This is a genomic window from Lysinibacillus sp. FJAT-14222 (assembly GCF_001278875.1).
Taxonomy (GTDB): domain Bacteria; phylum Bacillota; class Bacilli; order Bacillales_A; family Planococcaceae; genus Lysinibacillus; species Lysinibacillus agricola.
This window is the reverse complement of the sequence record NZ_LIYL01000054.1, coordinates 1-53611: the sequence shown is the minus strand read 5'-3', so window position 1 is coordinate 53611 and position 53611 is coordinate 1. Positions and strand designations below refer to the sequence as shown.

The 53611-nt window shown below is 36.0% G+C and carries 46 protein-coding genes, 3 pseudogenes, 4 riboswitches and 1 other annotated feature; of the genes and pseudogenes, 6 read left to right on the top strand and 43 right to left on the bottom strand.

Annotation, left to right across the window (positions count from 1 at the left end; all coding sequences use genetic code 11):
• Positions 1 to 385 precede the first annotated feature (385 nt).
• Positions 386 to 1378, bottom strand: a complete 993-nt coding sequence (gene add, locus AN161_RS23200) for an adenosine deaminase (RefSeq protein ID WP_053596679.1) — start codon at positions 1376 to 1378, stop codon at positions 386 to 388.
• 67 nt (positions 1379 to 1445) lie between these two features.
• Positions 1446 to 1544: riboswitch (purine riboswitch) on the bottom strand.
• Between the two features lie 90 nt (positions 1545 to 1634).
• On the opposite strand from add, the gene AN161_RS23195 reads away from it, so the two are divergent.
• Entirely contained in the window at positions 1635 to 1997 is a 363-nt protein-coding gene (locus tag AN161_RS23195; RefSeq protein ID WP_053596678.1) for a hypothetical protein, read from the top strand.
• 142 nt (positions 1998 to 2139) lie between these two features.
• On the opposite strand, the gene AN161_RS23190 is transcribed toward AN161_RS23195, so the two are convergent.
• The 6 genes from AN161_RS23190 to AN161_RS23160 form a co-directional block, all read right to left on the bottom strand.
• Positions 2140 to 2496: a hypothetical protein gene (locus AN161_RS23190; protein WP_053596677.1), complete on the bottom strand. Its 357-nt coding sequence runs from the start codon at positions 2494 to 2496 to the stop codon at positions 2140 to 2142.
• Between the two features lie 145 nt (positions 2497 to 2641).
• A complete protein-coding gene (locus AN161_RS23185; RefSeq protein ID WP_053596676.1) occupies positions 2642 to 3103 on the bottom strand; it encodes a VOC family protein in 462 nt (153 codons plus the stop codon).
• 436 nt (positions 3104 to 3539) lie between these two features.
• Complete coding sequence (locus AN161_RS23180; RefSeq protein WP_053596675.1) at positions 3540 to 4445, bottom strand: cation diffusion facilitator family transporter; 906 nt, start codon at positions 4443 to 4445, stop codon at positions 3540 to 3542.
• Positions 4446 to 5468: 1023 nt separating this feature from the next.
• Entirely contained in the window at positions 5469 to 6029 is a 561-nt protein-coding gene (locus tag AN161_RS23170; RefSeq protein ID WP_053596673.1) for a histidine phosphatase family protein, read from the bottom strand.
• A gap of 265 nt (positions 6030 to 6294) precedes the next feature.
• Entirely contained in the window at positions 6295 to 6753 is a 459-nt protein-coding gene (locus AN161_RS23165) for a hypothetical protein (RefSeq protein WP_053596672.1), read from the bottom strand.
• Positions 6754 to 7058: 305 nt separating this feature from the next.
• The gene (locus tag AN161_RS23160) at positions 7059 to 8591 is read right to left on the bottom strand and encodes a thiol-activated cytolysin family protein (RefSeq protein ID WP_143115043.1); all 1533 of its coding nucleotides are present in this window, start codon (positions 8589 to 8591) and stop codon (positions 7059 to 7061) included.
• 523 nt (positions 8592 to 9114) lie between these two features.
• Between AN161_RS23160 and AN161_RS23155 the strand changes: the two genes are divergently transcribed.
• On the top strand, positions 9115 to 10020 hold the full coding sequence (locus tag AN161_RS23155) for a C40 family peptidase (RefSeq protein ID WP_053596670.1): 906 nt from the start codon (positions 9115 to 9117) through the stop codon (positions 10018 to 10020).
• 527 nt (positions 10021 to 10547) lie between these two features.
• Here the strand turns inward: AN161_RS23155 and AN161_RS23150 are convergent.
• The 6 genes from AN161_RS23150 to mmgD all read right to left on the bottom strand — a co-directional run bounded on the left by AN161_RS23150 (position 10548) and on the right by mmgD (position 17780).
• Positions 10548 to 11612, bottom strand: coding sequence for an enoyl-CoA hydratase/isomerase family protein (locus AN161_RS23150; RefSeq protein WP_053596669.1), 1065 nt, complete (start codon positions 11610 to 11612; stop codon positions 10548 to 10550).
• Positions 11613 to 11626: 14 nt separating this feature from the next.
• Positions 11627 to 12412 (bottom strand): enoyl-CoA hydratase-related protein, encoded by a 786-nt coding sequence (locus tag AN161_RS23145; RefSeq protein WP_053596668.1) that lies wholly within the window; start codon positions 12410 to 12412, stop codon positions 11627 to 11629.
• A 27-nt stretch (positions 12413 to 12439) separates the two neighbouring features.
• Positions 12440 to 14119 carry an acyl-CoA dehydrogenase family protein gene (locus AN161_RS23140; protein WP_053596667.1) on the bottom strand — a complete coding sequence of 560 codons (1680 nt, stop codon included), beginning with the start codon at positions 14117 to 14119 and terminating at the stop codon, positions 12440 to 12442.
• Between the two features lie 67 nt (positions 14120 to 14186).
• Positions 14187 to 15104 carry a methylisocitrate lyase gene (prpB, locus tag AN161_RS23135; RefSeq protein WP_053596666.1) on the bottom strand — a complete coding sequence of 306 codons (918 nt, stop codon included), beginning with the start codon at positions 15102 to 15104 and terminating at the stop codon, positions 14187 to 14189.
• Positions 15105 to 15123: 19 nt separating this feature from the next.
• A complete protein-coding gene (prpD, locus tag AN161_RS23130) occupies positions 15124 to 16560 on the bottom strand; it encodes a 2-methylcitrate dehydratase (RefSeq protein WP_053596665.1) in 1437 nt (478 codons plus the stop codon).
• Positions 16561 to 16658: 98 nt separating this feature from the next.
• Positions 16659 to 17780, bottom strand: a complete 1122-nt coding sequence (gene mmgD, locus AN161_RS23125; protein ID WP_053596664.1) for a citrate synthase — start codon at positions 17778 to 17780, stop codon at positions 16659 to 16661.
• Between the two features lie 191 nt (positions 17781 to 17971).
• Positions 17972 to 18167, bottom strand: a riboswitch (cobalamin riboswitch).
• A 245-nt stretch (positions 18168 to 18412) separates the two neighbouring features.
• Here mmgD and AN161_RS23120 point away from each other — a divergent pair.
• Entirely contained in the window at positions 18413 to 18892 is a 480-nt protein-coding gene (locus AN161_RS23120) for an NUDIX hydrolase (RefSeq protein ID WP_053596663.1), read from the top strand.
• Between the two features lie 212 nt (positions 18893 to 19104).
• Here AN161_RS23120 and AN161_RS23115 read toward each other — a convergent pair whose 3' ends face one another.
• The 15 genes and pseudogenes from AN161_RS23115 to AN161_RS23045 all read right to left on the bottom strand — a co-directional run.
• Positions 19105 to 19914: an ATP-binding cassette domain-containing protein gene (locus AN161_RS23115; RefSeq protein WP_053596662.1), complete on the bottom strand. Its 810-nt coding sequence runs from the start codon at positions 19912 to 19914 to the stop codon at positions 19105 to 19107.
• Positions 19915 to 19926: 12 nt separating this feature from the next.
• Complete coding sequence (locus tag AN161_RS23110; RefSeq protein ID WP_053596661.1) at positions 19927 to 20700, bottom strand: ABC transporter ATP-binding protein; 774 nt, start codon at positions 20698 to 20700, stop codon at positions 19927 to 19929.
• 9 nt (positions 20701 to 20709) lie between these two features.
• Positions 20710 to 21522 (bottom strand): ABC transporter permease subunit, encoded by an 813-nt coding sequence (locus AN161_RS23105; protein WP_053596660.1) that lies wholly within the window; start codon positions 21520 to 21522, stop codon positions 20710 to 20712.
• A gap of 1 nt (position 21523) precedes the next feature.
• The gene (gene nikB / locus AN161_RS23100) at positions 21524 to 22477 is read right to left on the bottom strand and encodes a nickel ABC transporter permease (protein WP_075807331.1); all 954 of its coding nucleotides are present in this window, start codon (positions 22475 to 22477) and stop codon (positions 21524 to 21526) included.
• A 71-nt stretch (positions 22478 to 22548) separates the two neighbouring features.
• Complete coding sequence (nikA, locus tag AN161_RS23095) at positions 22549 to 24165, bottom strand: nickel ABC transporter substrate-binding protein (protein ID WP_075807330.1); 1617 nt, start codon at positions 24163 to 24165, stop codon at positions 22549 to 22551.
• Positions 24166 to 24315: 150 nt separating this feature from the next.
• Positions 24316 to 24509, bottom strand: a riboswitch (cobalamin riboswitch).
• 166 nt (positions 24510 to 24675) lie between these two features.
• Positions 24676 to 26973 (bottom strand): 5-methyltetrahydropteroyltriglutamate--homocysteine S-methyltransferase, encoded by a 2298-nt coding sequence (gene metE, locus AN161_RS23090; RefSeq protein WP_053596659.1) that lies wholly within the window; start codon positions 26971 to 26973, stop codon positions 24676 to 24678.
• Positions 26974 to 27146: 173 nt separating this feature from the next.
• Positions 27147 to 27326, bottom strand: a riboswitch (cobalamin riboswitch).
• 292 nt (positions 27327 to 27618) lie between these two features.
• On the bottom strand, positions 27619 to 28632 hold the full coding sequence (locus AN161_RS23085; RefSeq protein WP_053596658.1) for a DUF4179 domain-containing protein: 1014 nt from the start codon (positions 28630 to 28632) through the stop codon (positions 27619 to 27621).
• On the bottom strand, positions 28629 to 29147 hold the full coding sequence (locus AN161_RS23080; RefSeq protein WP_053596657.1) for a sigma-70 family RNA polymerase sigma factor: 519 nt from the start codon (positions 29145 to 29147) through the stop codon (positions 28629 to 28631). The genes AN161_RS23085 and AN161_RS23080 overlap by 4 nt, the downstream gene beginning before the upstream one ends.
• A gap of 708 nt (positions 29148 to 29855) precedes the next feature.
• A complete protein-coding gene (locus AN161_RS23075) occupies positions 29856 to 30305 on the bottom strand; it encodes a CPBP family intramembrane glutamic endopeptidase (RefSeq protein WP_053596656.1) in 450 nt (149 codons plus the stop codon).
• A gap of 251 nt (positions 30306 to 30556) precedes the next feature.
• Positions 30557 to 30838: a hypothetical protein gene (locus AN161_RS23070; protein ID WP_053596682.1), complete on the bottom strand. Its 282-nt coding sequence runs from the start codon at positions 30836 to 30838 to the stop codon at positions 30557 to 30559.
• A 10-nt stretch (positions 30839 to 30848) separates the two neighbouring features.
• Complete coding sequence (locus AN161_RS23065) at positions 30849 to 31238, bottom strand: hypothetical protein (protein ID WP_053596655.1); 390 nt, start codon at positions 31236 to 31238, stop codon at positions 30849 to 30851.
• A gap of 13 nt (positions 31239 to 31251) precedes the next feature.
• Positions 31252 to 31617, bottom strand: a complete 366-nt coding sequence (locus tag AN161_RS23060) for a DUF2089 domain-containing protein (RefSeq protein WP_053596654.1) — start codon at positions 31615 to 31617, stop codon at positions 31252 to 31254.
• A 410-nt stretch (positions 31618 to 32027) separates the two neighbouring features.
• Positions 32028 to 32456 (bottom strand): NUDIX hydrolase, encoded by a 429-nt coding sequence (locus tag AN161_RS23055; protein ID WP_053596653.1) that lies wholly within the window; start codon positions 32454 to 32456, stop codon positions 32028 to 32030.
• A 106-nt stretch (positions 32457 to 32562) separates the two neighbouring features.
• A complete protein-coding gene (locus AN161_RS23050; RefSeq protein ID WP_053596652.1) occupies positions 32563 to 33105 on the bottom strand; it encodes a GNAT family protein in 543 nt (180 codons plus the stop codon).
• 443 nt (positions 33106 to 33548) lie between these two features.
• Positions 33549 to 33942 (bottom strand): annotated as a pseudogene (locus tag AN161_RS23045) (phage infection protein); the annotation flags it as partial.
• Here AN161_RS23045 and AN161_RS23040 point away from each other — a divergent pair.
• Positions 33943 to 34248 (top strand): annotated as a pseudogene (locus tag AN161_RS23040) (TetR-like C-terminal domain-containing protein); the annotation flags it as partial.
• A 102-nt stretch (positions 34249 to 34350) separates the two neighbouring features.
• On the opposite strand, the gene AN161_RS23035 reads toward AN161_RS23040, so the two are convergent.
• From AN161_RS23035 to AN161_RS27875, 5 genes are all read right to left on the bottom strand, one after another.
• A complete protein-coding gene (locus AN161_RS23035; RefSeq protein ID WP_053596649.1) occupies positions 34351 to 35061 on the bottom strand; it encodes a diphthine--ammonia ligase in 711 nt (236 codons plus the stop codon).
• A 130-nt stretch (positions 35062 to 35191) separates the two neighbouring features.
• Positions 35192 to 38362, bottom strand: coding sequence for an ATP-binding cassette domain-containing protein (locus AN161_RS23030; protein WP_053596648.1), 3171 nt, complete (start codon positions 38360 to 38362; stop codon positions 35192 to 35194).
• Positions 38363 to 38512: 150 nt separating this feature from the next.
• On the bottom strand, positions 38513 to 38929 hold the full coding sequence (locus AN161_RS23025) for an SRPBCC domain-containing protein (RefSeq protein ID WP_053596647.1): 417 nt from the start codon (positions 38927 to 38929) through the stop codon (positions 38513 to 38515).
• Positions 38926 to 39252 carry a metalloregulator ArsR/SmtB family transcription factor gene (locus AN161_RS23020; protein ID WP_053596646.1) on the bottom strand — a complete coding sequence of 109 codons (327 nt, stop codon included), beginning with the start codon at positions 39250 to 39252 and terminating at the stop codon, positions 38926 to 38928. The genes AN161_RS23025 and AN161_RS23020 overlap by 4 nt, the downstream gene beginning before the upstream one ends.
• Before the next feature lie 253 nt (positions 39253 to 39505).
• Positions 39506 to 39928, bottom strand: a complete 423-nt coding sequence (locus tag AN161_RS27875; RefSeq protein WP_053596645.1) for an ATP-binding protein — start codon at positions 39926 to 39928, stop codon at positions 39506 to 39508.
• A gap of 638 nt (positions 39929 to 40566) precedes the next feature.
• On the opposite strand from AN161_RS27875, the gene AN161_RS23010 reads away from it, so the two are divergent.
• The gene (locus tag AN161_RS23010) at positions 40567 to 41223 is read left to right on the top strand and encodes a Type 1 glutamine amidotransferase-like domain-containing protein (protein WP_198926932.1); all 657 of its coding nucleotides are present in this window, start codon (positions 40567 to 40569) and stop codon (positions 41221 to 41223) included.
• A gap of 195 nt (positions 41224 to 41418) precedes the next feature.
• Here the strand turns inward: AN161_RS23010 and AN161_RS23005 are convergent, their stop codons facing one another.
• The 3 genes and pseudogenes from AN161_RS23005 to AN161_RS29950 form a co-directional block, all read right to left on the bottom strand.
• A complete protein-coding gene (locus AN161_RS23005; RefSeq protein ID WP_053596644.1) occupies positions 41419 to 41910 on the bottom strand; it encodes an HIT family protein in 492 nt (163 codons plus the stop codon).
• A gap of 450 nt (positions 41911 to 42360) precedes the next feature.
• Positions 42361 to 43227: pseudogene (locus AN161_RS23000) on the bottom strand (hypothetical protein).
• A gap of 265 nt (positions 43228 to 43492) precedes the next feature.
• Complete coding sequence (locus AN161_RS29950) at positions 43493 to 43654, bottom strand: hypothetical protein (protein WP_155242506.1); 162 nt, start codon at positions 43652 to 43654, stop codon at positions 43493 to 43495.
• A gap of 294 nt (positions 43655 to 43948) precedes the next feature.
• Between AN161_RS29950 and AN161_RS22995 the strand changes: the two genes are divergently transcribed.
• The gene (locus AN161_RS22995; RefSeq protein ID WP_053596643.1) at positions 43949 to 44422 is read left to right on the top strand and encodes a DUF2975 domain-containing protein; all 474 of its coding nucleotides are present in this window, start codon (positions 43949 to 43951) and stop codon (positions 44420 to 44422) included.
• Between the two features lie 165 nt (positions 44423 to 44587).
• Here AN161_RS22995 and AN161_RS22990 read toward each other — a convergent pair whose 3' ends face one another.
• The 7 genes from AN161_RS22990 to rsgA form a co-directional block, all read right to left on the bottom strand.
• Positions 44588 to 44872 (bottom strand): hypothetical protein, encoded by a 285-nt coding sequence (locus AN161_RS22990; RefSeq protein WP_053596642.1) that lies wholly within the window; start codon positions 44870 to 44872, stop codon positions 44588 to 44590.
• 200 nt (positions 44873 to 45072) lie between these two features.
• Entirely contained in the window at positions 45073 to 45303 is a 231-nt protein-coding gene (locus tag AN161_RS22985; RefSeq protein ID WP_053596641.1) for a hypothetical protein, read from the bottom strand.
• A gap of 741 nt (positions 45304 to 46044) precedes the next feature.
• Positions 46045 to 47727 carry a DUF6138 family protein gene (locus tag AN161_RS22980; protein ID WP_053596640.1) on the bottom strand — a complete coding sequence of 561 codons (1683 nt, stop codon included), beginning with the start codon at positions 47725 to 47727 and terminating at the stop codon, positions 46045 to 46047.
• A gap of 602 nt (positions 47728 to 48329) precedes the next feature.
• A complete protein-coding gene (locus AN161_RS22975) occupies positions 48330 to 48851 on the bottom strand; it encodes a CbrC family protein (RefSeq protein ID WP_053596639.1) in 522 nt (173 codons plus the stop codon).
• Between the two features lie 293 nt (positions 48852 to 49144).
• Complete coding sequence (gene proS, locus AN161_RS22970; protein WP_053596638.1) at positions 49145 to 50581, bottom strand: proline--tRNA ligase; 1437 nt, start codon at positions 50579 to 50581, stop codon at positions 49145 to 49147.
• 60 nt (positions 50582 to 50641) lie between these two features.
• Positions 50642 to 50861, bottom strand: a binding site (T-box leader).
• A 227-nt stretch (positions 50862 to 51088) separates the two neighbouring features.
• Positions 51089 to 52105 carry an aminoglycoside phosphotransferase family protein gene (locus tag AN161_RS22965; protein ID WP_053596637.1) on the bottom strand — a complete coding sequence of 339 codons (1017 nt, stop codon included), beginning with the start codon at positions 52103 to 52105 and terminating at the stop codon, positions 51089 to 51091.
• Positions 52102 to 53169, bottom strand: a complete 1068-nt coding sequence (rsgA, locus tag AN161_RS22960) for a ribosome small subunit-dependent GTPase A (RefSeq protein ID WP_082340370.1) — start codon at positions 53167 to 53169, stop codon at positions 52102 to 52104. Before rsgA ends, AN161_RS22965 begins: the two co-directional genes overlap by 4 nt.
• Between the last annotated feature and the right edge of the window lie 442 nt (positions 53170 to 53611).

The following is a 53611-nucleotide window of genomic DNA, read 5'->3' as shown; positions in this document are numbered from 1 at the left end:
AAGTTGTGATAAAAAAATTTTTTATCACTCTTAAAAACGGGTCAAACCGTTGATATATCAACATTTATAGAGGGAGGTCTATACAATATTTTTAATGCGATCGACTAATTCACTTAATCCAGATTTCTCCACATGTTTACTCTGCATAGGAACTAAACATAATCCAAGTACATGTTGCTCGTCGATTTTACAAAATTGGAACTCCATCCCCTCAATGTAAGAGATATTATGTCGTATAGTAAAACTATCCAATTTTCTAGACAAACTGAATAATAAGTTGTTTTATTTCTTATTCAACAAACGCCACCCGTTACTTTACGTATATTTCTTCACATTCTGCTAATTTTACAAAAGATTAGTTTTACGTTGCTAAGTTTAATTTTCTTTAATATTGTGCCAAGCACCATTCTTTAGTTTCTTGATCCGCAAAGGATGCTTCTACACTATTTAAATAAATTTGTCGATAATCTTCTTCACTTAGATTAAATTCGTTGTTAACTAAATGGATTTCTTTTGCCATTGTAGTATCTGATACTGTTCGGTTATCTGTATTAAATGTCACTTTTATTCCATCTTTATGAAACTTATAAATCGGATGTTCCGAATAATTATGAACAGCTTTCGTTTGGACATTACTTGTTGGACACATTTCAAGCACTACCTGTCTTTCTTTCACAATTTTATAAGCCTCGGCACAATCTTTAATAAATACTCCATGTCCTATTCTTTCAGCACCTAACATTTCAACAGCCTCTAGAACGTTTTTACCAATTCCCGTTTCACCGGCATGGATAGTGACTCTGTAGCCATATTTTTTGGCTAATGCGATCGGATCTACGAATTTTTTACAAAAGCTTTCTTCTTCGGATGCACATAGGTCAATTGCCACTACACCATTTCCAAGGAACTTTTTCCCCTTTTCAACTACCTCAAATGCACTTTCTGCAGACATTGTCCTCATGCAAGACAGGATTATATTTCCCTTTATTTCGTAACGACTTTCAGCGTCCCTCATCCCCTCTATAACAGATTGAATAACTTCTTCAACACCAAGACCTTGTAATGTGTGAAGTAACGGGGCAAATCTGACTTCTAAATATTTCACATTTTCTCTTGTTGCATCCTCAAATAGCTCGAAAGTAATTCTTCTTAAGTTCTCCTTGGACTGCATGACCAAATTAGGAAGAGCAAATCTTTTTAAATACTCATCAAGAGATTCACATTCTAACGGAGCAATCAGCTCCTTTTGCAGCTCATCCTTATCAAAAGAGGGTAGCTGAATTTCTTCCTTTTGTGCAATATCGATAATAGTTTCAGCTCTTAAGCTTCCATCCAAATGACAGTGAAGTTCAATTTTGGGTAATGCTAAAAAGTTCATTTTTTTGACCTCCTGAATTAAATTTTTAGATTAAAATACAAAAAAATTCCTGACTACAAAGAAAATACAAGATTTGTACTTTCTTCGTAATCAGGAATTTCGGTTCCTGGTAGAGACCCCCAAACCATATTATTGGGGTTATACGATATTATATTGATTCCTTAACGTTTTTAAAATAATAATAAAAAAATATTAGATTGTCAACATGGTCCCCTAACACTTACAAAAAACTAAGTTCCATGTTACGGAAATTTACTTGTTAAAACTAAAATTGATTGCAAACTCCATATTTGCAGGACAAGATGCAAGTATTTTTGATCCATTAGGGAGAATGATGGTATCTGCAGAGGGCTATAGAAAAATGACGAAATTTATGATGCAACTAGCTGAATCTAACTGTGGAGGAAAATTGGTTGCTGTGCATGAAGGTGGCTATAGTACAGCAAATGTACCGTTTTGTTCTCACGTAATAGTTGAGGAATTGAGTGGCATTACTACAGATGTAGAAGATCCGTTTATCCATGCATTTAGTGGCGTTCCTTTTGACCAATTATCTGATCACCAAAAAGAACGAATTGATGCAATAAAAAGCATACACATTAAACAAGAAAATTATTGAATTTGAATACTCATTAATAAGATCATAGCAGATTGTAAACAACGCAAACCTTGTTTACAGTCTTTCTTTTCTCGTAATCGCAAGGCTACCTTACTAAAGCACCCGTTTGTTTAAGAACAATTCTTCACAAACTTTTCTAACTCTACATTTCATCAATATTTTTATTCAACAAATTAAGTTCCTCATCAAGAGATGTGCCACTGTCCTTCTTTGTAATTTCAAAAGGTTTTTTATAAAGACAAGCATATTTCAAAGCAAGAAATCCATCGACTGGAAATGTGGAACTTTGCCATTCTTGACGGTATCCTAAAATTCCCCTTTGTTTAATAATTCGGTCCAATTCTTTTACTACACATAGTACAAATTCATCAAAGTTGCATTTCGTCTTTAATACCGTTTTAGGCAAATTAGGATTCATTTTTCTATCTGCAATAGGATTTTGAACTTCTGTAATAATAATTTCTAAGTCTTCAAAATCACGCTTAAATTCCCAACGCAATAAATAAGGGCCAGTATGCCACTCAATACCTCTAGTTTAAACCTTTTTGCGTTAACCTGCCTCGTTAGTTGAATAAGAAAAAGATGGGGTCTCTGTGGAATCTCATCTTGAAGTAAAGCACTCCGTTAGCTCAATAAATATTTTTCTAGCTATCCATAATTAGTTGCTCCCACTCACTTAAGTACATACGTTTTGTAATTTTCTTAGGATTTTCAAGTTTACAAATAAACTCTAAACTATTTCCATCTGGATCATTAAAATGTATTTTGGCGTGAGCATAACCATTATGAGCCATAACAAAGGGTTCAAGAGGCTCAAAACCAAATGCTTCTCTTGGTTCATATCCCTTATGTTTAAGCCAACTAACTGAATTTTTCAATCCTTCCAACGAGACTTGAAAAGCTATATGTCTAATTGAAGGATGATATTCAATTTCTACTTTATCGGTTTCCCATAATCCCAACCAACTTTTATCTTTTTCAATCCACAAAAAAGCTATTTTATCCTCAACACTGTGGTCAAACTCTAAACCAAGATCTGTATAAAATTCAATAGATTTTTTCAGGTTACTTACTGGTAAATGCGCTTCATATAAACCTATTATCAAAAGTGACACCCCTTTTACTATATTATTTTTAATAATATCAATTTTCTGGAATTTGGGAATCGTCCAAAGGTCTAATCTAATTCTACTTCTTCAACTATCTTGCCCCGTTAAGTTGAAGAAGATATAACTTAACATCTAACTTATATTATACTTTCATATCATTCCCTTAAACACAAATAAAAAAGCTGAACTAATTTTTGTGTTTAGTTCAGCTTTAAAATAACTTATTATAATGTTACACATTGTATAAAGGATACTGATACATTAAGTGCATCACTTAAAATCTTGACTTTTAATAAAATTATTCGAAGGCTTCTTGTTTTTATCAAAATACATGATTCAATTTAAGCAATAAAAGAACACAAATGTCTTTCAAAACAAGTAATAATGGCATCGATATTAGCGCCACCAGTACAAGCTGCGTAAAATGGTACTACTACTCTTGATTAGGTTCTATAAAGTAAGGATTTATATGGATTAGGACTTCCCCTACGTCTGGGTATTTATTTAATAGTTCATTTTTTATCTCACGAGCTATATCATGTCCTTGTTTAATTGTTAAATTATGATTTAGTGATAGACGAATGTCTAGAAGCTTATAATGACCATGTTCTCTTGCACGAATTTTGTCTATTCGTTGCACTTGATTAAACTCATGAATAGTAGATTCATAGTCGTCTAAAAGTTCCTGGTCTACACTTTTTTCCATTAAAACATCCACAGAAGGTTTAACTAATTCCATTGCGATTCTAAAAATAAAATAAGCTACTAAAGCACTCGCAATAGCATCAGCGTATAGCAAAAATGTCCATCCAATTGCATTTCCTATAATCGCTAAGAGGACTCCAATGAATGCGGCAAGGGAAGCAACAATATCACCTTTATGATCTAACGCAATCGCTATAATAGCCTTGCTGTTCCATTTTTTTCCTTGTTTTATGGAGTATCTATATAATATTTCTTTTGCTATGTAAGAAATTATAGCTGCAATCAATGCACTGTACTGTGGTACACTGGGTTTTTCAAAAAATGCTAAAATTGCTTCTACTAAAATATATAGTGAAACTATTATTAAAATAATTCCAACGATTGCTTCACTAATAACCTCCGCCTTACCATGCCCAAATGGATGATCCTTATCAGGTGGTTTATTTGAGATACCAACTACTGCTAGCACAGCAATCGAAGCTACTACATCTGCTCCAGAGTGAATCCCATCTGCAAAAACAGCCTCACTATCCCCAAAAAGACCAAAGAAGATTTTACCTACCATAAGAATTAGGTTGGATATAAGTGCAATCCATGCAACTTTTTTGCTAATTTGTTCTCTCTCACTAACCATTTATATCTCCTCCGAGTAAGAGTTTTATCCATAAAAAATGCGGGAAGAATTATCCTCAAATACTCATTACTCTTCTTCCTTCAATTAATACTCAACTATGATAGCAGACGAATATCGAGTGGGTCTACAGCAACCTTTTTTACCATTACTAAATAAAATTCGGGAGTAAAAATAAGTTGCCTTAGACCAAATTAATCAAATTTAAGGGTTGCCCTAAAATAGACGTTTCACCCCAACTAGATGAACCTTTAAAGTCGTTCACAATCGAAGCAAAATTATTGTTGTTCATAAACGGGTTCATATTTCCTTGCTTTGATAATTATTGCTACAGTCCTTGACATAGGTGCCAGTTTATATTGCCAGGGTCCCTCTGCATTCGAAAAAATCATCCTTTCCAATTTTGTGTTCAATATGTTAATTTATTACATATCAACATTTAACATATTATTTTAAAAACAATCTATCCAAGGAAATATTGTAAAATTAAGAAAAGGTGGATTGATTTTGAATTCAATTTACAAACCATTAATTTTTGCGTTGGTGGTAGGGCTATACGTTTATATAGCGAATAAAAGTGATAATAGTGTAATTCTAAATTTTGTCATACTTTATTTTGTACTTACAATGGTTTCTTTGGTATTTAGAAAAATCGAACAGAAAAGAAAAGCGGTTCGAAAGCTATAGGTACTCTGAAAATGATTCACTGTAAATTGCTTCTTAGACTGTAGGCAAAGTCGGAATTTCGAGCTTGGCTACAGTCGTCCTTATAAAAGCTTTTTACTATAAAAATAAAAGATTGTTTTCCCAAAGATTGTTGCTATTAAAACAAAAGGCAGATTTAATCTACAAAACGTGTAGAATAAATCTGCTTTTTTGTTTTGATATTTCGTGAATTGAAATTTAACTAAAGTACTCTATAGTTTAAGTAGAAATTTTCACAGTCATTTCTTTACCCTAACAAGATCTAATCGTTTAAATGTGTTGGGGTATTCCAGAAGACGTCCTCTTATTTAAGAAAATTGATTATTTTTCTATTAGTTCTTCTTGCCATAAACGTTTCTTATATACTTCATTGTTTGTGTTACATAATACAAACACATCAGGATTACTAAGATTCTTCCAACAATCAAAATCAAAACTGTTATCATAATTTTTTAGTAGCAGAGACATTAAATTTCCATGAGTAACGATTATTGTGTTTTCAGATTCACTTTTAAAAACTTCATCTACAACTGTTACTATTCGGTTCATAGCTTCTTTACTTGACTCTCCACCTTGAAATTTCAGCTCCAAATCATTGAATGTTGCTTTAAGTTTTTCAAGCCAGTCAGGTAAATCCGTAGTACTTAGTGTACGTTCTGATAATCGTTCATCAATCTCTATGTTTATGTTTGTTTCCTCACTAATCGGTTCTACTGATTGAATTGCACGTAAAAAAGGACTTGATATTATTCGGTCAATTTTACTATTTGAGAAAAATTCAGATAAATATTTTGCTTGTATCAATCCTTTTTCGGTAAGTTGTGACTCCGGAGGTTGCCCCTGTGCTTCACAGTGTCTTACAATATATATCCTTTTTTTCATACAAAGCCCCCCATTTATGTATAACTACTTTACTACTATGATAAATTTAAAGCACTGATGACAAATGAATTTGAATCAACGCCTCCGCATGTTTAATACTTTCCTTTAAATATTTTGGCGAATGGAGGTGGCTTAATAGTACTTCAGTAATTAACCATAACACCGCTTCGAGCTCATCGCTTCCCCCATTCTATTCACAAAGAAAAACAATATCCACAACTTTTTCACTTGTAGTTGATCCATATCGCGCTTTATAATGTAATAGCTATTCTACTTTTAAAACAAAGGCATAGAAAGCGTCGCCATTAGATACATTCGCTTCCTTTTCATCCATCCACCAAACGCCATAAGAATAATAATATACGCCACGTTGTGTAGGTGCAGTAAAACGATTGTCTTTGACCACGACCTCAGTATCCTTGTTACCACTTATTTGAGCAACATGAAATTCATTCGGTTTTTTTTCATAGTCCAATACAAGCGTTATGTTTTCACCTGATTTAACTTTTATAGGCTTTTGGCCTTCTAAAAGTTCAACTGGTCCAGCAGTATCAACGCATCGATCTTGCCAACAATAAGTACCGAGTGTAGTTTCAAATTTTTTATTTTCTATCTCTATAAAGGCTTTAGGTGGCTCTTTTCCGGACAATCCATCATTATTTGAACACCCCGTTATCATAGTAAGTCCTAAAAGAGCTACTACATATAAAAAATATTTCTTCATGCACATCCCCCTTTACCATTCGACGAACTCGTTTAAACTAAGTTACAAAATAATTTCCATATTATGTCGTAAAGGTGGAATTTCTTCCTACAACACTTGGTGCAGTCTTTGGTGGTGTTCTTTCTATTCGGAGAGATGTTTGTGAAAATAGAAACGGCTGAGTTCTTGTATAACAAGAGTCTCAGCCGTTTGTTTATCCAGAATGGATGATCGTACTTTGATCTTTATTTTAATACTTAGTTTGACCATTCACCCGCTTCAAGCCCTAGCTTAGATTGGATTTACATTCTAATCATGAAAGGTACCTAATTAATAGTACCTGTTGGGTATAATGTAGTTCCTCCAATTGAAACTTTTATTTCATTAGATAATGGAACATTGTATTCATCAATAATTGTTCTCCACCAATCCCATGCAAGACCTGTACATTCTCTTGCATAAATTCTTATATTTTTTGAATTAGGCGGAAGAGGTATTACTGTAGAGAAATGAGCTGTTTTGTCTTTCCAGTTTCCGTTCCAAGTTTTATGAGATAGCACTTCTTCTCCATTTTCATCATATGAGAATTCATCCCAGGCTACTTCAAATTGAGCAACATATGCCCCGTAATGATCCAGGATGATGCTGCCTTTAGTGTATTCTGTAGATGTTGTCTCGATATAATCTGTATTGTTATGAACAGCAGCAATTGAATTATCCTTTAAGAAAACACTTGTATATGAAATTGGGTATGCTGGATTTTTAAGACTAAATTCTGCATTATCTTTAATTATTTTTCTAATATCATTAAAATCTTTTGAGACAACCTGGTTATGCTGTTGTGAATCTCCGCCTAATACTACAGCAGTAAAGGAACTTTCTTCAAAAATATCTTTATACTGTCCACTCGTTTCTACATTCGTATTAACATTGTTCAGTAAGGCTTTAAATGCAGCTTGTACATCCTTGCTCTTAGAGCTTGTTTCTAATTTCACATAAATTGTTCTGCCATAAGCTACATTTGACACCATAACGGGAGGAGCCTCATTACTTACTCCTTTACGAGTTAACTCTTCAAACGAAACGCTATCATCAAAAAGGTCTGATGGATTGTTAGGTAGTTCTGCACTTACGGTATAAAATATTTGTTTATACGCCGCAACCATCACTTTTTTCTCTCCATTTGCAATCGCATTAAAGTCAATTCCCAGTGAATTGTCCAGAACTTTGGCATTCACATTTAGGGTGCTTGCTATTTGAGATTTGCTGTAAACCATAGATTCTGAATATTGTAGTCTTGCAGGTAAAGTATGGGTTGTTGAGTATTTATCACTCCAAGTAGATACTAGCTCATCTATTGCACCAGATACATTACCATATGTAGGATTATCCACGGTCGTTGTATTTTCTCTTTTCATGCCAGGTAAATCTATGCTTATATTTAGCGGTTTTCTTTTGGCCACCAATAAACTAGGTTGATTGTCTACAAAAGCTTGATTTGCAAGTTGTAACGCTCCTGGATAGGTACGATTCGCCATAGAATCGATAATTGAAATATCTACTGGTGAAGTTGTAAGTGATTTTTTGTTTCGTTCAACAACTATAAATTTATCTTTTGAGTTTATACCTTCTCTTGGAACAAAACGTTCTATCTTATCTCCTTTCACTGCTAAAACTTCGTTGCTATTGTAGTTCAAGTTTGCAATACCCGTATCAATGTCAGTAGATTTGCTTTTTTCACTAGTTAAATGGGTATCAAGTGTTTCAGCAAAGGAAATAATCGGATAATGTATGATATATAAACTAACAGATAAACATACTAGAAATTTTATGACTTTAAAATAATTTCGATTTCCCAAAAAAACCACTCCTTTTTAGGGATATTATACCATGAAAATATTTTGTCGAAATATAGTAGTATGGTATTGTATTAGAATTGCTGAATCGTAAACGAATAGCAAAAATTACTTATTCGAATAAAGGTTCCGTTCTACATCAGAGATATTAATATATTCTTTCTGCTCAAAAATATCTATATTGTTATTAAGAATATCTACTTTCGTGTATTCCTCTATTACCTATTTGTTCCTTCTTCTGTTTATAAAAGGGAATCACTTAAAAATAAATAACGGTTTTTCAATTGGATGAAACCTCTTAATTACCCCTTTTAACTCCTCTATATCCAATTATTTAAATTTTTTTTAGTAAAATTGCCCATGATTATTGCAGAAGTTTTACACATTTAAAATTAAGATTTCAATTTTGCTGATTAACGGTAATCGGTAATATGTCGGTAATATGATTGAAAAATAACTCATGCTTGTTTCATGCTATTCTTACTTTATTAAAAGGCGAAAGCTTTTTGAAAGGAGTAAGATTTAATTGAAGAAAAAATGGTTACTACCTATTTTCGCATCGTTTATGTTCTTCACAGGCATGGGTGTTCATGAAGCGAAAGCGGCAACAATAGCAGATATAACAAATACAGCAAAAGCATATATAGGTGTTCCTTATCAATATGGAGGAACAGATATTAAGACAGGTGTAGATTGTTCAGCATATACACAAATCGTATTTTCTAAGTTAGGGATTTCACTAGAACGTACATCTACAGCTCAATATCAGCAAGGTACTTCGATTGCTAAAGATCAGTTGAAGACTGGTGATCTTGTATTTTTTAATACTTCGGGAAGCGGTATTTCCCATGTTGGCATATACATAGGGGACAGCAATTTTATTTCAGCTACTACAAGTTCTGGGGTTAAAATCGATAAAATCAATGATCCCTATTACTGGGGATCTCGTTACGTAGGGGCAAAACGCATAGCAAACTTCACTGAAGGAGAAGTAAAAGATGCTGAAATCGACTTTAGCGTTTATGCATCGCGTGGAGAGGTAGCTCTTAAACTAGCTAAGCAGTTAAATTTAGATACTAGTAACACCAATTCAAGTTTTCCTGATATAACACCAGCGTCTAAATATGCGGGTGCAGCGGAAGCACTAAAAAAAATCGGCGTTTTTACGGGGGATGAAAATGGAAAATTCAATCCAGGTTCTCCGATGACACGTGGTCAATTATCGAAAGTTTTAGTGGAAGCATTCCATTTAAAACAACAAGGAGCAGCACTACAATTCGTTGATGTTCCAAGTACGCATTGGGCTTACAATTATGTATCCATTCTCGCTTCCAATAAAATTACGGTTGGTAAAGGTGACAATACTTTCGGGGTGAACGACAATGTCACACTAGTACATTTAGATGCCTTTATCCAACGAGTAGCTCAATAATTTCAAGAAAAGGTGTCTCATCTATGGATGAGATGCCTTTTTTTCGTTCTTTTGCTTCTAGGAAAATCATTTCATACTCCCCCTACTTCCAATCACTATACGTATAAAAAAGCCAGTACTAATTGTACTGACTTAAAAACTATTCAGGTTGTTTGATTATTTTTGGACAAGTAGTGTTAAGATACTAAGTTAATACGGCTACATAACCACTATCATCCTGAAACCTGGTACTTTAAGCTTAAATCCAAGCTTATTTTGGTACCATTCAATTGTTTCATCGATATTATTAGCTGGTAAACAGAGATACCCAATTCTACCGAATAACGACTTTTGTTCTTGCGTAACTTCCAATAGTTTCACTTCTCATTAACAATTTGATAGGTTGTCTATAAAAGCCAAAATATCCCTTTGTTTCATTAAAATAATTGTTCAACATACTTTAAACGATAATTATCACCCTTCCAAAGCTAAAAAAACTTAAAACGAGTACAGGTTACCAAAAAAAGTACCGTACTCGTTTTTTTATATTATTTATTTACTTTAACACCACTATCTTGAAAAAACTTTTTTATATCCTCATCTGTAAAATCAACTACTGTTTTATAGATATACTGTGGATTTCGATCCTTATCAATCACGACGGAACGTACACCTTCAAAAAAGTCATCATGTCTCAAAAATTTTTTCGCCAATAGAAGATCAGTGGCAAAGCATTCTTCTAGTGTTTTTTCTTTTCCGTCTGTTAGCTGCTTTAATGTAATTTTTAATGAAGATGGTGATTTAGACAGAAGCAGTTGCTTTGTTTCCGATGCAAATTCGCTTGGATCCTTCTCTAATGACTCTAAAATCTCTTCCACCGTATCCTTTGAGAAATGTTTATCAATCTCGTTTTGAAGAGCGGAAAGTTTCCCATTCTTTACTGGATGACTAGCATAAGCAGTTAAGAGCTGATTTAAAATCACATTTACATCTAGCCCATGCCACTCCGTCTGTTCAACACGTGCAAGGAATTCAGATAGTTTATCACTATCCATGTAACTATCAGCAGCATTTGCAAAGAGAACATCTGGAGCCTGGATAACTGATGCGGTTAAGGCTAAGTAACGCCCTATAAATCCAGGAGCTTTATTTAAGAAATGGGCCGCTCCCACATCTGGAAAGAATCCAATATTCATTTCCGGCATCGCCCATTTAGTACGTTCTGTAATGATTCGGTGGCTTGCACCATAGGTTAAGCCTACTCCACCTCCCATAACTATGCCGTCCAGGCAGGCAATAATCGGTTTTGGAAAACGATAGATGGCCATATCAACCTTATATTCTTCCTCAAAAAAGATTTCGGCTTTTTCAAACGCTTCCTGACTAGAACGTGCCTTATAAAGCGTTTTGATATCACCTCCAGCACAAAATCCTTTCTCACCTTCACCTTTTAGAACGATGACATGGATTTGGTCATTTGTTTGCCATTCTTTTAATTTCTCACCTATAGGCTTTAGCATTTCATAGGAAAGCGAATTTAAAGCTTTTGGGCGATTAAGCGTAATAAATGCGACCCCACCATCACTGACCGAAAATAATACTTCGTTATCCATGCTCTTTACCTCCTTTAAGAATGTTTGAATCGCGGTTGTCTTTTTTCTATAAATGCCTGAACCCCTTCTTTGGCATCATCCGTTAAAAACAGTTCAGCAAATTTTGTGCGCTCCCTTTCAAGCCCTGTTTGAAAATCTTCTCTCATTCCTTGAATCACACACTCAATTGTACGTGATACACTTGTCATACTTTTTCCTTCGATAAAAGATTGAGCAATAGCCTTTGCTGTTGTTAAAAGCTCTGTCGGTTCTGTTACCATTTGAATAATGCCAAGTTGTAGTGCCTCGTCAGCGCTTAATTGTTGGCTTGTTAAAATTAATTGTAGGGCCTTTGCCTGACTTGTGATTCTGCTAAGCCGCTGTGTGCCTCCAAACGTTGGCAGTAGCCCGAGCTTTAATTCGGGTAAGCCTAGAATCGCATTATCTGAAGCAATCCTGAAATGGCAGCCCAATGCAAGTTCAAGCCCACCACCAAGGGCAGGACCATTAATGGCAGCAATGACAGGCTTTTTCATGGACTCAATTTCGTCGCATAAGGCTTGTCCTGCTTCGGCCATTTTCAATGCGTCCTCTTGCTTTCCGAAGGCAGCAACAAATTCCTTAATATCCGCACCTGCTGCGAAAAATCGACCTGAACCTGTAAGAATAATGGCGTTTGTTTCTTCATCCACCGACAGCTCTTGAAAAATGAAACGTAGATTTTCAATACATGCTGATGACAATGTATTTGCTGGTGGATGATCCAAATTGACGATTGTGATGGAACCTTCTTTACTGATATTTGCAAATGTAGCTATCATTTTTTTCCTCCTTATTACATCTATTTTTTAGATAATAGATTTTGGATTATCTATGATATTTTTCGCAATCTCTCTTTTTAACATAAAGAGATTTTGATAGATCGGTATGGACAAGTGTCGGATTTCGTCCAGCCATAATCTTCGTTTTTGTTCAGTTGTTTCTGTAGCAGAGATGATTTCGACTACAAACTCTTCCATTCTTCGGTAACCTTCTTCACACAATATATCTGTCATCAAGCGCTTTATTTTTTCATTTCCTGCCTTTTCCGTCCTTAACAAGGATGATTCCATCACATAAATAACCTTGACCATATCAGCCAGCAGACGCATATATTCCTGTTCATGTTCTATATTAATATGCGCATTTGAAATGGCTGTTAATGCTATTTGTAATAAATACTTGGAAAGCTGAATGTATTGATGATTTCTTTCTAATGGCTGATCAGCTGTTGAAGCATTATTTGAAGTAGCTGCTTTGGCATATCTGTTTAATAAGATTTTGGAAATCGTTAATCGATTAATTTCATTTGTTCCTTCAAAAATACGACTAATTCTTGCGTCACGGTATAGTCGTTCCACTTCATAATCTTGCATGTATCCATATCCGCCATGTATTTGAACCGCTTCATCCACAATTTTCCCTAGCATTTCTGAGCAATTGACTTTATTTAGCGCGCATTCCATAGCGAAGTCCGATATTTTATTTACGAGCATAACTTTATCAGCTGAATCAATGGCATCATCCATTTCTCCCGCTGTACGATAAGCAGCACTTTCTGCACCATAAATCGCAATAGCCATGTTGGCCAGCTTTTCCTGTATCATTGTGAAATTGACTAAAGATGTATTGAATTGTTTGCGTTCTTTCCCGTAATTAACAGCGAGCTGAAGTGCCTGCTTTGATGTCCCGATGTTTGAAAAAGCCAATTTAAGACGTGCCATATTAAGAATATTCATCGCAACCTTATGGCCTTTCCCAACATCGCCAAGAATATTTTTCTTTGGCACTTCTACGTCCTCAAGAATAAGTGTGGCAGTAGAGGATCCTTTAATTCCCATCTTTTCTTCTTCAGGTCCTACAGATACACCTTGAAAGGTACGCTCTACAATGAATGCCGTCATTCCTTCGTTTGTTTTGGCAAAGACGACAAAAACATCAGCCAGCCGCGCATTCGTAATCCATTGTTTTTCACCATTCAATACCCAGGCCGAACCATCCTCATTCAAGACAGCATTCGTTTTTGGATGAAGAGCATCTGAGCCTGCATCTGATTCTGTCAGTGCATAGGCCCCAATCCATTCACCGGATGTCAGCTTTGGTAAGTATTCTTGTTTTTGCTGCTCATCTCCAAAATACACATAAGGCAATGTGCCAACTCCTACGTGAATATTATAAGAGACACTAAATGAGCCACCAAAACCCATTTTTTCAGCAACAAGTCCTGAAATTTTCTTAGTTAGTTCAAGTCCCCCATAAGCTTCAGGTACCTCAATGGCAAGTAAACCGAGATTCCCTGCCCTTTGAAATAATTTACGGGTTACTTCATGCTGGTGTTGCTCAATAGATGGAATATTAGGTGAAACCTCCTGTTTAATGAACATTTCTGCCGTTTTTCCAATGAGCAATTCCTCATCATGGAAGTCTTCAGGTGAAAAGAGATTAGCCATTCTTTCTTCAGTTGTCATCTGGTCCTCTATTTTATCCATACTAGCCCTCCCTGAATAGCTAATTAGTGTGAGTGATATATTCGAAATGAAAGTAGAAAAATGCGAGTTATCCCTTGATTTCCTCTTTAGGTAAGATAGTTTTAGCTAGCTCAGTATCTAAATCTTCGAATCTATAATAGGAAATAGCTTCATATAATTCTTTTCTAGATTGCATATCCTCAATAGCTTCTTTTTGGGTTCCTGTATTTTTTATCAGTTTAAATACTCGTTCATATGCTTTTGCTGCTACTCTCATTGATGTAACGGGATAAATGACCATAGCATAGCCCATTTTTTCAAACTCCTTCGCGGTATAATAAGGCGTTTGACCAAATTCAGTCATATTTGCTAATAACGGAGCTTCTACTTCACTTGCAAATTGTTTAAACTCTTTTTCATTTTGTAGGGCTTCTGGAAAAATAGCATCAGCCCCAGCGATTACATAAGCCTTTGCTCGTGTAATCGCCTGTTCTAAACTTTCTACAGATCTTGCATCTGTACGAGCTATAATGACTAATGAGGGTGCAATTTGTTTCATCATTTTTATTTTTTGAACCATTTCATCTTGAGAAACAAGTGTTTTTCCATTCAAATGTCCACATTTTTTCGGTAAATTTTGATCTTCTAACTGCACGGCTGCAACCCCTGCCTCTACCATTTCGCGAGCTGTACGTGCAACATTTAATACACCACCAAAACCAGTATCAATGTCCACTAGCATAGGCAAATTTGTAGCTCGAATAATGTCTTTAGCGCGATTTGCTACTTCATTCGAATAAATTATACCTAAATCAGGTAAGCCTCTACTCGCTGTGTAGGCAGCTCCGGATAAATATAGTGCCTCAAAGCCTACTTTTTTGGCCATTAAGCCAGCCATTGCATCATGTGCACCTGGTATTTGTAAAATATCTCTACGTGCAATATACGCTCTAAATTGTTCAGCTAATTTTTCTTGTGAAATAGCTTCATTTACAATCCACGCCATCTACAAAACCTCCCATCTATTAGTAAACGAATAAATCTACAAATTCATGAACATAGCTATTTTCAACAAGCTTTTTATTAGAACAGATTTCATTTATTTTATTTACTTGTTTTTGTGAAAAATGTGTACTCATATTTTGTTGGAATTTATCAATGATTTTAGGGAATGCTTCATCACGACGGAAACGATGTCCTAAAGGATATTCACACTCTACTAATTCTGATGATGTCCCATCTTGATAATAAATTTGAACAGCGTTGGCGATAGAGCGCTTCTCTGGATCTAAGTAATCGATTGTATATTGTGGTTCTTCAACAACAACCATTTTATTTCTTAGTGTATCTATACGTGGATCTGCTGCTACATCATCTTCATAATGGTCTGCAATAATATCACCATAAATCAGCCCAATTGCTGTAATGTATTGAATACAATGGTCACGGTCAGCTGGATTATTTAGTGGGCCCTCTTTATCGATGATGCGAATAGCTGATTCATGTGTCGTAATGACAACTTTTTCAATATCATCTAAACGATTTTTCACTTCATGATGTAAATGCACTGCGCATTCTGCAGCAGTTTGCGCATGAAATTCAGCTGGGAAAGAAACTTTGAAAAGAACATTCTCCATCACATATGAAGCAAGTGGTCTTGCGAGCTTTAATTCTTTTTTATTAAAGAGCACGTCTTGGAAGCCCCAGCCTGGTGCTGATAAGGCGGTTGCATAACCCATTTCACCTTTTACAGCCATCATGGCTAATTGCACGGCCCTACTTGTCGCATCTCCTGCAGCCCATGATTTTCTCGATCCTGTATTCGGGGCGTGGCGGTATGTTCGTAAACTTGAATTATCAATCCAAGCATTTGATAATGCGTTGATAATTTCTTGACGCGTTCCACCTAATGCCTTTGTCACAACCGCTGTTGTCGCAATTTTGACATATAATACGTGATCTAAACCAACACGATTCAGACTATTTTCTAGTGCTAGTACACCTTGAATTTCATGTGCTTTAATCATCATTTCTAAAACTTCTTTTATTGTAAGAGGCTCTTTGCCTTCAGCAATACGTACACGACTCAAGTAATCCGCAACTGCTAATATGCCACCTAAATTATCAGAAGGGTGTCCCCATTCAGCTGCAAGCCATGTGTCGTTGTAATCTAACCAACGAATCATGCAGCCAATATTAAAAGCGCCTTTCACTGGATCGAGGACATAGGAAGTTCCTGGAACACGTGTGCCATTTGGAACAACCGTACCCGGTACAACTGGTCCAAGAAGTTTCGTACATTCTGGATACTGTAAAGCCAAAATGCCACAGCCTAATGTATCTAATAAAACATAACGTGCAGTTTCATATGCTTCTTCACTTGTAATCGTTGTATTTAATACGTAATCGGCAAGATCAGTTAGTAACTGATCTGTCTTAGAAATTTCATTTGTTTTAATCATCTATATCTTCCTTTCAATGCATGAATTTGCTATACTAGTATACTGATAGACATTGGTCAGAATGCCCATCAGCTCTATGGCGAGTTGTTAAAACTTGATTATACCGATAATTCTTCAAGGTTATGACGCTCGCCAATATAATGGACGCGAGGTCTAAATAATCGATTATTGTCATGCTGCTCAATTACATGAGCACATAAGCCGATCGTTCGTGAGCCAAAGAAGATTGGTGTATATATTTCAATCGGCAAACCAAGCATGTAGTACACTGGTGCCGCATAATAATCTAAATTTGGGTACAATCCTTTTTCCTGTACCATTACTTTTTCACCAGCTTCACACATGTGATATAAGCGATCATCACCTTGCTCCAAACATAATTTATATAAAGCCTCTTTCATAATTTGCGCTCTTGGGTCCATCTTTTTCATATAGACACGATGGCCAAAGCCCATAATCTTTTCTTTATTTTGTAGTTTATTTTTCAGCAATGTCTCAAAGCCTTCTACTGTCTTGGCTTCAAGAAGCATATACATTACTGCCTCGTTTGCCCCACCATGTAAATTACCTTTCAATGATGCGACAGCCCCAGTTAAAGCACCATACAAATCAGATTGTGTAGAGGCAATAACACGCGCGGTAAACGTTGAATTTGGCATCTCATGTTCACTATATAAAACGAGTGACTGATCAAAAATTTCTTCTTCTAACGAAGTTGGTTTTCTTCCGGTAATCATGTAATAAAAATTGGCACTATAGGAAAGCTTGCTATCAGGCTCCACGACATCTTGACCATTTAATACACGATAACTATTCGCTACAATATTAGGCATACTACCTAAAAGCCTATATGCTCGCCCCAAATTCTTTTCAGTAGAACGATCATTCATTTGCTGATCATAGCCTGCTAAAACCGAAATCCCCGTTCTGAGTCCATCCATAGCATGTGTCCCATTGGGCAATAACTTGAAAATTTGAAAAATTTCAAGTGGAACCTGATAATTAGATTTCAACTTGTCCTGTAAGTCATTTCGTTGCTCGGTAATTGGTATTTCCCCATGTAACAATAAGTAGACAATATCCAAATACGAATATCTCTGTGATAATTCAATCAAATCAAACCCTCGAATAACAATTTGACTTCCTACAGTGTCTAAAAAAGATAGCTTTGTTTCAGCGGCAATGATTCCATCAAGACCTGGTGAATAATTTAACTCCATTCATTACAACCCCTTTGTGTAATTATTCATGTAAGCGTTACCATTCAAACACGAAAGAACAACAAAAAAACAACTTCTACCCCTTTAGAAGTTGTTAATCTACAAAAGCATGACAGAGCAAAGAAACAGTGAATTTACGTGAATTCACAAAGATCATGCAGTAGCTAACACCTCCCTATCCTCGTAGGTCAATTGATGCTTACATTAGCGGCAGGTCTCCTGACTTATGATCAACGCTACAATAACCCCTTCCCATTTTGACAACCAAAACAGTGGCCTTGTTATCGAACTCCTAAATACAGTTGCGGGACAGTGTTGGACTCTCACCAACTTCCCTTTTAATCAAATGGAACCAAACCCATTTGAACCACCAAAATTTAGCATATTCAATTTGTCTTTTCACCTTAACATAGAGTTTTCAAAACAATCAATATAGGTAAAATTCAGAAAAGACTGATTGTAAAAAGCTATTTTTCATTTTTGATGAACTATTCTACATTTTTTAGCAATATTTTGTATAAAAAAAGATTGTTTATCAATACCAAGGAAGCCATTTTCAATGATTATAAAAAAAGAGGTTTTTTATTTAGGAAAGGCGAATAGTTTTTTATGACAAATATTAGGGGGCAAATATGGGGTATATTTCAGAATTAAGGAAACTCATCGGTAGTAGACCGATTATAAGCATTGGGGCGACAATTCTTGTGGTCAACGATGATAAGAAAATTCTCTTTCAACATCGTTCGGATACGTTAGATTGGGGATTACCTGGAGGCTCAATGGAACTAAATGAAACTTTAGAAGAAGTTGCTGCTCGTGAGCTCCATGAAGAAACAGGACTTGTGGCCAATGAATTTGACTTGATCGGTGTTTTTTCAGGACCAGATTATTATTTCCAATATTCAAATGGGGATGAAATCTATACAGTCATTCATCTTTATGTAGCTAAAAATGTAAGAGGTGTATTGGAAATGAAGGATGGCGAGAGTTTGAACCTTACATATTTCAGTAAAAACGAGCTTCCAGAAAATCTTGAGAAGAGAACAAAAACGTTATTAGACAATCTAGAGGACAAAATGTGGGATTTAGGAAGTTCTTTTGCTAAGTATTAATTTAACAACAATAATCCCCCATTCCAAATTAGGATGGGGGTTAAAATTCCCAAAATAGCTATGTCCACTTTTTAATTTCACAATCTGAGATAGTCAAAATGAATACCTAATATACGTACAATTTTGATGTTCCATTTTTAAGTTATTAGATTTACTTTTATTTTTTTCAACCATTAATAGTGTGAATATCAAGTAAGTCAATCCACTCAGGATTATAAAAATCCTTTATTTTTATTATTTCTTTCTCGCGGATGCAATGGCAAGATTGCATTGTATAGTTCCTGAGAAGCTGGATGTTGGTATGCACCATCTTTCCCAATCTCCTCTACTAACTGGCCATGCTGCATCACGAGTATTCGGTCTGACAAAAAGCGTGTTGCTTGTAAATCATGAGAAATGAAAATGTAAGCAAGCTGCAGGTCTTTTTGAAGTGTTTGAAGTAACTGGATGATATGTTTCTGTAATATCATATCAAGACTACTAATGGCTTCATCTAATACAATCAATTTTGGGTTTAACGCAAGAGCTCTAGCGATGTTGACACGTTGCTGTTGTCCTCCACTTAGCTGCGAAGGATAGTTTTGAGCCATTGTACTCTCTAACTCCACACAGTCTAGTAATTCCCTTACTTTATGTTGTCTCTCTGATTTGCTGAAATGCTCGAAATTAAGGAACGGTTCTTCTAGTATCTCAAAAATCGTCTGCTCCGGATTAAATGAATGATAGCTATTTTGAAAAACGGCCTGTAAATCTCTACGTATCATTTTTTTGTGCTTGTTGGTTGCATTGTAAAGATTGATGCCTTGAAAGAGAACCTCACCGTTTGTTGGTCGCTCAATTCCTAAAATAATGCGTCCTAATGTACTTTTCCCTGAACCACTTTGACCGACGATTCCTAAACATTCGCCCTCCTGAAGTGAAAATGTTACTTTCTGTAATACAGGAGTTTCCTGTCCTCGTTTGAATATGAACGGTCTTTGAGCATAATGCTTCTCAATATTTTTTACTTCTAGCAGCGTCATACTTTTTCACCTCTAAAACATAATTCTTGATTGTAAAAGTTTCTTTGTATAGGGATGCTGAGGCGCATCAAAAAAATCATAGACATTCGCTTGCTCAATAATTTCTCCTTGATACATCACGGCCACATCGTCAGCTAGTTCAGCAATGACACCTAGATCATGAGTCACAAGAATAATAGCAGCATCTGTTTCTGAGCGAATACGATCAAATAGTGTTAATACTTGTTTTTGATTGACTGTATCAAGAGCTGTCGTTGGCTCATCTGCAATGTATAGAGAAGCTTGTATCGCCAATGACAAAGCAATCATCACTCGCTGTAGCATTCCTCCACTTAATTGGAAAGGATAATAGTGCAAAAGCTGCTCTGGATTAGGTAAATGGACTTTATGCATGGCATCAAGGGCAATCTGTCTCATTTCTTTTTTTGTCAGCTTAAAGTGCGCTTTTAATGTTTCTCGAAAATGGCTTTCAATCGTTTGAATACGATCGAAGGCAGTAGATGGGTTTTGCAAAATCATCGAAAGATGCCGACCACGATAAGTTCTCAATTTAGCAACTGAAACATTCAATAAATTTTCTTGCTGGTAGAGGACTTCACCTTGTGTAACCTGTGCTAAAGACGGTAATGTTTGCATGATGGCGTGGCAAAGCATAGTCTTTCCACTACCACTTTCCCCTATAATTCCTAAGACACGCCCTTTATAGGCTGTCATATTGATAGAGCTCAATACATTTTTCTCGCCGATTTTTACCGTTAAGTCTTTCACTTCTAAAACTTTCTCCATAATTACCCCTTACTGGTCAAGCTTCTTGAAACTACTTGCCAAATGATTCAATAATAGCACTACAAGGACGATAGCAAGTCCAGGATAAAGCATTAATTCAGGATGCTGACGGATGTATTGTTTTCCTTCATTCACCATCATGCCCCATTCTGGGATGGGTGCCTGCACGCCAAGTCCAATAAAGGAAAAGCCTGCAATTTCTAAAATCACCTTCCCCACATCTAATGCAACAATTGTGACAATAGGTGGCAATATATTGGGAATATAATGACGTATAATTAATTTGAATCCTGTAGTGCCAGTAATCCTTGCAGCTTGAATAAAGTCTTTTTCATTCATCCCAATAAATAAACTTCGGATCATTCTTGAATAATAAATAAGCTGTGTAAAAATAAGGGCTATTAAGACATTTTTTAAGCTAGGGCCTAATACACCTAAAAGTCCAAATGCAAGTACAAGCGTAGGAAAAGCTAATAAAATATCACATATTCGAATAAATAGGAAATCTATTATGCCTCTTTTTAGCGCAACAAAAGCACCGAGTAGGATAGCTAACACAATGGCAACTATTTGAATGACGAGTGCTGATCCTAATGAATAACGAATACCTAAAAGCATCCGTGACAAGACACATCTTCCTAAATGATCTGTACCTAATGGATAGTCCATTGAAGGGCCTAAAAATTTCTTTGATATATCGACTGCTAAAGGGTCATGGGGCATTAAAATTGGCGCAAACAGTCCTAGCAAGCCAATGACCACAAGGATCGTTAGACTAAATAATCCTTTAACATTTACACTTTCTTTTCGTACTAGGCTCACTTTAATCTCTCCTGTCCTTCATCATAAGATGAGGATCCAATAGACGATGCAATACATCTGTGCCTAAATTTGCAAGCACATAGATGACAGCAATAATCAATACATAGGATTGTACAACTGGGTAATCCCTGTTCATAATGGATTCTATTAAATACCTACCGAGTCCTGGCCAACTAAAAACCTGTTCCACAATCACTGCACCACCTAGTAAATTACCAAGTGTCATACCTAACAAGGAAGTCAATGGTATAGCAGCATTTCTCAGAACATGACGTATGAGGATAACAGAGTTTTTTAATCCTCTTAGCTGAGCATATTGAACATAATGCTGCTGTAACTCTTCAATGATAGTTGAACGGATAAACTGAACGAACAGTCCAATTGAAGGTAAGGCTAATGCAAGCGCAGGTAAAACTAGATGAGCTAGCGTTCCCTTTCCGTTTGTTGGAAAAATACCTAATTTCAAGCTAAATAGATAGAGTAGTAAAAAACCTAACCAAAATGTTGGAATCGATACACTCAATATGCTAAAGAATCTAATGATTTTATCGATGATGGAATGCTTAGACAATGCACTAATAATCCCTAATGGTATACTGAATCCTAAAATGAGGACAAATGCAGCAAGAGCTAATTCAATGGTTGCGGGTAATTTCGCAAATAGCTCTTGTGCCACTGGTAATTTACTAACAAAAGATGTACCAAAATCTAGCTGTAAAACCCCTTTTCCCCATAGCAAGTATTGAATAAGAAAAGGTTTGTCCGTTCCAAGTTCTTCACGTAATGCCTGAATGGCTTCCTCGGTTGGGGCAACTCTTGCCAATCGCAGCATGACCTCAGCAGGCTCTACTGGAACGAAACGAATAAATACAAAGGTTAGGATGGAAACTCCTAGTAAGACAAACGGCAAAGTCAAAATTCTTTTTAAACAAAACATCCATGTCGATTCATACATGCTGTCACTTCCTACTCAATCCTATGATAAAGAGAGAGATGTCTTTGCTAGACATACTCTCTCTTCTACTCTTATTTTTCTTTATCCATTTGTGCATAGGGAATATCATATTCAGATGCACGTGGCGCAAAATCCTTCATATATGGATGATAAATCACATTATTTGTTTCGTAAGATATAGGATAGAATAGTGCTTCGTCATGGAACACTGTTAAAATATCCGTGTAAAGTTGCACTCGTTCCTCTTCATCTGTACCAATTAATAATTGATGTATTTTATTATCGATTTCTTTGGCATTTGGTAAGCCTAATTTCGCTTCATAAACACCACTAGCGTTTGGTGTAGCTGATTCATTCGCAAAGCTATGTGGATCTGTTGGTGGTCCATTTGTTCGCCAGAAATTAATATCCACCTGATCATCCATTAATTTTTGAAGACCCACCATCACATCTGCGCCTTCTAAATTCAGCTGTACCCCTATTTTCGCTAGTTCACCTTGCATTAATTCCGCCATTGGCTTTTGGATCGCATCTGTTGCAATGTAGATCAAATCTAATGATAAGGGTTGCCCGTTTTTCGAACGAATTTTTTCGCCCTTCTGTAACGTCCATCCTGCTTCATCTAGCAACTGTTGCGCTTTTTCTGGATTATACAAGATTGGCGCTAAATCAATATTGGCATAAGGAATTGCGTCCCAAAATAGTGTATTAGCCACTTTTTCTGTACCATGTGTAATACTGTCAACCATTTGTTCCTTATTGATGGCATATTGAACGGCTTGACGTACCTTTAATTCGGCTAACGGACCTGACTGAGTATTGAATAGTAACGCTTTCGTAGATAAAGGTTCAGAGGTAGCAGTTTTGTATTTCCCACTATCTTTTAAATACGTATAGTTATCTAAACTAATGATGCCACGACCATAAATTAAATCTAATTCTTCGTTTTCAAATGCCAACGATATAGATTCTGAATCAGGGATAACTTTAATTTTTATTTGTTCTTCGAGAGGTTTTTCGCCCCAATAGTTTTCGTTGCGACTAAATAAAGCATACTCATCTTTTTTGTATTCGGTTAATACCCATGGACCTGTTCCAATAGATACTTTGATAGAATTTTGCGTTGCATCTCCTGCTGGGAATCCATTATCCGCTAAAAAACGAAATGGTCTTACGAAGGCAAGCTCGTTTAAGACAGGATAATAAGGTTCATCCAATTGCAAACGAATTGTAAAATCATCCACTTTCACAACCTCTTTCATATGGTTGACCATACCCATCCAAGAATGCATTTCCCGATTCGCTAAGACGGCATCGAAGTTACGAATCACATTATCTGCATTAAAAGCTGTTCCATCTGAATACGTAACATCTTTTCTTAAATGAAAAGTATAAGTAGTTTTATCTTCTGAGATGTCCCAACTTTCTGCTAGTTTTGGGGTAACAGTTCCATCATCGTTGTATTCCACCAAGGATTCATAGACCATTGCTTGTGCGGTCATTTGATTAGGCAAATATGTATGGGGGTTCAATGGGCCGACATCTAATGGCCATCCAATCGTTATCATTTTTTCATCTGTTTGCTGTGTTGCTGTTTCTCCCTTTTTTTGATCCTTGCTTGTACAGCCAGCAAGTACACTGAAAGTCAACACAAGCATGAAAGGAAGTAAATACTTTGTCAATCTCATTTTCTGTCTCCTATCTCTATTCGTGGTACAAAATGAATCTACTTGTAGATGAAGAGAAGGCATAAAAAAACCTTATTCTAAAAAAAGAATAAGGACAGAAAAACATACAATGAGTAAGTCTCCATCCATCTCCCTATCTTTCGTAGATCATTAATGAATCTTCTTACAAGCAGGCATTCTGGCTCATGAATCATGATTTTGCTTCACCTTCCCAAGTAATCACTCAGTGGTATTTGAAACAAAACTCCTCATTTACAGCTGCGGGACAGCATGGGATTTACACCCATTTTCCTTTTAATTGAATGAAAGGCTTTTTCACTCAAACTTGTAATGATTGCTATGAAATTAGTAATAAACATAACATGCTCGATTGTTCACGTCAATTTTATTTTCTGAATATAATAAAAATCTCGGAAGAATGAAACACCAAAGACCAGGTACTTACCTGGTCTTTGGTGTATTTCGGAGAGAAGATGTAGTAGTTGTAGTAGATTTTAAAAAATGATTTCGTTATCTCGAGATAGATTGTTGTACTTCCTGGCGCAATGTTTTCGTTGCAGCAACCATATTAGCTAAAGCCGCAACGGTTTCTGTTTCTTTTCTTGTTTTTAACCCACAGTCTGGGTTCACCCAAAATTGATGGCGATCAAGCACCTGCAAACTATCTCTCATAATAGTTAGCATTTCTTCGTCGCTCGGTACACGAGGACTATGAATATCATATACGCCTAAACCAATCCCTTTTGTATATGGATTCACTTGAAGTGAAGAGATAAGCTCTCCATGACTTCGTGATGTTTCAATGGAAATAACATCTGCATCTAGCGCGCTAATTGGTTCAATGAAATCGTTAAATTCGCAGTAACACATATGTGTATGGATTTGTGTTTCATCTTTGACACTAGAAGTAGCAAGCTTGAACGAATTGACAGCCCAATCTAAGTAAGCACCCCATTCTTCTTTTCGGAGCGGTAAACCTTCTCTTAGAGCTGGCTCATCCACTTGAATAATCGAAATACCTGCTTTTTCTAGTGCTTCAACCTCTTTACGAAGTGCTAATGCAATTTGATAAGCGACATCTTTACGTGACAAATCGTCTCGCACAAAGGACCAATTTAATATCGTCACTGGCCCCGTCAGCATGCCTTTTACAAAGCGCATTGTTAAGCTTTGGGCATAGGCTGACTCTATTACAGTAATTGGTGAAGCCCATGCAACATCTCCATAAATGATCGGTGGCTTGACACAGCGTGATCCATAGGAAACGACCCATGCTTTTTCTGTAAATGCAAAACCAGTCAGCTTTTCACCAAAGTATTCGACCATGTCTGTACGCTCAAATTCACCATGAACTAGTACATCGATATCTAGTTCTTCTTGTATCGTAATCCAGCGTTTTGTTTCCTGCTCTATAAATGCTTCGTAGGCTTCATTCGATAATTGTTTTTTACGCCAAGCATTACGATTCCTTTTCACCTCATCAGATTGCGGGAAGCTTCCGATTGTTGTCGTTGGAAATAGCGGTAACGCTAACGCTTGCTGCTGCAGCTTTTGACGTTGAGTAAATTCACTATGTCGTTCAAAATCTTGCGTTGTCACAGTTTGAACTGTTTGATGGACCATCTTGTTTTGACGGATTGGATGATTTTTTAGAGCCTCAATCGCCTTCATACTTTCTGAAAAATTGTGTTGTAAGGTACCTTCTTTATCTCGTCTACATGTAGTCAGCTCTATAATTTCTACGATTTTTTCATCTGCGAAGGCCAATGCGTGCTTTAGAACAGGGTCAATCTCATTTTCAAGAGCAGTTGTAATGGGTACGTGTTGTAGATTACTGGATGGTTGAATCCATAGCTCCGCTGCATTACTTAAATGCTCAATCGCCTGAATCGTAGCATTGACCTCCGCTAGATTGGAACGCCAAATATCACGTCCATTTACAACTCCGATTGCCAATACTTTATCCTGAGGGAAACCATATTGACGAAGTGACGCCATATTTCCTTTATAGCCATGAACAAAGTCTAGACCAAATCCTTGTACAGGTAATGAAATCAATGTTTCATAAGCGCATAATGCTTCAAAATAAGTTTGTAGCATGATCTTAGCCTCTGGAACGGCAACGGCTAACTGGTCGTAAATCTCTTGCACAAGCTTGATCTCTGCTGCATCAAGGGTTGTGACAAGGGACGGCTCTTCTAGTTGAATCCAATTTGCCCCTGCCTCCACTAATTCTTTTAATACCTGCGTATAGAGCGGTAATAAGGCTAATAAGTATTCAACTTGTGTGAATTTGCTGTAGCCTTTCGTTAACTTGCAAAATGTATAGGGACCAATCAATGTCGGCTTCGCAATAATACCGTACGCTTCCTTCGCCTCTAAAAAATCGGCTAACACTTTATTTTCTGTTAGTTGCAAGGCTTGTCCCTCATACTCAGGAACAATATAGTGATAGTTTGTATTAAACCATTTTGTCATCTCACTAGCTACGGCTGTTTTATTTCCTCTTGCTACGCTGTAGTAGGTAGGTAAATCAACTTTCCCTCCTTGCCAGTTAAAGCGTTTTGGGATTAGACCAAACATCAATGCCGTATCTAACATTCTATCGTAATACGTAAAATCGCCAATTGTCACCATATCGATGTCAAGTTGTAGCTGCTTATCAATTCTAGATAAACGGATTTTCTTTAATCTTTCCTCAAAGTCCTCTTCAGAAAGTTCGTTGCGCCAAAATGCTTCTAATGCTTTTTTCCATTCGCGATCTTCCCCTATATACGGGTAACCAATGAGTGTGCTTGTATAGGTCATGTCAATCTCCTTTTTAGAAAAAAATAAAAAGCCATCTCCTGCTCGGAAAATGGCTGCATGTTAAAATTATTATGCTAAAACAATACGAAAAAAGTATATACTTTCGCATAAATCATTTGTTATCGCACAGTGCCTATTTGGTCACTTTTCACCACCTATTCCACGTAGGTATTTGGTGTGTACTAGAAATTGGCAGGTCTCCTGGCTTCTCATCAACACGCCTCACAGCCTTCCCAGTTTCCCAGTGGCATTTGTGATTTGCTCCGAATTACAGTTGCGGGACAGCGTCGGATTTTCACCGACTTCCCTTTTAAGCCAAACTCTCATTTGGCACCAAGTCTTACACAATATTCAATTATGCTCCTACTATAACATACATTTCAGAATAGTAGAAATTATTTTTAAACTAATCATCGCTTTATTTGTTCTAATCTGATTGGATTACTATAAATGGAATCGCTATGAACATAAGTATGACTAAACTAAACCCGTATTCATCCCCAATGGTTCATAGCGATTTATCTGAACACTATCATAATCATGTTTTGGTATTGGTTATAGGAATGAATCTCCACAAGCTAGGACATTATTGACCATACCTCTAAATAACTAGTCTTTGCAGTTGGTTAAAAAAGAAATATCAAATTATTCTTTCTTCACTAATCTTAATTTTTCATAGCCCTTCACAGCTAATGAAAGAGATTGCTGTTCATTCCATATGCTGTATGGGAAAACTAAATTAATAGTAGTATATTCATTCGTACGTTCAACATTTGCACCATTTGCATAGAACGCTTCATTATTGCTAGTTAGTAGTGCTGTATCGAAAATATAATTTTCATCTTCAATATTACGGTTAATTGTAAAGGAAATATACATTGAACCGTTTGATAACATAGCTTGCTGTAATTCAAGACCTGTCACCTCGTTTTGCGCTACAAAGACCTGTGTTTCAACAGTGGCAGGCTGTAAATCAAATGCCCATTCTCCATCTACTGAAATAATCCCTCCTTCTTTGTTTACAAAATGCACCTCTTCAATGACTAATTTTGCACCATCTAAAGGGGGAACAGCTGTTGTAGTAGACTCCGCCAGCATTTCCAGTGTTGTGGCATTATTTTTTATATTTTCTAATTGGAATTGGTAGCCCGTATACATTCCTGGTCCTTCTATTGTCTTCGTATCCGACACAAGGGCATCTATTTCGACGCCTTGTGCATTATAGAGCCGATATTCCACGCTCATATAATACAAATTGTCCATTTCGATATTTTCAGATTGAATATTTAACTGCAGGCCTAGTCGATAAGCATCTGCAAATAAATGCTCGAGTGCAATAGTGATATTTTCTGATTGTTGTGTTTGTCCTACATATTGCACATCCCCATTATCACCTGCAACCTCTAACCCGGGATCATCAAATCCAAAAAAGGCTTTTAATGTTGCTAATGCCGAATCATTTGTTAGCAAGACACTTGAAGTTAATGCAATTGTCGCTACTGCTGCTGATATAGCTTTTAGCCATGATAATCGAGTTTTTTTCTTGGATTGCTGATTAATTAGTTCATAGGATTGATCAAAAGCCATTCGAATCGATTGCGGTAGTTCTTGCTCTTTATTCATTTCCTGCAGTATACGTTCCTCTACATTTTTTTTCATTGCGGTTGCGCCTCCTCAACATAATAGTTGTTTTTCAAATGCTGTTTTGCTCTCGAAATTCTCGATTTAATAGTGCCTTCGGGTTCATGAAGAAATTCGCTGATTTCCTTTGTTGTTAGCCCACTCACATAATAAAGTGTTAACGCAATACGATAATTTTCATCTAAGCTATTCAACGCATCATCAAGCTCTATTGATAAATTATCTTGATGTGCCAATGCATTTAGTGTCTCCGAATCGAGCGGTACAACCTGCTTATGCTGCTTCATAAAGCGATAACAATTGTTCAATAAGATGCGGCAAAGCCACGTATTAAAATATTTTACCTCTTTTAAAGTGCCTATTTTTTCAAATGCAGTTAATACCGTCTCTTGCAATAAATCTGCTATATCTTCATCTGTTAGACCTAATCTCTTTGCTGTACGATAAAGAATCAATTCGTATTGCCTAACTAATTGTATAAACGCTTCTCCATCTCCTTTTTGCGCTTTTTTCACTAGAAATTCAGATTCCATTTTTAACACCTCTTCTTTCTTTACACACCGTTAGAGTTTTTTGAATAGTAAATAGTTGCATAGAATTTAAATGTTTTATAATTCCAGTTTACGTAGGTCCGACTACAAAGGCGAGATGCACCGCAAATATCCAATTTGGCTATGCACGTGTGAGTACGCGACAATAATAGTTGAATCGTTTGAAGGATAAATTGATACCTGGGGATTTAATTATTGTTTAAAGTTTCTCTCATTTAGCTAGAAGTACGGAAGATTGAATTCGTCGTTTATTTTGAAGAAAGAGATATCAAGTTACTTAGCATTAAATAATTTGATACATTCATATCACACATTCAGTTAGTTTAAAAGATATTGGATTGTCCACCGAACAAAGGAAGGATTAAAAAACAAGAGCAAACACTAATGATGTGTTTGCTCTTGTTTTTTCGTAATTTCCTTAACATTGTTAATCCGCATTCTTCTGAAGGGATCCCTTTAATATGTCTAAAAGCTTTACATAAAGCATCATATTCTTTAATTCAAAATATTTTTAGTGGCCACACTTTATATTGCCCGATTCTTTTTGTATTCCCGTTTTAAAATCAACAAATATATGTATTTATCTTCAACGAACATGTATTTTGATTCTGTAACAATCAGCTAAGTTTGTCATTCTTATGAATAATTTTTATGAATAGTAGACAAATCTACATTAAACGATAATGAGTATTATTTAAACGAATAATCCCCTTTTATACGACCTAAGACTTCAGCAGATTTCTTTTTTCGTAAGTAAATAAATGAGGAAGTTATTAAAATTAACGATGCCGTTCCAATAACTATAAACTCTACTAAATTATTTGTTTCCTGTGTACTCTCATTCACAACTTGCGTCAAATCAACACCTAATACTTGTAACTCAGAGACTATATTTACTACAAAATGCGCTATAATTGGAATTAATAAATTGTTCGTTCTTAAATATATAGCAGCAAAAAAGAACCCCATACCTGTTGTATCCAATAATTGTTGCATAGTTGCATCAACCGCTTGTCCAGCAAGCATATTTCCAGCATGTGCGATTGAGAATAACATGCTGGACCCAATAACTGATAACCAAATCATATTCGTTTTATGAATCCAAGCTTTTATGAATCCATTTAATAAAATACCTCGCATTAGTATCTCTTCAAATGTAACTGCAACTATTGTAGATATTACTGCTAAAAGATAAGCTTGCTTGCATACTTGCTTTCATCAAATTATTAAGTTCAACACCTAATGCATTCAATACGACAAAAACTAGTACAGGAATAGATAAAAGTAATCCTAATCTAAATCGTACATAGGCAAGAACTTTTAAATAACAGATACAAATAATATTTTTTGTATAGTGAAGTATCTTACATCAAAAAATTTTCTATAATAAATTATAATCTAACCTTAACCTCAGTACCGTCCTTAGCTTTGACATCTACTAGCACGAGCCCTTTATAATTTTTCAGTTCCTTAACCATAGGCTTTAGCGTTTCTTTGTCTATTAGTGGAAAGGTAAAGTCCAGTTTTTTTCTTTCGAAGTGCTCTTTTGTCCATTTGTTTGCATTTTGCTGAATAAATTTTGAAGACAAAATTGAAATAACAATGTTTAAAATAGCATATGGAATCGGGATGGTAAACCGAATGTCTTTTGCTTTCACTTTTACATGCATCATAAGCCAATCACTAATCAATGATGACCGAAACGGTATCCCCATTTGCCGATTTAATATCTACAATTTGGCCATCTAATTCGTTTTCGATTGCTTCTATTATAAGGTTTATGTCAATATCTTTAACGTATTTTTCTGATTGAGGAATACTCGCTGCGATGCTGTGTCCAGCCATTAATACAACCTTGACAAGCTTTAAAGGCAAATTGACCGTAACGTTATCATTTTCGGCTGATACAACACGAATTTTTAAAGTTTTATCTAAATATTTAGTCGGTTTTTCTAAAAGATTATCATCTGTTTCTGCTTTCTCTTTTAATACTTGAATCAGTTCGGATGCCTTATCTGCATCAATCTTACCTTCTTGAACCATTGTTAACACTCTTGAGATTTCCTCTTTCATGATATATTCCTCCTTATTCCTCTTTTAAAAGTTTAATGGCTTCTTCTGTTGTGATTTCGCCATTTTCCAACATAGTGACAATTTTTTTCTCGTCTACTTCATTTTTCTTCTTCTGTATATATCCAAGGGATGAAATGATGTCTGTTAGCTTGCCTCGAACTGTTGGATACGAAATCCCTAGTTCCTTTTCAACTTCTTTGATATTCCCTCTGCATGTTAAAAATACTTCCACAAAATGAAGCTGATCCTTTGATAAGGATGCCAGCTTAGATAATTCGAACTCATTTTCAATCGTCGTGTGACAATGAGAGCACTGCAACTTTGTAATTTTCAATGTTTTACTGCAGACAGGACAATTTGTGATTACTTTATAAGCCATAATGACATTCCTTTCTTTTAGTTGATTCGATTATACAACAAGAAATTAAAAATATAAATAACATATTTAATTTTTTCGATTCAAAAAATCAATAATGTTAATTTATCGCTTAATATTTTTTCTTAAGAAAGGGATTATGCTTGTTTTAGGTTTTAAAATTAAATAATTTTATTGTCTTATTACATATTTAATAACAAATAGAAAAACGCCATTTTGAAAAAAGATTGATCAAAATGGCGTTACTTTTATAACTAGGTATGGTTTTTTATAAAAAAGATTGATTATTTTAATACACCTTATTGAACTATAGCAACCGATAGCTTAAGTGTATTACTTCACAATTTTATCTTTTATTACAGGAATGCCGCCCAATTTGTACAAGAAAGAAGGTTCTTAACTCATTTAGTGATCTAAAGCAAATCGACTAATCCGTCTGGAACTAATTTTAATTTATTATTTGTAAAATCGCTAATTGGCTTCCAAAGCAATTTGAAGATTGCACCATTATCTTCTTGTCCGAAAAAAGAAGGTTTTTCATAAAAGGACTTTTCAACAAATTCAGCATCATATACAAAAACTACTTCGTGTCCAAGGTCACCGTTATATGTAAATATGTTTTCAATTGTACCTAAATAGTTTAAGTTATTTATATTTGCCCCGATTTCTTCAAGCACTTCTCTCTTTATTGCTTTAGAACTTGTCTCCCCATATTCAATTCCTCCACCAATTGGCCGATAGTAATGATCTCCCTTTGCTTCATCAAAGCCTTCAGAGACAAGTATCGAATCGCCTTTCCTAAATACACAAATAGCTATTGCTCGGATCTGTCCTTTCCTCATCCTATTCCTCCATTCTCTTCTTCAACAGCCCTCCATAAAGTCTGATCATTTCTTATTCCATAAAAGTCCCAATTAGCGACATAAGGATACTCTCGCCTTTTTAAATTCATTTGAGGTCTCCTTTAATGATTGCGTACATATATAAATCATCAAACTTTCCACAAGTATATTCATAATGCCTCAATAAGCCTTCTCTTTTAAACCCCTGATTTTCTACTAATTTTTGTGATGATAAATTCGCAGGATCAATTAGAGCCTCAATTCGTTCCAATTCAAAGTGTTTATAGCCATATTTAATAACAGCTTCTAAAGCTTCACCAGCTATTCCTTGTCCCCAATATTCTTTATTTAATTCAAACCCTATTTCAGCTCGATAATGTTTAGGGCGCATATTCAGAAAGCCACAACTACCTATAACAACACCAATATTTTTCTGTGTAATCCCCCACCTTATACCTGTACCTTCTTCCAATATAGATTTATACCATCTTATTTCGCTCAAGACGTCATTTGGTGATTCGTATGGTTCTAACCCCATATGTTTAACAACGTCTTTATCTGATAGGTATTTATACATATCGTTAGCATCCTCAGGTGTCACTTCTTTTAAAATTAACCTTTCTGTTTCTATGATTGGAAATTTATTCATTAGAAAGTCTCCCTCTATAAGTATTGGTTTTTTTATTATAGAATATCTCACTTACATTATATAGCTATTACACAGCTCGACAGCTTGCAAATAGTTTATTTCTCATCCGCTGAGGAATAACGTTTAGATAATCGTCAACTTTAATATTCGTGTTTTATTCGATTGATGAAGTGTTCAGCTGATAGAGAAATAGCATTTTCACTTCTTAAACACGAATATTTTGAAGGGTTTTATATAAAAAAGTTCGTTAATGGCATATATTCAATTTTGATGCGGCTTCTATCAGCACTTCCAAGTAAAATACTAGAAGCGAATTATTCCATAGCTCCATATTCAGTAGATCCCTAATTTTAAAATCAATATTAAAGACCTCATTTTGAAAAATTGATCAAAATGAGGTCTTTTTTCTCGTTGTACTAGTTTCATTCATCTCTTCTAGTTCTTCAATCTTCTATAAGTGATTCTTCCCTATTTGCAGATTTAAATTTGAACGCTGACGCAAGGATGATCAAAATACTTACTGCTCCAATCCAGACAAGGACAGATAAAGATGTGTTCCAAGTTAGTCCTTTCCCAAAGAAAAAGAGCTCTCGTAAACCTTCAATCATAAATCGCATTGGTAACCAGGAATAAACCCAATCGCGATAAAATGATGACATCATCTCAGGAGCCAGTGCAAGGAGTGGTCCACCAAAGAATAGCATTAAAGCAAAAATAGCTATTCCTTTAATTCCAAACCATGAAAAGAACTGCTGAGATTAATAAAAAGAAACTAAAGAAAGTAATCAATAAAAATAAGGCTGTATCCATAAACTCAGGAATATTGATTCCTACCATGAATTTTTAGATCGGAATAGAAGATTTATGAAAGCTGTATTAGGTCCAAATGGAGACTTATCTTTTCAAACAAAATTAAAAATTTTCATGTGGAAAACAATATTTGAAGGTACTGAAATCCCGATTAAACAAGAAAATTTACTTGTACCAGGAGAATACTTAGTTTCTTATATGGCTTCGGCACATATCGGTGTCGTTCAGCAACGGTTACTTAGTGACGGAAAAGAATCTCCACAAGAAATGGCTCGAATAATATCGACTATCACTCTAAATGGCCCGTTCATTGCTGCTGGCTTAAAAAAATAAAAAAGTAATGGGACACTGCCTATCTACTTTAGGCAATGTCCCATATTATTCTCTGTATTTAAAGGAAAGTACATTATATTGAAAACTTATATTTTTAATACTTTATAAGGTATCCCTTCTTGCCATTTCATCAAGCTCCAATGGCAAAAAAGCATAATCTCCGTCTTTCATAACTACACATTTACGAACTGCAATAGGATGTTTAAAAATGGGCCCATCTAATACTGTAGTATGGAATTCTCCACCTTCTCCGCAAGGGTCAATACCGCGAGCTTCAAGCTCCTTCACATATTCATGGGTTAACGTTCGCCCTAAATCATCCTCACGCATTCCCAGTGATAAATTAACAGTTACAATGATTGTAACAAATCCTAGGTTTATGAACTCTTCAACAGCATCGCGATGGTTCATTTCCCATAAAGGCATGCCTAGCTTTAACCCAGCATTCTTCGTAACCTTGTCATGCCAACAACCATGCTCTGGCATATCTAAGTCTCCCGTTACTAAAACTTCTGCACCTTGATTTTTGGCTTTTTCTAAAAGGCTCATAAATACTTTTTCATACTCTGCCCAGCTTGAAGCGGCAGTATATACAGGTAAACCTATAGATTTAGCTTGGGCACGTATGAGTTCCGGAGGCATTCCATGGGATCTGGAACGTTCCCCTTCTTCCTCCAGCATTACGATTAGTCCAATCGCCTCTCCAACCTTCATTGCTTTATAGAGAGCTAAGACACTATCCTTTCCTCCGCTAAAAGAAGCTATAAATTTATGCCCTTGAGCATTATTTTTCCAATCTATTAATTCTGCCATTCCTATCTTTCCCCTTTTATTGTAATGACTTTTCTAAGCTCCTCCTCAGAATAACATAAAAACTCATCTGCAATATTATTATTGCAAATGAGTCTATCAGAGGTAGCTTTCCTTTCAAGTATGGCTAGATTTAATTGTTTTGCTCAAGGCATTGATAAATCGCCATCATATCTCGTTTATTCAACTCACGAATACGATTGAAAATTGGAATGTCTGCAACAGCATCCGTTCGTAAGCTTTCAGCCACAACGTCACTTACTTTGCCAGTTAGCCAAGTTTGCACGTCTACACCATCGACAATTTCCTTACGTCCTTCATCATTGATGCCACTTGCAGAGCAACTTACACATGGTACTGATAATTTATAGACGCCATCATGGAGATTGTCTTCTGAAATGACTTTCTTCCCATTACAGAATGGACATTTATGACTTGCTTTAATTTTATTAATTTGTGTCACAATTTTTTTGTAGCCAAATGCTTCATAGACGTACGTTAGTTTTTTGTATTTTCCATTAGTGAAATACTTATCAATGATGGTTTCTCTCGTTTCGTCAATGTTGGAAAAATCACAAATTGTTATTAGATTTTGGCTGCTTATTGTTTCGATATTGTCTTTAATTTTGTCCCAGAATGGTAAAACATTATTTAGTACTATTTCATAATCGGCAAAGCTTGCTAATTCTAATTCCAGCATTTTTAACGATACTTGTGTTTCTCTAGGAAGTAAGGAGACATCTTCCGTAAGAGTCGTATCGCCTCCTACAATTGCTTTTAGTTTTTCAAGCTCCGGTAAGCTCCCTACAGTTTTTATGACCTGATCGATAGGTTGATGAATTATCTCGCGAATATCAGTGTTTCCAAACGTTAGTTTTTTCTTATGGTTTAGCACCGCTCCTTGACAGATTGGACAGGCAATCATTTCTTTTGATTCTTTCATTTGCTCTTTAATAATTGATTTCGAAATAACGATATAACGTCCAAGGATAAAATTAAAACCTTCCCATTTTTTTGAGGACTTAGTTGCTTTATCATAAAATGATTTTTCCCAATAACCATATAGGAATGTATGTCTTTCTTCTTCGGTCATCTCATTGTAGCTTTTACTAATATCTTGACCTAGTTCATTTTTGATCTCATCAAACAGGAATTGCAATTTCGGATATTGATAATATGTTAATACTTCCATCACGTCTGGATGTAATAAGCCATCCCAAAATGGCACTGTTTTGTCTTGTATGACTATATCGAAATCAAATTTTTCAATTTCCAGGCGGCCAGAACAACTTGGACAATGATTTTCTTGACTAAAGAAATCGAAGCTTCTTGTATCTTTATTCGTCGGATGCGCAGCCACGATATGGTTGATTAGGCCACCAATTTCATATAGAAAGCTATACTGACTATACAAATGTCTTTCCAAATCAATGGCGACGACTGGTGCGATTGTTGCAGATTCGTATTCACCATAAATTAAACGGGCCATTGATGATAAGCTTTTTAAGATACCGCCTTTATAGATGTTTTCTGCCTTTTTAAAATAGCTAATATGATTTTCTTCTAAGTAATGGATGCCATTTTTTGAAGCTAGTGTAGAAGATATATGCAATGGAGCATCACTGTTTGTACTGTTAAGTTGACTAAAATAATCATCATGACTGACAACATCAAGATGTCGAACAGGTTCCTGCTGTCGCTTACCAAAATCAACGATAAAATCAGAGCTTTCTAGCATATAGGCATTATGTTCAATCATCATAATAGAGACGGATTCATCTTGGAGAATGTCCCTCACACTATCAATGAATTGATTTAAAATGTTTTGTGATAAACCTTTTGAAGGCTCGTCAAAAATAAACAGCGTATGGGGGTTTCTTGCGTTCGAAAACAGCTCAGAAACTAAATGAACACATTGAAATTCACCTGTCGATAAGGATTGTGTTTTTCTCTCCAACGTCAAATAACCAAGCCCCAGCTTAATCAGTAAACTTAAGCGTTTATGAGCGATGTCTTCATTTGGAAGCTCCTCAATAATATCCTCAATTGAACGTTGGAAAATATCGTCAATTTCGTCACTATATCTAGTTATTTTCTTTTTGATATCAAGAAACGTTGCAACAGTTGATCGGCTAGTAATTGATTGGTTTCGGTCTTGTCCTACCATGACTAGTTTATCTTTTGGATATCGTTTTAGGAAATCTTTAGAAATACACTCATTGACTAGGGTCGATTTTCCACAGCCAGACTCACCTGTAACGGTTACAAGTCTATTTTTAGGAATCTGAATTTCAGCCACCTCAATATTACGACAGTAAAGATCATGAAATTGATAATATTCTGTAGGTTTTGCCTGATTTTGATCCCAATAAACAGGTTTTGGACGTGGTGATTCTTCGACAATTTTTCCGCCGTATTTACCACTACCGGGCCCAAAGAACAGTTGCTCATCCGCTGTATCTAGCACCGTATCAGAATGATCAATAAGCCAAATTTGGTTTTTATAGCCTAATTGTTTAATCTGTTCTAAAATTTTCAACAGTGTTTGGTGATCAAGACCAACAGAAATTTCATCAATAATAATCACGGTATTTTCACTGGCTGCCATAAATTCTGCCAAGTAAAGTCGTGTTAATTCTCCTCCAGACAAGGTACCCATAATTCGATTTAACGTTAAGTAACCTATATTCATATTAATAATATTTGTAAGAATACGTTGTCTTTCTTCGCTAATCGCAAGTTCCTCTGAAAGGGAATAAATCGCTTCTATACTTAAATTGTTTATATCGGAAATACTATGTGGTTGATTCCATAATTCTAGCTTATATTGCTCAACTTCCGGATTATAGCGCTTGCCCTCACATTTTTTACATTCGACATTTTTAGTCGTACCACGTCCTTTACAAGCAGGACACCAGCCTAATGCATTATTAAAGGAAAAAACCTCTGGCGAAAGATCAAACTTTTCTGCAAGCCTTTCACGAATCTCTTTAAAAACGCCTGTATGAGTACCAACCGTTGAACGTGGATTGGCAGAAATGGATGATTTCCCGAGAAAAAGTACTAAAGGCATATCTTCCATTTTGATAGCACTGAAATTCGTTTCCATAATATTGGGGAACAAATACTGATATTCAGCCTTTGGCAATAAAGAAACGAGACGCTTCTTGGATTCTTCACCAATTGTTTGACAAAAGGTTGTTTTACCCGATCCGGACAATCCAGCAATTCCTATAGATTGATCTTCCGGCAAGCCGACATCTAAACGATTTATATTGTTAGCAATTAATTGATTTATTTTCATCGGATATTCTCTCCATTCAATCTAGTACTGTCATGTTACCATAACTTCAAATTTAATTTGTTGAGATCACATTAAAAATGACGCTTTCCGTGTTCCGAAAAGCGTCCAATTGTTGAAGAACGGTTTATTTATATAAACGATAAAAATGAATTATAGTTCTGCTAACACTTTTTCAAGCTGATTACCATTGTTAATCCATGCATATTTAGCTCCCTCGATTGCTCCTTGACGAGCTTTCGTTGCCTCACTAAATCCAGATTGATCAAGATGTAGGTTAGTAGTGCCATCTTCCCCTTCTGTCAACGTCCACGTAACAGTAGTGATTTCTCCGGCACTTGCCCAAGTGTATGATAATGTATGAGGCTCTTCTACTTTAAGCACCTCGCAATTGACAATTCCATCCCACCATTCATTTGGCTCAGCTCGAAATTGGAATTTATGTCCTACGATTGGTTTAAAGTCATTTTTCCATATCCATTTTGCAAGAGTGTCTGAATCCGTTAATGCGTTCCAAACTTTCTCAATTGAACTTGTAAATTGATAATCTAAAGATACATCTGCTTTCATTTTTCTTCCTCCAATAAAAGATTTAATATAGCCATTCTTTCTTTCCAGAATCCTTCGTAATACGATACCCAATCTTGAATTTCCTTCAACGGACCGGCATTCAACCGATACCTCGTCTCTCTACCAACCCTTCGAGCAATTACGAGATCAGCATCTTTAAGAATAGCCAAATGCTTAGAAACTGCTGTCCGCCCCATTTGAAATTGAGACGTTAATTCGTGAAGAGGTAATTCTTCTGCATCTGCCAGTAAACGTATTAATTGACGTCTTGTTGGATCAGCAATCGCAGCATAAACATCACGCTCTAGATTTTTCTCGCTCAAAATCTCCTCTCCCTTATAAATAGGACACTAAATGGTGTCTTAATTATATGATACCATTTAGTGTCCAGTCAAATTTTATTTTTGACAAAATGGTATTCGTTTTATTCTTGTATTTATCAATTATATAGGAAGCATTCCACAACAAAAAAAGAGTGTTAAATACTTTTTACAATTTGACACTCTTTTGACTGATATATTTTTATGTGGAATAAGTTTTTTTTACTAAACGCCGTTGTTTAAGTCCAAGTAAATACTACGATCTCCCTTTAGGAATAGTAACTAAAAAGTGAACACCATTTTGGGTATTAATCATTAAATAGGTAATAGAAAGAGATTCAAATATTTGTTTTACAATATAAAGACCAAGTTCGCTCCTACCAGTATTTCGATTTCTCGATTCTATAAAATGGCTCAAATAATTGTTGTATTTCCTTGTCTTTAATGATGACAATTGTATTTGAATCTGATTTTCTTTTGGAAGCTCAGTCACCACTATAAGTATCGTTTCTCCGTGCGGTGAATACGTAATCGCATTATGAATGATGTTTTTAAATGCTTTTTCTAATAAATAACGATCAGTACGTAAATTCATGTTCGGAGAAATTTGTTTTATAAACTGTTTAATTAATTCTTGAATTTCTAAATCGTCTTCTATTACAAGAATATGATAGTTCATCGATATATCCCCCTCGAAGCACATTATAACCTTTCAATCTGTAGTTTATGTGAAAGATACCTCATATTCCCTTTGAAACCTCTACTAGCCTCTCATCCGTAAAACAAATATTCATTCTTTCATGGAATCGATAAATGCTGTCGACGCTATTTTTTATCTTTTCTCTAAATAGTTAGTACAATGTATGTATATATTATTACTCGATAATCGCATTGCGAAGATGGGGACCTTTACGACGTTGTTTTGGTAACATCATTGAGCGCATAATCGGCTTGATGTTGCTTTTAAATAGAGTTTGATTTAAAACACATCATATATCCGTATTTTTCGGTAAAATAGAAAAATCCATTTTGAAAAAAAAGATCGAACAAAATGGATTTTTATCTAGCCGTTTGAAGTTAATGTTTTATAAAAAAGTCTAATGATATGTTACTTTCAATATTCAACAATCGCGCCCGATTGTTGAATATCATTTTTTAACTAAAGCCCCTGTAGCTATATTTATAAACCATCGCATAAAAGTTGAATAAATAATATGTAAACCAATGTGAGTTAAATATTTTTAATATCTTTATTTTTTATTTACAATTATTGTATAATTTAGAGGTGATTTGATAAATAAAATTACGGAGGAACTTATGAAAACTCACTATTATTTAGGATGGTTCAACAACTTTTTCCCAGAGAAGCTGGGCAAAGTGTTACAGAAAGATATTAGTAATAGAAAGTCGCTTGTTATGATTAGCTCGAATCCATCATTTTATGAAGAGGTTAGTGCTACTGAACGCTCGTGGTTCGATTATGCTAACATTCTGTTTGATGAATATCATTTAATTAATTATCTTGTCCAGAAGGAAGATGCCCAATTATTAATTCAAAATGCCTCTGTAATTTTCTTGCTGGGTGGAAATACTGTTAAACAAAATGAGTTTTTAATAGAATACGAATTGTCTGATGCAATAAAAAAAAGCAGAGCTGTTGTAATGGGCGCAAGCGCTGGTGCAATCAACATGTCCGCTAAATGGTTATGCTCTAAAAACTTTGGCTATAACGTTGAAGAAAGCTCTGTTTACGACGGAATCGGCCTTGATGATTTTTCCGTCCTGTCTCATTTTGATCTTGAAAATAATATGACAATGGTTCAAAATGAACTATCGGCCTTATCGGAAGAAATTAATATTTATGCATCCAACAAAGATTGCGCTGTACGTGTAAAGGGAGACAAAATTGACATTTTCGGCAATGTTTATTTAATTTCAAATTCCATAATGCAAAAATTAGAAGAGACGCTCTAGTTATGGTTTTCTAAACAATGTCATTTATTATCAGAGTGGAAAATAACACCTATTGATTGAACTGTACTTTTGGTACAGTTCATTTTTTGAATTTATAATTTCTTTCTAAGCAAGTCATACCACTTTTGAAGTTGATATAAAAAAAACACAATTCCTTTTCAAGAATTGCGCCCGATTACGGTATAACAAAAAATTTCACCTATTGTTGGTACTACAATAGTTTTCACTTATCCACGAACGCAACTTATCTGCATAGAAAGGACGTTCATCTGGTTCAGTGTAATAACCTTTTGTTAGGTATAGGTTATCGTTTTCATATCTTGGATAAACGTGAAGATGATAATGCCACACATCTTGATTTCCAGCAGGTTCATTATGTTGTCGAGTAGAAACTCCATCACAACCATATGTATTTTTCATCGCAAACGCTGTCAATTGAGCAGCACGATGAATTTCAGCAGCTACTTCTGCTGGAAGCTCATATATATTCTCGAAGTGTTCGTTAGGAACAACGAGAACATGCCCTATGTTATTAGGCCACCACTTGCTTGCGATAAACGCTGTTACATGTTTATTCTGATAAATAATGTCTCTTTGTTTCGTTCCCTTATTTGGTTTTTCTTTACCTGATACTACCCGACAAAATGGGCATTCGTACGCTTCGGGTTTATGTGAATATAATTTCATATCTCGTCACCACTCTCCTTTGTATTGAATAATGAAAACTCTGTTCCTTTTACTATCCTTTAAAACTAATATTAATCATCTCAAATATCCATTATTTCTACAATTAGTTATTCAAGAATATGGCCCTTTTCATGAAGAAAGACGCTTTCCTTATTTCAGAAAAGCGCCCGATTGTGGAAGATAATAAGCACATGTCTTCTTTAACTAACTTATCATTAGTTGAAGAAGCCTCATTCTATCCACTTAAATCCCCAATAGTTTTTTGGGGAAAATAATTATTTCGTCTATATAATTAAATATATGATTAGACTTTGTGATAATTCAATATCATGAGTTTTTCCTGTCTCGAGCTTTTCTCGATATAAGTAAATATGAGGGAATTTATTACTAATAGGGGTAGCACCATGTGTATTTTTAGTCAATTCCAATTAAGTAATTCAACCTAAAATTCTATTTTATATTTTTTGCAGCTGCGTAATCACCATAGTAGTAAGTTCTATCTAAATCATCATATTTAGGAGTAGCAATTATTGTATACCCACCATTTTCATCGACTTCAAACAAAGCTACATTATTATATTCCCATCCCACATAATGATCTGGATTTGAATCATCTACTAACATATCTATGTTGTATATCCCTTTTGTTAATATCCCACTTTTTTGAAAGTCCTCAATTAGATCTTTGGCCTTTGGAATAGGATGTTTATTTTTATTCATGTCAAATTCAAATTGAAAATTCACCACACCTACATACCTGCTATTATAATTTTCACGTCGGGGGTCACTTGGTATTAATGTAGGTAAAAGTCCAGTAGTATCGATCTTTTGAGTCTTTTTAAAATTATCAAGTAGCTCTTGAGAATTATTTATATTTAACCCAATGTTGTCATAAGGAAATATACGAATAGGACCATTTTCTTCTGGGACAGCTTTATTGGGATATTTTACTAACCCATGTTTTTTTATGATCTGTTTCATTACTTGAACTACTTCTGGATGTTGCTCAATATATGCGCCCTTGAATTGTTCGAGATAGATATCGTCACTATCATCTTCTAAAATTTTCAAAGTATCTCTTTCAATCATTAGGAACGATAAGTACGATATGGCTTTTTCATTTCTACATAAGTCTGATGGTCAATCCCATTAAGCCAATTATTATCTGTCCGAATAACAGAAAACTCACCTTGTATTCCATAGTTTGTTTTTAAATATTCTTGTATTGGTTGATTCAGATTTAGAGAAACATCCACTAAGAATTAGGATTGATGTACTTGCTAAGATGACTTGAATCAATCTTTTAATACTCTTCATTTTCCAAACTCCATTTCCTAAATTTTAATAATATTATAACATTTTCATTCAACTAAACTGCCACGTTGGCATAAGTACACTTCTTCACAATCTTAACGAAACAATTAATAAAGTCACTCCCTAATCTGGCCCTATTTATGAAGAAAGACGCATTCCTTATAATGATCTGCACCCCAAATGTTAGAGTCGTGTCTAACATTTGGGGTGCAGATCAATTACAGAAAAGCGCCCGATTGTTGAATAAACCTATACTCTTCTTTTATTCTTATACATCAGGATTTTCACTAGAGGCTTTCCACTCCAATTCATTTAACAGATTCAATGCTTTTTGAGTTGAGTCAATCAATGAGAAATCTTCTTTTGTTTTTCTTAATTTCAATGCTTCTAAAAAACATTCTTCGGCTTCATTTTGCCTCGCTAATTTCATAAGGCATTTATCTTTGTGTTGCTAGCCATACATGTGTATTTCTCCTTCTATTTATCAGAAACTTTTTTCGATTTCCAATCTAACCTTTTCAAATAGAAAAAGCACAATTCTTGCTGCAGAATTGCGCACGATTGTTAGGTTACTTCATAATAAAATTTACAATAATTCAAGTACGATTCCCACATAACAATCAAATCAATATTTAAAACAATAAAAATATAATAAAAAACAAAATAATTTATTGATAATCGATAAATATTATATTAAAATCATATAATCAGTGAGGTGCTTTAAATGAATGGTAAACTAGGTTCAACTTTTTTCTTAAAGGTTGTTGCTTTTCTTATTGGAATTGCGGTACTTGCCGTGTGTATATTTTTGTTGCCTGAAGCAGCCAGAAGAGATGCTCTAGTGCGTCCAGGAGATTACTCGATATATCCGTTGTTAATATGTGCGTATGGAGTATGCATTACGTTTTCTGTAGCTTTGTATCAAGCATATAAACTATTGAGTTATATCGATAGTAACAACGCTTTTTCCGAGTTATCCCTTAAATCCTTGAAGGTTATAAAAAAATGCGCTTTTACAATTATTTTCTTAATTTTATTAGTAATAGTTTACTTAAGGGTGTATGCCATGTTCACGGGTGATGACCCAGCAGGTCCAATCGCACTTGGACTAATAGGGATATTAGCAACAGCTATCATCGCTGCCATTATGGACGTACTTCAAAAGCCATTAAAAAATATCCTAGAAAAAAAGAAATAAAAATGTAGATGTTTATATTGCAGGTATAATATCTTCTTTCCCTATTAAATTAAATGGCTCTTAAATGAAAAATTGGCGCCTATTCTTTTTCAAGAATTGCGCTCGATTGTGGAAGATCTTTAACACAATAATCGCATATTATATAAATGGTGTGACAATAAGTAATTATCTCTTACCTTTTAGTTCTAAAAGTATAGGTGTTATATTTAGTAAGGTAGAAACAATTGTCAAAAACCATAATGCCTTTTCCATACTAGGTACTACATCCAATAGAGTTGACCAATCTTCAACTTTTACCCACCCAGATACAAGACTGTATTCTGAACAAAGTGTTAATGCTGTAAATGATAATCCTATCGCCATAGCAAGCTTATAATCCTTTCCTGCTACATACATATAAAGATTTATAAGTGTTGCTACTATTGCAATAATCCCTAATATTATCCACATAACTATACCTACCTCCATAGATTTTTATTTATGTCGTGTAATAATACTAATGTGCATCATTTTTTGCATTACTTTATATTAGACATTAATACGTCTAATCTTATTTTACAGTAAATGCTCATTCCTTTTGTGATTTCTTATGGAACAAACCTACCCTGTTAATTTAAGCACATTTCTTTAAGCACATTTGAAGCCAACAGTTATCCAAAGTGATTATGAAAACACCAAACAACAAGAAAAATACTCACTATCCCCCAAGCAGCGGTACTCCACATCCACCAAATTATGGATTTTGCTTTTGATGAATTTTCCTCGTCTTCCATATTTGCTTTTATAAAAGCGACCTTACTTTCCATACCTTTTTTTATAGAAGTGAGAACAACAAATCCAATTATTATGAAACCAATAGTTATCCAAAGTAATAGGTCCACCTTTACACCCCCTTTATATAATTGAAATTCACCGCAATTTATTATAGTAATTAGATTCTACAAAGATAATCCGAAATTTTACATAATCACGTATTAAAATGCTGAAACTTAAAGTTCCCAAAGCGTCGTTTGGTGACATTTCATAAAAGGTTGTTATTCAATAATATGGCCCTTTAGTGGAACAGCTTATTGTCACTCTACATTTCCTTAATCGATCTTTTAATTCAGATATTCTTTATAAATGTCCGCATTGTACATTTTNACACTTTCGCTCAAAATGTACTTCTCTATTCATGTGTATGAATAATTACAACTTGACATGGAGACCTCTACTCGCATGAATCGGCAGCCGAAACCCAGCTACTACAAGAGCTGGCTAGCCGAACAAGGCTATCATGCTCGCCACTCCAAGTAAAGTTGTAATATACATTGGTGAGCAAAAATGTACATGGTTATTCGAGCGTAATTGTACGTACTTATAAGCGCATTTATAATTCTTTTAGTTTCACTATAAAAACACCATTTTAGATTACTAATTCAAAGAGGGAAAAACGGTCAAACCTAAAACATCTGCAAGTACGGTTTTTCTCATGAAAAAGGACTCCCTTCGACATTGGGTAAATCGCCTCGTTGTAACTTTCCTTCATTTCATGAACAAAACTGTTAGCTCGGCCTTTAACATTGCACTTCCTACTTTATAGGGAAGTCTTGCTCTTTAAAGAATTAAGGAAAGCTAACCAATTAGTAATCTTCCATCCAACCTACTAATTTTTCTAGCATTTCTTGGATTGGCGCTGATTCTTTTTCAATGCGCTGTGCTAGATCCTCCATACTACCAAAAATTTGATATAATACATAGCTACGTTGGTAATCTTCTTTGTTCTCCAGTTGATGTATCAATTCAGCTAGCAATTCCAGTTTATCAATGTGAATTCCTTTTAACTGCTCGAGCTCCCCCTCATTTGCGCTAAGTAAAATGTCAATCAGTACAGGCATCCGTTCCACTGATAGATCGTGCATGGTAAGTAAAGCTTCTGCATAGTTATTTTGTACAAGCTGGTGCTCTGAATCAACAAGTGACATATAGCTTTGCACAAGGGGAAAATAAGCATCGCTAAAAAGCCCTAAACCAAATACAGCATATGTTCCAGGCATAGCGGATAGCTCGCTAGGCTCCACGTCCTCATACCATGCATATTCCTCCATTGCCACTTTTGCATAGTCGGCAATCAATGGGAATAGGTTTGGATACGCAAGGCAATTTGCAAAAAATTGATGCAGCTCAGTTTTCGCAAGGCTTTGAATCGGTAAATAGTTTTCTTCCTGACTCTCTAACTGTAAGCTATAGCCTTTGACAAAGCCCGCTTGTAACAAATCGATGATGTAATGCAACGCTTCACGATAGGCTTCTTCTTCCTCAACAATGATGTGAATTGAAATGAATTTTCGAATATCATTGGCTGCTCCTTGAAAGCGCGCACTTTTCCTTCTATGTTCATAATGATCACTGCCATTTTGTAAATAGTCCTCCGCCTCTTGTGAGCCAAGTTGCTGCGCCAATTCAAGATATTGCTTACGTGTATCAGGTTCTTTAGATCCGGTTTGTAAGGCAATATAAACGAAGAACTCTAACTCCGTTTGCTTAGGTCTTGCCTCTGAGTTTAGTATCCATTTCGTTTCATATTCTCCTGTCTCCTCAAAATAAACCGATAAAATATACTCCTCTGCCCAAGCTTTAAATGCCAATGTATAATCATAAATCCACTGGTTTAAGCGTTCTTCATTCCCGCTATACTTCACCAATAACCGTTGCACTAATGGATCGATATCAGCTACGCTCTGATGGAAAAAATGTGGATTGACTAGGCAACGTGCAAAGAAAAATCCATCTTTCTTAGCAGGACATCCAGGCAAATCAGCCATCACTTTTGTTTCAATAAAAGAAGCTAACGTTTGTTTCGCTAATGTGAACTTGTCGTTATTTAATAGCTCTTTTTGATAGCAAATCTCACGCCCCTCGTGCTCAAATTCCAATATAAGTTGAAGGCGATAATCAAAAAGTTTCGCATGATATTCATCGGATTGGAAAACCGAATCTATTTTGGCACATAAAGCGGAAAATAATTCTTCTATTTGGTTGATGTCTGTTATCTCTTGCATGTAATCGCCCGCTGCTACCCTATAAGCATCATCATGCCAACTAAATGGCTCGTATGTATAAATCGAAATCGTTCCATAATGAGGGGTTCCCCATTGTAATTTATTCAATTTTTCTGATGTCCATTTCACCTTTACATAATGATTAACCCCTATATGGAGCTGGCTCCAGTCTTTCATTTTACTAATTCGGTCGTTTTCCTGCTGATAGAAGCGCTCTAACTGCTGCCATACATCCGCGAAAAATTGTTCTAAATACTGTGACAAATTCATTCCCCCCCCATTTGAATGTTTTGATATAAAATTCCGTAATTACTATTTTGTCAGTATTTGTATTCACTTCACAAAAAAGGACAATCGTGATTTCTTAATTATCAAACTATAAGTACCTATTTTTTGCACCAAAACCACGACCATCCTTGTATTCGTACATTTCAATTTTCATCAATTCATCACTAGACGGCAAAGTCAGTCCCCCTTGCATCACTATGACTTCTTTTACAAATGCCGACGATTCATCATTAAGTATATTCTTTTCCTTCAATTTACTTGTAACGTTAATGAACTAAATCAACGAGTGTTTCTTTCGTTCGGTGTATGAACTTTTCTTCTATAGTCCGTCCTGAACAGCCAATTAACAAGGATTATCGCAAGGGGGAAATCGATGCCTTACCGACTATCCAGATGCTTGAAAATGTCTCCTTCCAATCTATAAAACAAGCGTATTTCCTAAAATGAAACAAATATTCTCCATGAAATTCATCTATTGTTTCTTGGTCATTTCTCCGCACTAACTAATGTAGTAGCTCTGGTACAGTTTCTCCAGAGCTATGGTCAACTTCCCCATATTTCAACAATATAACCTAGATTTAATCAAAGTCGGAATACAGAATGTATTGCTGACATTCTAAGCATTGAAATAGATAACCTTGATGCGAGCCATTATTACGCAAAGTAGCGGATAGCTCTTCTTTGCTATGACCATTAAAATGTTCAAACTCCTCCGTAATGCCCATCTCCACTAGCTCTTGCCAGCCAACATAATCAATAAATGCGCAATAATCCGTGCAATGGGCTACCCAATCATTTCCTTGCCAACTAATATATCCGGGTGTTCGATGCAACACTTCATCTGTATAGTCATCATTCTTCACAAGCTCGGAATTTAATAAATCTTGCTGAAATTGACCATCAAATTTTTTCGCAGCCAGCCCACTATGAATACAGCTTGGACAAAGATATTCCACCTCTTCAATCGCATAAATGCCTTTTGTACAATACATGTCTACTTCTTGCTCACAGCAGTCGCAAACAACTAATTCACCCGTTTTAAAAATATTCGCTTGTATTGGATTCGGTATATATTTAAATGTTGGTAATGGTATTTTCATCTCCACTTCCTCCTGAATGACACGTGGCAATAATGGCTTTACATTTTGTGGTTTGTCAATCCAATATTTAATCGCGCCGTATTTTCTCTGACCTTTTTTATTGCGTAATTCCATGACGGATGTAAAAATTTTGTATGCCTCGACATACATTTATACAAGACTAAACAACAAGAGTTAGAAAAAATAACAGCCGTCACAGATAATCTGTATATAGATTGGAAATATGGAGATATTACAAAAGCTGAATACTAGCGTATGAAAGCAAAATTTAACACCTTTATACACTATTCTTTTTAATATGCCTGAGCAAACCAAACTGTATGCTTTGCTTCATTGCCACAGCAAATACAAGACGTTTTCGTAGTTGGTGGGTTAAACGGAATGTTACGAGAAGTAAATTTAGTCTCTTCTTTCACTTTTTCCTCGCAAGCATCATCTCCACACCATCCAGCAAGGATCCAGCCAGGAATAGATCCGTTTTCCTTGGAACTACTAATATGCTGCTGTAATTGCTGAAGTGTATCTATATTTATATGAGCGTTGGCATCGCGGAATTGGCGCGCTTTTTCAAATAAGCGAGTTTGCATAGTTGTTAGTTCTTCTTCAATTGCTGAAACAACATTAACCAGGTCAATTGATTGCTTCTCATCTTCATCTCGCGCTTTTAACAATGCTTGATTGTTTTCTAAGTCACGTGGTCCTAATTCAATTCGAACTGGTACACCTTTTAATTCCCATTCATTAAATTTAAAGCCTGGTGATTGGTCGGAATCATCAAGACGTACTCGAATTCCTTTTTTCTTAAGGGCCGCATAAATCTCGTCTAGTTTCTCCATAATTTCAGGGTTCTTTTTCCATGGACCTACAGGTATTAAGACAACTTGGGTTGGTGCAATTCGTGGTGGTAAAATAAGGCCCTGTTCATCACCGTGAACCATAATAACTGAACCAATTAATCGCGTGGAAGTACCCCACGATGTTGTGTGTACATATTCATGCTGATTGGCTTTATTTAAATATTTTATTTCAAAGGCTTCAGCGAACTTTGTCCCTAAATAGTGAGAGGTCCCAGCTTGTACGGCCTTTCCATTTTTCATCATTGCTTCAATAGAAAATGTATCAACTGCACCTGCAAAACGTTCGGAAGGTGTTTTTTGTCCATCATAGACAGGAATTGCAAGTAAACCTTCTACTACCTCCTTATAGATAGCTAACATTTGCATTGTTTCTTTTCGTGCATCCTCTTCATCGATATGTGCTGTATGGCCCTCCTGCCATAAAAATTCAGAAGTGCGAATGAACGGAAGTGTTTTCTTTTCCCAACGAAAGGCATTGGACCATTGATTAATTAAGACCGGTAAATCACGGTAACTTTTAATCCAATTCGAATAGAGATGTCCAATCATCGTTTCAGAGGTCGGACGAAGCGCTAAACGTTCTTCTAATTTCTCGCCCGCTGCCTCCGTTACCCAAGGAAGCTCAGGTGAGAAACCTTCGATATGTTCTTTTTCCTTTTGGAAGAAGGATTCAGGGATTAGCATAGGGAAATAAGCGTTGCGGTGACCTGTTTCTTTAAAACGTCGGTCCATTTCTTCCTGAATATGTTCCCAAATTTCATAGCCGTCTGGTTTAAATGCGATACAGCCACGAACTGGTGTATAATCCATTAAGTCTGCCTTTTGGATTGTCTCAATGTACCATTTTGAAAAATCATTTTGTTGTGTTGTCATGTTCTTTCCTCCATTTTTGTATTCTCTGATTAAAAATAAAAAGCACAAAGCTGTCCTTAAAATAAGGACGTCTTTGTGCCGAATAAACGTGGTACCACCTTGAATTTAGTTTTAAGATAATCTTAAAACCCTCAAACGTTTTGTAACGAAAACGACTCGGTTATGTTTGCATAACATCTCCGTGGTAGGTTTCAGATAAGAAGCGGTGATATAGCTCTCAGCAATTGCTATATTCTCTGTTTCACGATTCTTACTTACTTGGCCACATCATCAATTCATATTTTATATAACTTTAGCAAAACAGTTAAATAATTTCAAACATTTAATTAAAAACGATTATTTTTCAGGAAATATCAGAAAATTAAATTTACTTTACTTTCCCCTGACCAAGTTTGCTTTTAACTAGCCAAAATTCATAAATATTTCTGATCTATTGGAACATCCCACGCCCCGTACGTTCTACCCTGGCTACTGATCGATTAAATTTAAATAAAAAAAGTTATTTATCTACATATTTCTCATCTCATGGATTTTTTGCAAGGTATCAAGGTGATTTGATTTATCTTCGGGCGACTTAGCGAATTTATACCACTCCACAAGCCTGTATCCGAACATAGCCAGAATTAGTTCATAGATACAATGTTCGGATACATGGGACACATCCGCATATTCCGAAAAACCCCTGTAATATGCCGGAATGCATTTTCGGTAGTATTCAATCATATGACAGACGTCGGCTTCATCAGTTATTAAACTCGCGATATCCTCGCCCATGTACCCCCATCCGGCGGTATCCCAATCGATAAGTACGATTTTACTGTCCGAATAGAATATGTTTGCCACCCAAAAATCTCTGTGGCAAAGCACTATTGGTAGCTTTTCAATTCGACTGAATATTTCGTCCGCATTGTTATCTAAGTCTATGAGCATTTTACACAGGTACTTCGGGATTTCACAGTCATCGGAGCGTATATAATCATACAAAACATTCCATGACCGATAACGCAGATAGTGGTTTTTCATAAACTCAACCTTGCTTAAATTGGACAAATTCTGCAATGCTTTTGGTCGCTCAGTGTACAATTTGCCTTGAAATTGCCCCAATTCCTCGGCTATACGTTCATACATTTCCGAGGTTAGATTTAAGCCTGACACACCATCAATATATTCCATCCACAGTTGAATCTCATCGCCATTTATTTCGGCGTGATAACACTCCGGCCACCGGAACGAGTCGGAGAAAACCTTTTTGAAATCCGATACATAGAGGTCGTATTCCCTACGCCATGAATCCGGATCACCATAACGCTCAAATTTCTTCTGTGTTTTCCAAACTATCTTATACGGCAGATTTTCGCCATCAGAAGTTTCAACTATGCCTGTTACAAGCCGAACAACTCCTATTGTCCCGCCTTGCAACTCTTTAAGTTGATAATCTGCGCGGATTATCGTCTTGTCGAGCATTTTACTCAAAACAAGCGCCAGTATTTCGGGCTTTACAAACTTTTCATCATGGTTGTTCATTTCTTGTATCCTCCCTTTTTACCCTTATGTCGCATGGCAATCGACTTTTGCCACGCCTGTTTATCTACGAGATCCCCCGATTTATCCTCCACAAACTTGTTTTCCCGCTTCTGTACAAGGTAACGCTCCCAATGCTCTGGTGCCAATGATCCATCGGCAAGGGCGGTAAGAACTGCGCAGCCCGGCTCCGTCTGATGGCGGCAGTCATTGAAGCGGCACTGTGTGAATAATTCCTCCACATCGTTAAATCCGGCGCTGATCCCGTCGTCCGCACCGAACAGCCCAAGTTCACGCATACCAGGCGTATCAATAACCATCGCACCGGAAGGGAGCATGAAAAGCTGGCGATGCGTTGTTGTGTGCCGGCCCCGGCTGTCGCCCTCGCGGATAGCCTTGACAGTCATCACTTCCTGATTCATCAAGACGTTTAGCAATGAGGATTTTCCCACACCGGACATGCCGAGTAATACCACGGTTTTTCCTGGTTGCAGATATTCGCTCAACCCATCTAACCCACTCCCGGTGTGGCTGGAAACTGCGTGTACTGGCACATCAGGAGCTGCTTTCTGAACTTCAGCTAACGGTGCGCTGAAATCCGGGGCCAAGTCAGCCTTTGTTAAGATTACGACAGGCTGGCTGCTGCTCTGCCGTGCCTGTGTCAGGTAGCGAATGATGCGGCTGACCTTGAAATCCCAGTTTAGGGACGACACGATAAATACGTAATCAAAATTCGTTGCAACGACTTGCTCCAGTATGGTTTTGACATACCCTACTGCGTGTCCCGAATAGTCAGCGCGGGAAAATTTCGAGCGGCGAGGCAGCAATTTGGCAATACGCGAAGCACCGTTTTCGTTGTATTGCAGAAATACAAAATCGCCAACGCACGGAAAATCTTCCCGAGTCACCGCAGTGTGGTAGAAAGCGCCCTTCAATACAGCCGTCACTTCTCCTTGTTCGGTGATGACGGTATATTGCTCTCGCTGTAGTTCAGTAACCCTTCCAGGTATTAAACCTATCGGCGGCGTTTCGGCTTCGATATAGCCGTATTGTTTCAAATCAATCATTGAACCGATCCTCTCCTAAAAGTTGTTTTTGGGCATAAAAATACCGCGAACAAGCAGCCTCCTAAGAAGCTGCTGTTTCGCGGTGAATAGCCAAAAGTCGACTATAATCAAAAAGGAATACGAACTTCATCGTATCCCGCTAACAGCAGTATTCACGAAAGGTTACTGTTTACGGCATAGCAAAAAACACGGGTGATATTCCCGCTTGCGCTCATTCCAAGTTATATTCAAAAATCGGAATTTACTATGCCCGATATTCGGTTAAGTTAAAACCACCAATACCATATAAGTTGTCATTAAAAACATCTCCTTTCGCAGAAAAAAGTTGGAATATAATTCCACTCCTATAGTGTGCCATAACCCTTTCTGACTACTCCCACAGCTAAAGCAGTGGGGTTCTTATATACTTAAGAGAAGCGTTACAAAGCTCTCCACAGATGGT

Bases quoted from the DNA above. Each gene is read 5' to 3' on its own strand.
- add (WP_053596679.1), bottom strand. From the start codon at position 1,378: ATGAACTTTTTAGCATTACCCAAAATTGAACTTCACTGTCATTTGGAT.
- AN161_RS23180 (WP_053596675.1), bottom strand. From the start codon at position 4,445: ATGGTTAGTGAGAGAGAACAAATTAGCAAAAAAGTTGCATGGATTGCA.
- AN161_RS23170 (WP_053596673.1), bottom strand. From the start codon at position 6,029: ATGAAAAAAAGGATATATATTGTAAGACACTGTGAAGCACAGGGGCAA.
- AN161_RS23165 (WP_053596672.1), bottom strand. From the start codon at position 6,753: ATGAAGAAATATTTTTTATATGTAGTAGCTCTTTTAGGACTTACTATG.
- AN161_RS23150 (WP_053596669.1), bottom strand. From the start codon at position 11,612: ATGGATAACGAAGTATTATTTTCGGTCAGTGATGGTGGGGTCGCATTT.
- AN161_RS23145 (WP_053596668.1), bottom strand. From the start codon at position 12,412: ATGATAGCTACATTTGCAAATATCAGTAAAGAAGGTTCCATCACAATC.
- AN161_RS23140 (WP_053596667.1), bottom strand. From the start codon at position 14,119: ATGGATAAAATAGAGGACCAGATGACAACTGAAGAAAGAATGGCTAAT.
- prpB (WP_053596666.1), bottom strand. From the start codon at position 15,104: ATGGCGTGGATTGTAAATGAAGCTATTTCACAAGAAAAATTAGCTGAA.
- prpD (WP_053596665.1), bottom strand. From the start codon at position 16,560: ATGATTAAAACAAATGAAATTTCTAAGACAGATCAGTTACTAACTGAT.
- mmgD (WP_053596664.1), bottom strand. From the start codon at position 17,780: ATGGAGTTAAATTATTCACCAGGTCTTGATGGAATCATTGCCGCTGAA.
- AN161_RS23120 (WP_053596663.1), top strand. From the start codon at position 18,413: ATGGGGTATATTTCAGAATTAAGGAAACTCATCGGTAGTAGACCGATT.
- AN161_RS23115 (WP_053596662.1), bottom strand. From the start codon at position 19,914: ATGACGCTGCTAGAAGTAAAAAATATTGAGAAGCATTATGCTCAAAGA.
- AN161_RS23110 (WP_053596661.1), bottom strand. From the start codon at position 20,700: ATGGAGAAAGTTTTAGAAGTGAAAGACTTAACGGTAAAAATCGGCGAG.
- nikB (WP_075807331.1), bottom strand. From the start codon at position 22,477: ATGTATGAATCGACATGGATGTTTTGTTTAAAAAGAATTTTGACTTTG.
- nikA (WP_075807330.1), bottom strand. From the start codon at position 24,165: ATGAGATTGACAAAGTATTTACTTCCTTTCATGCTTGTGTTGACTTTC.
- metE (WP_053596659.1), bottom strand. From the start codon at position 26,973: ATGACCTATACAAGCACACTCATTGGTTACCCGTATATAGGGGAAGAT.
- AN161_RS23085 (WP_053596658.1), bottom strand. From the start codon at position 28,632: ATGAAAAAAAATGTAGAGGAACGTATACTGCAGGAAATGAATAAAGAG.
- AN161_RS23080 (WP_053596657.1), bottom strand. From the start codon at position 29,147: ATGGAATCTGAATTTCTAGTGAAAAAAGCGCAAAAAGGAGATGGAGAA.
- AN161_RS23075 (WP_053596656.1), bottom strand. From the start codon at position 30,305: ATGCGAGGTATTTTATTAAATGGATTCATAAAAGCTTGGATTCATAAA.
- AN161_RS23070 (WP_053596682.1), bottom strand. From the start codon at position 30,838: ATGATGCATGTAAAAGTGAAAGCAAAAGACATTCGGTTTACCATCCCG.
- AN161_RS23065 (WP_053596655.1), bottom strand. From the start codon at position 31,238: ATGAAAGAGGAAATCTCAAGAGTGTTAACAATGGTTCAAGAAGGTAAG.
- AN161_RS23060 (WP_053596654.1), bottom strand. From the start codon at position 31,617: ATGGCTTATAAAGTAATCACAAATTGTCCTGTCTGCAGTAAAACATTG.
- AN161_RS23055 (WP_053596653.1), bottom strand. From the start codon at position 32,456: ATGAGGAAAGGACAGATCCGAGCAATAGCTATTTGTGTATTTAGGAAA.
- AN161_RS23050 (WP_053596652.1), bottom strand. From the start codon at position 33,105: ATGAATAAATTTCCAATCATAGAAACAGAAAGGTTAATTTTAAAAGAA.
- AN161_RS23035 (WP_053596649.1), bottom strand. From the start codon at position 35,061: ATGGCAGAATTAATAGATTGGAAAAATAATGCTCAAGGGCATAAATTT.
- AN161_RS23030 (WP_053596648.1), bottom strand. From the start codon at position 38,362: ATGAAAATAAATCAATTAATTGCTAACAATATAAATCGTTTAGATGTC.
- AN161_RS23025 (WP_053596647.1), bottom strand. From the start codon at position 38,929: ATGAAAGCAGATGTATCTTTAGATTATCAATTTACAAGTTCAATTGAG.
- AN161_RS27875 (WP_053596645.1), bottom strand. From the start codon at position 39,928: ATGAACTATCATATTCTTGTAATAGAAGACGATTTAGAAATTCAAGAA.
- AN161_RS23010 (WP_198926932.1), top strand. From the start codon at position 40,567: ATGAAAACTCACTATTATTTAGGATGGTTCAACAACTTTTTCCCAGAG.
- AN161_RS23005 (WP_053596644.1), bottom strand. From the start codon at position 41,910: ATGAAATTATATTCACATAAACCCGAAGCGTACGAATGCCCATTTTGT.
- AN161_RS29950 (WP_155242506.1), bottom strand. From the start codon at position 43,654: ATGAAATTAGCGAGGCAAAATGAAGCCGAAGAATGTTTTTTAGAAGCA.
- AN161_RS22995 (WP_053596643.1), top strand. From the start codon at position 43,949: ATGAATGGTAAACTAGGTTCAACTTTTTTCTTAAAGGTTGTTGCTTTT.
- AN161_RS22990 (WP_053596642.1), bottom strand. From the start codon at position 44,872: ATGTGGATAATATTAGGGATTATTGCAATAGTAGCAACACTTATAAAT.
- AN161_RS22975 (WP_053596639.1), bottom strand. From the start codon at position 48,851: ATGAAAATACCATTACCAACATTTAAATATATACCGAATCCAATACAA.
- proS (WP_053596638.1), bottom strand. From the start codon at position 50,581: ATGACAACACAACAAAATGATTTTTCAAAATGGTACATTGAGACAATC.
- AN161_RS22965 (WP_053596637.1), bottom strand. From the start codon at position 52,105: ATGAACAACCATGATGAAAAGTTTGTAAAGCCCGAAATACTGGCGCTT.
- rsgA (WP_082340370.1), bottom strand. From the start codon at position 53,169: ATGATTGATTTGAAACAATACGGCTATATCGAAGCCGAAACGCCGCCG.